This is a genomic window from Clostridium algoriphilum, assembly GCF_020443705.1.
In the GTDB taxonomy this organism is placed as follows: Bacteria; Bacillota; Clostridia; order Clostridiales; family Clostridiaceae; genus Clostridium_AD; species Clostridium_AD algoriphilum.
The window spans coordinates 1-57,671 of the sequence record NZ_JAIZZK010000013.1 but is presented as its reverse complement, the minus strand read 5'-3'; the positions used below and the strand labels follow the sequence as shown (position 1 = coordinate 57,671).

The 57,671-nt window shown below is 30.6% G+C and carries 62 protein-coding genes, 2 pseudogenes and 1 other annotated feature (1 of these 65 running past the window's edge); of the genes and pseudogenes, 33 read left to right on the top strand and 31 right to left on the bottom strand.

Annotated elements, in window-relative coordinates; all coding sequences use genetic code 11:
- Positions 1-740, top strand: the 3' portion of a protein-coding gene (locus LGK95_RS11105; RefSeq protein ID WP_226124855.1) for a carbon starvation CstA family protein. The gene continues 697 nt to the left of window position 1, outside the view; 740 of the gene's 1,437 nt are visible here — the last part of the coding sequence; the start codon falls outside the window, past its left edge; its stop codon occupies positions 738-740.
- Positions 741-920: 180 nt separating this feature from the next.
- Positions 921-1,301, top strand: a pseudogene (locus LGK95_RS11100) (cation:dicarboxylate symporter family transporter); the annotation flags it as partial.
- A gap of 119 nt (positions 1,302-1,420) precedes the next feature.
- Here LGK95_RS11100 and LGK95_RS11095 read toward each other — a convergent pair.
- Positions 1,421-1,600 (bottom strand): asparagine synthase, encoded by a 180-nt coding sequence (locus tag LGK95_RS11095; protein ID WP_226124854.1) that lies wholly within the window; start codon positions 1,598-1,600, stop codon positions 1,421-1,423.
- A 243-nt stretch (positions 1,601-1,843) separates the two neighbouring features.
- Here LGK95_RS11095 and LGK95_RS11090 point away from each other — a divergent pair, with 243 nt between their 5' ends.
- Positions 1,844-2,005 (top strand): hypothetical protein, encoded by a 162-nt coding sequence (locus LGK95_RS11090; protein ID WP_226124853.1) that lies wholly within the window; start codon positions 1,844-1,846, stop codon positions 2,003-2,005.
- A gap of 278 nt (positions 2,006-2,283) precedes the next feature.
- Here the strand turns inward: LGK95_RS11090 and LGK95_RS11085 are convergent, their stop codons facing one another.
- Both LGK95_RS11085 and LGK95_RS11080 read right to left on the bottom strand, forming a co-directional pair.
- On the bottom strand, positions 2,284-2,697 hold the full coding sequence (locus tag LGK95_RS11085) for a hypothetical protein (RefSeq protein WP_226124852.1): 414 nt from the start codon (positions 2,695-2,697) through the stop codon (positions 2,284-2,286).
- A gap of 145 nt (positions 2,698-2,842) precedes the next feature.
- Positions 2,843-3,397: a hemerythrin domain-containing protein gene (locus LGK95_RS11080; RefSeq protein ID WP_226124851.1), complete on the bottom strand. Its 555-nt coding sequence runs from the start codon at positions 3,395-3,397 to the stop codon at positions 2,843-2,845.
- 343 nt (positions 3,398-3,740) lie between these two features.
- On the opposite strand from LGK95_RS11080, the gene proB reads away from it, so the two are divergent.
- The 6 genes from proB to clpA all read left to right on the top strand — a co-directional run bounded on the left by proB (position 3,741) and on the right by clpA (position 10,169).
- Entirely contained in the window at positions 3,741-4,547 is an 807-nt protein-coding gene (gene proB, locus LGK95_RS11075) for a glutamate 5-kinase (protein WP_226124850.1), read from the top strand.
- An 88-nt stretch (positions 4,548-4,635) separates the two neighbouring features.
- On the top strand, positions 4,636-5,892 hold the full coding sequence (locus LGK95_RS11070; RefSeq protein WP_226124849.1) for a glutamate-5-semialdehyde dehydrogenase: 1,257 nt from the start codon (positions 4,636-4,638) through the stop codon (positions 5,890-5,892).
- A gap of 51 nt (positions 5,893-5,943) precedes the next feature.
- Complete coding sequence (locus LGK95_RS11065; protein ID WP_226124848.1) at positions 5,944-6,486, top strand: NUDIX domain-containing protein; 543 nt, start codon at positions 5,944-5,946, stop codon at positions 6,484-6,486.
- 382 nt (positions 6,487-6,868) lie between these two features.
- Positions 6,869-7,249 (top strand): hypothetical protein, encoded by a 381-nt coding sequence (locus LGK95_RS11060; protein ID WP_226124847.1) that lies wholly within the window; start codon positions 6,869-6,871, stop codon positions 7,247-7,249.
- Between the two features lie 302 nt (positions 7,250-7,551).
- Positions 7,552-7,869: an ATP-dependent Clp protease adaptor ClpS gene (locus tag LGK95_RS11055; protein WP_226124846.1), complete on the top strand. Its 318-nt coding sequence runs from the start codon at positions 7,552-7,554 to the stop codon at positions 7,867-7,869.
- 2 nt (positions 7,870-7,871) lie between these two features.
- A complete protein-coding gene (gene clpA, locus LGK95_RS11050) occupies positions 7,872-10,169 on the top strand; it encodes an ATP-dependent Clp protease ATP-binding subunit ClpA (RefSeq protein WP_226124845.1) in 2,298 nt (765 codons plus the stop codon).
- 33 nt (positions 10,170-10,202) lie between these two features.
- Here clpA and LGK95_RS11045 read toward each other — a convergent pair whose 3' ends face one another.
- The 3 genes from LGK95_RS11045 to LGK95_RS11035 all read right to left on the bottom strand — a co-directional run bounded on the left by LGK95_RS11045 (position 10,203) and on the right by LGK95_RS11035 (position 12,432).
- On the bottom strand, positions 10,203-10,988 hold the full coding sequence (locus LGK95_RS11045; protein WP_264174534.1) for a flagellar motor protein MotB: 786 nt from the start codon (positions 10,986-10,988) through the stop codon (positions 10,203-10,205).
- Entirely contained in the window at positions 10,988-11,776 is a 789-nt protein-coding gene (locus tag LGK95_RS11040; protein WP_226124844.1) for a flagellar motor protein, read from the bottom strand. The genes LGK95_RS11045 and LGK95_RS11040 overlap by 1 nt, the downstream gene beginning before the upstream one ends.
- A 287-nt stretch (positions 11,777-12,063) precedes the next feature.
- A complete protein-coding gene (locus LGK95_RS11035) occupies positions 12,064-12,432 on the bottom strand; it encodes a VOC family protein (RefSeq protein ID WP_226124843.1) in 369 nt (122 codons plus the stop codon).
- 267 nt (positions 12,433-12,699) lie between these two features.
- On the opposite strand from LGK95_RS11035, the gene LGK95_RS11030 reads away from it, so the two are divergent.
- The 4 genes from LGK95_RS11030 to asnS all read left to right on the top strand — a co-directional run bounded on the left by LGK95_RS11030 (position 12,700) and on the right by asnS (position 16,924).
- Entirely contained in the window at positions 12,700-13,434 is a 735-nt protein-coding gene (locus tag LGK95_RS11030) for an MBL fold metallo-hydrolase (RefSeq protein WP_226124842.1), read from the top strand.
- A 235-nt stretch (positions 13,435-13,669) separates the two neighbouring features.
- Positions 13,670-14,533, top strand: coding sequence for a YitT family protein (locus tag LGK95_RS11025; protein WP_226124841.1), 864 nt, complete (start codon positions 13,670-13,672; stop codon positions 14,531-14,533).
- Positions 14,534-14,658: 125 nt separating this feature from the next.
- Positions 14,659-14,907, top strand: coding sequence for a hypothetical protein (locus LGK95_RS11020; RefSeq protein ID WP_226124840.1), 249 nt, complete (start codon positions 14,659-14,661; stop codon positions 14,905-14,907).
- A 290-nt stretch (positions 14,908-15,197) separates the two neighbouring features.
- Positions 15,198-15,469, top strand: a binding site (T-box leader).
- Between the two features lie 63 nt (positions 15,470-15,532).
- On the top strand, positions 15,533-16,924 hold the full coding sequence (gene asnS / locus LGK95_RS11015) for an asparagine--tRNA ligase (RefSeq protein ID WP_226124839.1): 1,392 nt from the start codon (positions 15,533-15,535) through the stop codon (positions 16,922-16,924).
- Between the two features lie 183 nt (positions 16,925-17,107).
- Here the strand turns inward: asnS and LGK95_RS11010 are convergent, their stop codons facing one another.
- Positions 17,108-17,278: a DUF362 domain-containing protein gene (locus LGK95_RS11010; RefSeq protein ID WP_226124838.1), complete on the bottom strand. Its 171-nt coding sequence runs from the start codon at positions 17,276-17,278 to the stop codon at positions 17,108-17,110.
- 775 nt (positions 17,279-18,053) lie between these two features.
- Between LGK95_RS11010 and LGK95_RS11005 the strand changes: the two genes are divergently transcribed.
- The 4 genes from LGK95_RS11005 to LGK95_RS10990 are packed head-to-tail and all read left to right on the top strand — an operon-like array spanning position 18,054 to position 24,350.
- On the top strand, positions 18,054-20,177 hold the full coding sequence (locus LGK95_RS11005) for a BglG family transcription antiterminator (RefSeq protein ID WP_226124837.1): 2,124 nt from the start codon (positions 18,054-18,056) through the stop codon (positions 20,175-20,177).
- A 14-nt stretch (positions 20,178-20,191) separates the two neighbouring features.
- A complete protein-coding gene (locus LGK95_RS11000; protein ID WP_226124836.1) occupies positions 20,192-22,111 on the top strand; it encodes a PTS mannitol transporter subunit IICBA in 1,920 nt (639 codons plus the stop codon).
- Positions 22,112-22,135: 24 nt separating this feature from the next.
- Positions 22,136-23,065: a 1-phosphofructokinase gene (pfkB, locus tag LGK95_RS10995; protein WP_226124835.1), complete on the top strand. Its 930-nt coding sequence runs from the start codon at positions 22,136-22,138 to the stop codon at positions 23,063-23,065.
- 22 nt (positions 23,066-23,087) lie between these two features.
- Complete coding sequence (locus LGK95_RS10990; RefSeq protein WP_226124834.1) at positions 23,088-24,350, top strand: zinc-binding dehydrogenase; 1,263 nt, start codon at positions 23,088-23,090, stop codon at positions 24,348-24,350.
- 56 nt (positions 24,351-24,406) lie between these two features.
- On the opposite strand, the gene tkt is transcribed toward LGK95_RS10990, so the two are convergent.
- Together tkt and LGK95_RS10980 are read right to left on the bottom strand one after the other, a co-directional pair.
- Positions 24,407-26,398, bottom strand: a complete 1,992-nt coding sequence (tkt, locus tag LGK95_RS10985; RefSeq protein ID WP_226124833.1) for a transketolase — start codon at positions 26,396-26,398, stop codon at positions 24,407-24,409.
- Positions 26,399-26,549: 151 nt separating this feature from the next.
- Positions 26,550-27,725: an iron-containing alcohol dehydrogenase gene (locus tag LGK95_RS10980; protein ID WP_226124832.1), complete on the bottom strand. Its 1,176-nt coding sequence runs from the start codon at positions 27,723-27,725 to the stop codon at positions 26,550-26,552.
- Positions 27,726-28,027: 302 nt separating this feature from the next.
- Here LGK95_RS10980 and ymfI point away from each other — a divergent pair, with 302 nt between their 5' ends.
- The 5 genes from ymfI (at position 28,028) to cysS (ending at position 32,250) form a co-directional block, all read left to right on the top strand.
- Positions 28,028-28,768, top strand: a complete 741-nt coding sequence (ymfI, locus tag LGK95_RS10975; protein ID WP_226124831.1) for an elongation factor P 5-aminopentanone reductase — start codon at positions 28,028-28,030, stop codon at positions 28,766-28,768.
- A 146-nt stretch (positions 28,769-28,914) separates the two neighbouring features.
- Positions 28,915-29,244 (top strand): hypothetical protein, encoded by a 330-nt coding sequence (locus LGK95_RS10970; protein WP_226124830.1) that lies wholly within the window; start codon positions 28,915-28,917, stop codon positions 29,242-29,244.
- Between the two features lie 191 nt (positions 29,245-29,435).
- A complete protein-coding gene (locus LGK95_RS10965) occupies positions 29,436-30,287 on the top strand; it encodes a phosphatase PAP2 family protein (RefSeq protein ID WP_226124829.1) in 852 nt (283 codons plus the stop codon).
- 135 nt (positions 30,288-30,422) lie between these two features.
- Positions 30,423-30,554, top strand: a complete 132-nt coding sequence (locus tag LGK95_RS22420; RefSeq protein ID WP_264174533.1) for a hypothetical protein — start codon at positions 30,423-30,425, stop codon at positions 30,552-30,554.
- Positions 30,555-30,843: 289 nt separating this feature from the next.
- Complete coding sequence (gene cysS, locus LGK95_RS10960) at positions 30,844-32,250, top strand: cysteine--tRNA ligase (RefSeq protein WP_226124828.1); 1,407 nt, start codon at positions 30,844-30,846, stop codon at positions 32,248-32,250.
- Positions 32,251-32,410: 160 nt separating this feature from the next.
- On the opposite strand, the gene LGK95_RS10955 is transcribed toward cysS, so the two are convergent.
- Complete coding sequence (locus LGK95_RS10955) at positions 32,411-32,554, bottom strand: hypothetical protein (RefSeq protein WP_226124827.1); 144 nt, start codon at positions 32,552-32,554, stop codon at positions 32,411-32,413.
- 215 nt (positions 32,555-32,769) lie between these two features.
- Here LGK95_RS10955 and LGK95_RS10950 point away from each other — a divergent pair, with 215 nt between their 5' ends.
- The 3 genes from LGK95_RS10950 to LGK95_RS10940 all read left to right on the top strand — a co-directional run bounded on the left by LGK95_RS10950 (position 32,770) and on the right by LGK95_RS10940 (position 34,962).
- Positions 32,770-33,294, top strand: a complete 525-nt coding sequence (locus tag LGK95_RS10950; RefSeq protein WP_226124826.1) for a hypothetical protein — start codon at positions 32,770-32,772, stop codon at positions 33,292-33,294.
- Between the two features lie 92 nt (positions 33,295-33,386).
- The gene (locus tag LGK95_RS10945) at positions 33,387-34,223 is read left to right on the top strand and encodes a type I phosphomannose isomerase catalytic subunit (protein WP_226124825.1); all 837 of its coding nucleotides are present in this window, start codon (positions 33,387-33,389) and stop codon (positions 34,221-34,223) included.
- A 31-nt stretch (positions 34,224-34,254) separates the two neighbouring features.
- On the top strand, positions 34,255-34,962 hold the full coding sequence (locus LGK95_RS10940; RefSeq protein ID WP_404814421.1) for a peptidylprolyl isomerase: 708 nt from the start codon (positions 34,255-34,257) through the stop codon (positions 34,960-34,962).
- Positions 34,963-35,040: 78 nt separating this feature from the next.
- Here LGK95_RS10940 and LGK95_RS10935 read toward each other — a convergent pair whose 3' ends face one another.
- Both LGK95_RS10935 and LGK95_RS10930 read right to left on the bottom strand, forming a co-directional pair.
- The gene (locus tag LGK95_RS10935) at positions 35,041-35,493 is read right to left on the bottom strand and encodes a hypothetical protein (RefSeq protein ID WP_226124824.1); all 453 of its coding nucleotides are present in this window, start codon (positions 35,491-35,493) and stop codon (positions 35,041-35,043) included.
- 58 nt (positions 35,494-35,551) lie between these two features.
- Positions 35,552-35,995: a cell wall hydrolase gene (locus LGK95_RS10930; protein WP_226124823.1), complete on the bottom strand. Its 444-nt coding sequence runs from the start codon at positions 35,993-35,995 to the stop codon at positions 35,552-35,554.
- A gap of 315 nt (positions 35,996-36,310) precedes the next feature.
- On the opposite strand from LGK95_RS10930, the gene LGK95_RS10925 reads away from it, so the two are divergent.
- Both LGK95_RS10925 and LGK95_RS10920 read left to right on the top strand, forming a co-directional pair.
- Entirely contained in the window at positions 36,311-37,462 is a 1,152-nt protein-coding gene (locus LGK95_RS10925; RefSeq protein ID WP_226124822.1) for a serine/threonine protein kinase, read from the top strand.
- Positions 37,463-37,913: 451 nt separating this feature from the next.
- The gene (locus LGK95_RS10920) at positions 37,914-39,212 is read left to right on the top strand and encodes a C40 family peptidase (RefSeq protein WP_226124821.1); all 1,299 of its coding nucleotides are present in this window, start codon (positions 37,914-37,916) and stop codon (positions 39,210-39,212) included.
- An 81-nt stretch (positions 39,213-39,293) separates the two neighbouring features.
- Here LGK95_RS10920 and LGK95_RS10915 read toward each other — a convergent pair whose 3' ends face one another.
- The 12 genes and pseudogenes from LGK95_RS10915 to LGK95_RS10865 form a co-directional block, all read right to left on the bottom strand.
- Positions 39,294-40,397 (bottom strand): DUF3810 domain-containing protein, encoded by a 1,104-nt coding sequence (locus tag LGK95_RS10915; protein WP_226124820.1) that lies wholly within the window; start codon positions 40,395-40,397, stop codon positions 39,294-39,296.
- A 113-nt stretch (positions 40,398-40,510) separates the two neighbouring features.
- On the bottom strand, positions 40,511-40,906 hold the full coding sequence (gene mscL, locus LGK95_RS10910) for a large-conductance mechanosensitive channel protein MscL (protein WP_226124819.1): 396 nt from the start codon (positions 40,904-40,906) through the stop codon (positions 40,511-40,513).
- 129 nt (positions 40,907-41,035) lie between these two features.
- Complete coding sequence (locus LGK95_RS10905) at positions 41,036-41,365, bottom strand: rhodanese-like domain-containing protein (RefSeq protein WP_226124818.1); 330 nt, start codon at positions 41,363-41,365, stop codon at positions 41,036-41,038.
- Between the two features lie 265 nt (positions 41,366-41,630).
- Entirely contained in the window at positions 41,631-42,137 is a 507-nt protein-coding gene (locus LGK95_RS22820) for a CBO0543 family protein (RefSeq protein WP_404814420.1), read from the bottom strand.
- A gap of 150 nt (positions 42,138-42,287) precedes the next feature.
- Positions 42,288-43,031 (bottom strand): GerAB/ArcD/ProY family transporter, encoded by a 744-nt coding sequence (locus LGK95_RS10900; protein WP_319001917.1) that lies wholly within the window; start codon positions 43,029-43,031, stop codon positions 42,288-42,290.
- A 138-nt stretch (positions 43,032-43,169) separates the two neighbouring features.
- Positions 43,170-43,322: an SHOCT domain-containing protein gene (locus LGK95_RS10895; RefSeq protein WP_226124817.1), complete on the bottom strand. Its 153-nt coding sequence runs from the start codon at positions 43,320-43,322 to the stop codon at positions 43,170-43,172.
- 54 nt (positions 43,323-43,376) lie between these two features.
- Positions 43,377-44,120 carry a cupredoxin domain-containing protein gene (locus LGK95_RS10890; RefSeq protein ID WP_226124816.1) on the bottom strand — a complete coding sequence of 248 codons (744 nt, stop codon included), beginning with the start codon at positions 44,118-44,120 and terminating at the stop codon, positions 43,377-43,379.
- Positions 44,121-44,343: 223 nt separating this feature from the next.
- Positions 44,344-44,691: an IS3 family transposase gene (locus LGK95_RS10885; protein WP_226124815.1), complete on the bottom strand. Its 348-nt coding sequence runs from the start codon at positions 44,689-44,691 to the stop codon at positions 44,344-44,346.
- A gap of 57 nt (positions 44,692-44,748) precedes the next feature.
- A complete protein-coding gene (locus LGK95_RS10880; protein WP_226124814.1) occupies positions 44,749-45,180 on the bottom strand; it encodes an IS3 family transposase in 432 nt (143 codons plus the stop codon).
- Between the two features lie 114 nt (positions 45,181-45,294).
- A complete protein-coding gene (locus LGK95_RS10875; RefSeq protein ID WP_226124813.1) occupies positions 45,295-45,537 on the bottom strand; it encodes a hypothetical protein in 243 nt (80 codons plus the stop codon).
- Positions 45,538-45,608: 71 nt separating this feature from the next.
- A pseudogene (locus LGK95_RS10870) lies at positions 45,609-45,815 on the bottom strand (HoxN/HupN/NixA family nickel/cobalt transporter); the annotation flags it as partial.
- Positions 45,816-46,061: 246 nt separating this feature from the next.
- Positions 46,062-47,879 carry an urease accessory protein UreH domain-containing protein gene (locus LGK95_RS10865; protein ID WP_226124811.1) on the bottom strand — a complete coding sequence of 606 codons (1,818 nt, stop codon included), beginning with the start codon at positions 47,877-47,879 and terminating at the stop codon, positions 46,062-46,064.
- Between the two features lie 440 nt (positions 47,880-48,319).
- Here LGK95_RS10865 and LGK95_RS10860 point away from each other — a divergent pair, with 440 nt between their 5' ends.
- A complete protein-coding gene (locus LGK95_RS10860) occupies positions 48,320-48,511 on the top strand; it encodes a hypothetical protein (RefSeq protein WP_226124810.1) in 192 nt (63 codons plus the stop codon).
- Entirely contained in the window at positions 48,512-48,913 is a 402-nt protein-coding gene (locus LGK95_RS10855) for a GGDEF domain-containing protein (RefSeq protein ID WP_226124901.1), read from the top strand.
- A 47-nt stretch (positions 48,914-48,960) separates the two neighbouring features.
- Here the strand turns inward: LGK95_RS10855 and LGK95_RS10850 are convergent, their stop codons facing one another.
- The 3 genes from LGK95_RS10850 to LGK95_RS10840 form a co-directional block, all read right to left on the bottom strand.
- Positions 48,961-50,358: a sensor histidine kinase gene (locus LGK95_RS10850; protein ID WP_226124809.1), complete on the bottom strand. Its 1,398-nt coding sequence runs from the start codon at positions 50,356-50,358 to the stop codon at positions 48,961-48,963.
- A 43-nt stretch (positions 50,359-50,401) separates the two neighbouring features.
- Positions 50,402-51,097, bottom strand: a complete 696-nt coding sequence (locus tag LGK95_RS10845; RefSeq protein ID WP_226124808.1) for a response regulator transcription factor — start codon at positions 51,095-51,097, stop codon at positions 50,402-50,404.
- Positions 51,098-51,164: 67 nt separating this feature from the next.
- Positions 51,165-51,383, bottom strand: coding sequence for an SHOCT domain-containing protein (locus tag LGK95_RS10840; protein WP_226124807.1), 219 nt, complete (start codon positions 51,381-51,383; stop codon positions 51,165-51,167).
- Between the two features lie 175 nt (positions 51,384-51,558).
- Between LGK95_RS10840 and LGK95_RS10835 the strand changes: the two genes are divergently transcribed.
- Entirely contained in the window at positions 51,559-51,807 is a 249-nt protein-coding gene (locus LGK95_RS10835) for a hypothetical protein (RefSeq protein ID WP_226124806.1), read from the top strand.
- A 265-nt stretch (positions 51,808-52,072) separates the two neighbouring features.
- On the opposite strand, the gene LGK95_RS10830 is transcribed toward LGK95_RS10835, so the two are convergent.
- The 4 genes from LGK95_RS10830 to LGK95_RS10815 form a co-directional block, all read right to left on the bottom strand.
- Complete coding sequence (locus LGK95_RS10830) at positions 52,073-52,261, bottom strand: hypothetical protein (RefSeq protein ID WP_226124805.1); 189 nt, start codon at positions 52,259-52,261, stop codon at positions 52,073-52,075.
- Positions 52,251-52,493, bottom strand: a complete 243-nt coding sequence (locus LGK95_RS10825; RefSeq protein WP_226124804.1) for a hypothetical protein — start codon at positions 52,491-52,493, stop codon at positions 52,251-52,253. The genes LGK95_RS10830 and LGK95_RS10825 overlap by 11 nt, the downstream gene beginning before the upstream one ends.
- A gap of 123 nt (positions 52,494-52,616) precedes the next feature.
- Positions 52,617-53,984 (bottom strand): sensor histidine kinase, encoded by a 1,368-nt coding sequence (locus tag LGK95_RS10820; RefSeq protein ID WP_226124803.1) that lies wholly within the window; start codon positions 53,982-53,984, stop codon positions 52,617-52,619.
- A 3-nt stretch (positions 53,985-53,987) separates the two neighbouring features.
- Positions 53,988-54,668 (bottom strand): response regulator transcription factor, encoded by a 681-nt coding sequence (locus LGK95_RS10815; RefSeq protein WP_226124802.1) that lies wholly within the window; start codon positions 54,666-54,668, stop codon positions 53,988-53,990.
- A gap of 569 nt (positions 54,669-55,237) precedes the next feature.
- Here LGK95_RS10815 and cysC point away from each other — a divergent pair.
- The 3 genes from cysC to LGK95_RS10800 form a co-directional block, all read left to right on the top strand.
- Positions 55,238-55,831 carry an adenylyl-sulfate kinase gene (gene cysC, locus LGK95_RS10810; protein WP_226124801.1) on the top strand — a complete coding sequence of 198 codons (594 nt, stop codon included), beginning with the start codon at positions 55,238-55,240 and terminating at the stop codon, positions 55,829-55,831.
- Between the two features lie 9 nt (positions 55,832-55,840).
- Entirely contained in the window at positions 55,841-57,520 is a 1,680-nt protein-coding gene (locus tag LGK95_RS10805) for an adenylyl-sulfate reductase subunit alpha (RefSeq protein WP_226124800.1), read from the top strand.
- On the top strand, positions 57,510-57,671 hold a 162-nt coding region (locus LGK95_RS10800; protein ID WP_226124900.1), incomplete at its 3' end, for a 4Fe-4S dicluster domain-containing protein. The genes LGK95_RS10805 and LGK95_RS10800, both read left to right, overlap by 11 nt.

Sequence of the window (57,671 nt, the reverse complement as noted above, 5' to 3'; positions counted from 1 at the left end):
TGCTTTTTATAACTATTGCGTGTGGTGCTATTTCAGGTTTCCATGCAACACAATCACCTTTAATGGCAAGGTGTATATCTAACGAGAAACAAGGTAAAAGTATATTTTATGGTTCAATGATAGTAGAAGGTATAGTTGCATTAATATGGGCAGCTGCAGCAATGAGCTTCTTTGGAGGAGTGCCTCAGTTAAATGCTACTATGGCATTGCCGGGTCATACAGCTGCATGGGTAGTAAATGAGTCCTCAATTAGTTTACTTGGAAAAGTTGGTGGTGTCTTAGCAATACTCGGTGTTGTGGCTTGCCCTATAACTTCTGGTGACACAGCATTTAGAAGTGCAAGATTAACTATAGCTGATGCACTTAAATTTAATCAAGGTCCTATCAAAAATAGATTTTTAATTAGTTTTCCATTGTTTTTTATTGGGTTCATATTAACTAAAATGGACTTTGCAATAATATGGAGATACTTTGGATGGTCTAATCAAACTTTGGCTACAATTGTATTATGGACAGCTGGCATGTATATGGTTAATATAGGTAAGAAACACTGGATGGCAACGGTGCCAGCTACATTTATGACAGCAGTATGTACTTCATACATTTTAATTGCTCCAGAGGGTTTTCAGCTTTCTGAAAGTATTTCATTCACTATAGGAATACTCGGAGCAATTGTAGCAATGATAATTTTCTTAATTGCTGCGAAAAAGGTTCAAGTCAAAAACAATGTAAATATGTAGACTTTTACTAATAGTACGTTAATTCTAATTTTAAAGGCTGTAAACATAAATATTATGTTTACAGCCTTTATTTATTTATATTTTTTTAAATTTTACTGTTGATCATTACAAGTTCTAATTTACCGATTAAGTCAAAGGGATGTCTACTATATATAACAATATATGAATATAGAGGGATAGTGTGCTAAAACAGATGGGGTTTCTGAAGACATTGCAGATTTTGTAATACCACTATGTGCAACTATACATTTAGCTGGAGATACAATAGCATTAGTTATTGCATCAATGGGAGTAATGCTATTATCAGGGAATACTCCAACTATTTCAATGATGGGACCATTCATATTAATGTTAGGTATAACAATGGTTGCAGCACCCGGAATACCAGGTGGTGGCGTAATGGCAGCACTAGGATTATTAGAAAAAATGCTAATGTTTAATCCAGCTCAACTTGGGCTTATGATTGCAATTCACTTTGCTCAAGACAGCTTTGGAATAGCAACAAATATAACTGGTGATTGTGCTATCTCAATGGTAGTAGATAAAGTATCAAAAAAATAAGTAAAATAATAAAAAACTGATTAGAATCTAGATTCTAATCAGTTTTATTTTATGCTAATTTATTGTGATTTTAAAAGTTTTAGATACTTTTTGTGATTGGAAAAAAACTAAATAAGCTATTATTTTTTGTGCTCAACAAGATCTATTGCTCCTAGAACAATGTGAGCGAGTCCAAATCCAATAACACCTGCTTCAATCATAGGGAGCATATTTTTCTTTTTCATATTACCTTTTGAAAATGATGCTCCGGCAGCACTAACAACGGTACCTAAGATAGTTGGAATTAATCCTTCACGCATATTAAAAGACCTCCTATTTAATATTATGTTAGTATCTTTTACAAATACTAAGTTATTGATACTGCAAAACATATAACATATATACTATTTATAATTAATTATGGTTTTTAATGTATATAAATTTAATGTTCATATTTTAAATTGATTTTTTAGAATAAAAGTTATCTTCTAGGTAAAAATAAAATATTGTAATAGAACATTACAATATCTTATATAAAATCTAAAGGAGGTAAATAAAAGTTTATGAAGAAAACAAAATTACCAAAAGGCCAGCATGAAGAGGAAGTTGAAAATATAAAAAATTTACTTGAAGAAGGCAAGGGCATGATTGAAATTTTAGACTTAACAAGTCTAAATGAAGAGGAAGTCATACACATTAATGACAAAATTAGAGGAAAAGAATAAATAATAAAATGTGTACGGAATAAATAAATTTAAGGAGGAAAAATAATGGCTAAAAAAGGAATGAGTAGACCTATACCACCAGAAGTTCAAGGGAAAGGCGATAAAAATAAAAAAATGAAACATAATGATGCGAAAAACGTTCCGGTAGTAAATAAATAAAAGAATTATGTTAACATTATTTTAATATGACTAAGAAAAAATAACCACCATGTTGATAATAGCTCAACATGGTGGTTATTTATTATTAGTAATTTAATTGTAATTTTTATTTATGTGGCTTATTCGTATAACCCGAATCCAGTAACAACAATTATATCCCAATCTGTTTCTTCATTTTTAATCCATTTGTATTCAATGCAAAGTTCTTTTAACCAAGCATTAAGGCCACTACTTTTTTTAGATACATTTGGTGATTGTCTACCAAAGTTTTGTTTAATCATTTCAAGTAATTCTAGTTGCTCTTCTTTTCCTAGTTCTGTATCTAGTTTATCTTCTATAACGTCACAGCACATTTCATAACATTTCTTATCATCAACATACAAATCGTCTGCAAGTAATTGTCTCTTATTATTTAAAGTCTGCTGTACGGTACTTATCTCTTGTAAATTTGACAGGTATTTCTTAGCTATGTTCATAGCAGCAATTTCATTATCTATTTTAATTATAGCTCTTTCTAATTTTACGTCTCTCATTTTAATATTCCCACTTTACATTTTTTATTTAGTCATTTACTAAGTCTTTTATCAAATAAATTAGTAAGTATGCTAGTCTATTTTAGAGATAGATAATGACAATAAGATAATTATATCATTAAATCGGTTATGATACAAAAATCCTTTAATTAATTTTAGATTCTAAGTCATTTAATAATTTTAAATATTTATTTTGAACACTATTTTTAGTGGCCTCAGTTTCTACATTAAAGCATTGATTGTCTATATCTTCTAACTGATCCTTACTTAATTTTCTTTGTGCAAAAGTGTAAATAGTGGTATCTTCCTTGTCAATATGTCTGTAGAGTAAGTCAGTGTAAGCTATAGCATTGGCAATTATATCTATTCTCGCGTCGGAATCTCCTGCCTTGAATTTTATTAAGGCTTCTTCAAGATTTCTTATAAAGAGTCTGCCTAAATCATGTTCAACAAGCATTCCCATAATAGGACCATTTGCTATTCGTTCGCCCAAAACCTCACTCATTTTTTTAAACAAAATGACTTCTTCTTTATTATGATGATGTTTATCAGCGTAATTACGTACAAAATCAATAACTTTATAAAAGTCATTGTAATCAACATCTTCATTGTTAAGGGCCTTTATAGAAAATTTACGAGTAAGCGCTAACATTCTTTTTATTGTTTTATGTTCTTCCATCATTAATTCTATAGCATTCATAATTATTCCTCCTAGGGTTAATATTTAATTGAGTAATAAGCCTTAATCATATATTATAATAACAAATTGTATGTATTAATATATTAGCTTATTCAAAAGGGATTATTATATACATACTTACATATTGATAACTATTATTAGTTTTAAATATATCATATCAATTTGTGAAAGTAAGTCACAATTGTTACGTAATATATATAAATGGAAATTTATCATTATATGGTGTAAGATTAGATTACATATAAGTAAAAGTATAAAATATCTTTAAATTTGCATGAAGAATTTTTGATTTATAAAGATGTGAATTTAACAAGAATTTTGCGAGATGAGGGGGAGTGTTTACATGAACAATAGAAAAGAGTATTTAAAAGATGTAACAAGAATTGTGGTAAAGGTAGGAACTTCAACATTAACTCACTCTACAGGCCTATTAAATTATAAACATATTGAGAATCTTATAAGACAATTAGCAGACATACATAATCAAGGAATTCAGGTAGTACTTGTTACATCTGGGGCTATAGGAGCTGGTATGGGGAAACTAGGACATACAATAAGGCCTGAAACAATACCAGAAAAGCAGGCAGCAGCAGCTGTAGGTCAAGGCATTTTGATTCATATGTATGAAAAGTTTTTTTCAGAGTATGGAAAAACTACTGCGCAAATTCTTTTGACAAAAGAGGATTTTGAAGATAAAACAAGATATTTGAATGCTCATAATACATTTTTAATGCTACTCTCTCAAGGAGTTATTCCTGTAGTTAATGAAAATGATGCTGTAATTGTTGACGAAATAATGGTTGGAGACAATGACACATTATCAGCTATGGTTACAAACCTAATAGGCGCAGATTTATTGATAATACTTTCTGATATTGAGGGATTGTACGATGCAAACCCTAAGACAAATCCCAATGCAAAAATGATTTATAATGTATCAGAAATAACCAATGAAATTAAGAAGTCGGCAGAAGGTGCTGGAACAGATCTTGGCACTGGTGGTATGGCAACTAAGATAAAGGCAGCAGAAATTGTGGTAGCCTCAAATGCATCTATGATTATTGCAGAAGGCTCAGTACTTAATGTTATTACTGACATATTAGAAGGAATTGAAATAGGTACTTTATTCCAAAGAACAAATTTACTATAGATGATAAATAATGTAGGGTACATTACTTTAATATAATAAAATAGTAGCAACTGTTATCGACTATAAAGGAAAAAAAGGAGGAGAAATAATGAATTTTGATAATTATATTATAGACATAGGTAGGAAAGCTAAAGATGCTTCTAGAATTATGGTTACGGTTAGTACCATTACGAAAAATGATGCACTCTTAAACATGGCGGAAGCTCTAATAATCAATAAAGACACTATAATAAAAGAAAATATGAAGGATATGGAATTAGGGAGAAAAAATAATTTATCCCTTGCTATGCTAGATAGGTTAATGATTAATGACCAGAGAATTGAGAAAATGGCTGAGGGTCTTAAAAATGTTGCAAATTTGCAAGATCCAATTGGAGAAGGAATAAAAAGATGGAAAAGACCAAATAACTTAGATATTTCTATGGTAAGAGTACCACTCGGAGTTATAGGTATGATATATGAATCAAGGCCTAACGTAACTGTAGATGCAGCAGCTTTATGCATAAAGGCAGGAAACTCAATAATACTTAGAGGCGGGACAGAGGCTATAAATACTAATAAGGCTTTAGCGAGTGTTATTATTGAAGCTGCCACTTTGGTAGGGCTTCCAGAAGGATGCATTCAGCTTATTGATAAGGTGGATAGAGAATTAGTTAATAAATTAGTTAAGATGAATGAGTATGTAGACGTTATTATTCCAAGAGGTGGCAAGGGACTTAAAAAAGCCATTATAGCAAATGCTACTGTACCAGTAATTGAAACGGGGTCAGGTATTTGTCATATATATGTGGATGAAGATGCAGATTTAAATATGGCACAAGAAATTATAATTAATGCTAAAACTCAAAGACCAGGAGTGTGTAATGCAGTTGAAACAGTGCTTGTTCATAAAAATGTTGCGGGCGCATTCCTACCTAAACTCTCAAAAAAACTTTATGAATTAGGTGTAGAAATTAGAATATGTGAGAAAGGAATAGGAATTATACAAGGCGCTAAAGCAGCAACAGACGCTGATTGGGCTACTGAGTATTTAGATTTAATACTTTCAATCAAAATTGTTAATTCAATGGATGATGCTATTAATCATATCTTTGAATATGGGACAAAACATTCAGAGGCCATAATCACTAATAATTACACAAATTCCCAGAGATTTTTAAGGGAAGTTGATGCTTCTTGTGTATATGTGAATGCATCTACAAGATTTACTGATGGTGCGGAATTCGGGTTTGGGGCAGAGATAGGCATAAGCAATCAAAAACTTCATGCTAGAGGTCCGATGGGACTTGTACAACTTACAACTACAAAATATCTTATATATGGTGATGGGCAAGTTAGAAAGTAAAGATCAATTTAAAGCAAAATGCAAATATAGTCTTGGAAAGGGATTTAATTTATGGAGTTAATAACTGAAATATATGAAGAGCATATCGGATATGCAAAATCTGATTTAGAAAAGCTATACAAAGTTAGAAAAGCATCAAGGGCAGTTTTATTTAATAGTTTAAATCAAATTGCATTTCCTTTTGTATCTAAAAATATGTATCATAAATTACCCGGTGGTGGTATTGAGAAGGGTGAGAGTATCATTGAAGCTCTAAATCGTGAAGTTATGGAAGAAGTAGGAGCGAAAATAGATATTATATCGGAAATAGGTACTATTATTGAATACAGAGATAGATTTAAGCAACTGCAAATATCTTATTGCTTCCTAGCAAAGGTTAAGGAAATAGTAGATAGCCCGTCTTTTACAAAAGAAGAGTTAGATGCTGGTTTTCAGTTAAAGTGGATGAAGTTTGAAGATGCCATTGCAACTATTGAAAATGATAAACCGACTGATTATATGGGGAAATTCATTCAGAAAAGAGATTTAGCATTTTTGACAAAAGCTAAAGAAATTATAGGTAAAGAGGCATTGGCAATATGTCAGGAAAAATAAATAACTATAAAATAAGCAGGGATATCTTTCTCTGCTTATTTTAGCCTTTAAAATTGATTTTTGTACATATTCTTAAACATTCTGAGCATCCCTTAATTGTATTTGGAATGGATAAATTATATAAATTTATAAAAAGTTATATTGAATAGAATTCATTGTATATATAAATATACGTATATATGAATAATTATTCAAGATAATACACATAAATATTATCTTGAATATTAGCATCTTATAATAATAATACTATATAATGGCTTGTATAAACACTTCTAAGCTTTAATAAAATATTATACCTGTCTATTGACTTATGCATTAAAATACAATATAATGTATATATACAAGCGAATATTTTATTCTATTAATTTAGGAGGTAATATAAATGTCAAATATTCAACTATTTCAATCAAAAAAAGAATTAGTAGGTTTTATATCTGAATATCTCATTAAGCATGATGATACTATAGCAATTATAAAGAATGATTTAAGAAAAGATGTAATTAAATCATTATTAATAAATGAAGATTTTAATATTTTTAAAGACCTTTCTGATATAGATGAAAATGTATTATTTTTAATAAAGACTGGTGATAAAAAAGAGAAAAATCTAAGTCTTAAAATTTGTGATGCACATAATCAAAAAACTAAAGCCTTTAAAATGGTGGATATTGACAATATATTACTTGTAGATGGCTTAATTACCGAGGATGAAGCTGGGAGTATCACATACTATAAAGAAATAACTAAAATGAGATTACAATAAATTTGTTAATTAAACTTGAAAACATTATAGAAGATAAAAAAATATATTAAAATAGTTAAACTCCAAGATATCTTGGGGTTTTTGTTATTTTAAAACAAGGTTTTAGAGAAAATAAATAAATGAATTATAAATACTAGTAATTTTTTAAGTTTAATATTTGTAATTGCAGTAATATATAAATAAGTAGGATATAATAGTCTTTAAGTAATGTGAATAAAATTTAATAGATTAGTAATTTTTTAAAATGATTTAACATAAAATGATTTAACATAAATTTAATTAAAACAGTGAGGTATTTAATTATGTCAGAAAAAAGGACTTCCAATGAAGAAATAAGTATTAAAGAAAAAGCAGAAACGAAAATTAAGAAACCTAATAAATACATGGTGATTATTCATAATGATGATTATACAAGTATGGATTTTGTTGTTCAGGTTTTAGTTGGGGTTTTTAAAAAACAGGTTGTGGAAGCCACAAGAATTATGTTTGATGTTCATAAAAAGGGTAATGGTATTGCAGGAATATACAGCTATGATGTAGGTCTTACAAAAATAAATCAAACTATGCAGATGTGTGAGGAAAGTGGATTTCCATTGAAACTAACCTTAGAAGAGGAGTAATTATGCAATTAGATAATATAGTAAATGAGATTATTACTGCAGCTTATAATGAAGCTCAGATGTCAAATCATGAATACTTTACACCAGAACATATTCTATATGCTTCTCTATTTTTTGAAGAGGGTATGGAAATAATTGAGAACAGTGGTGGGAGTGTTAAAAGACTTAAAAACCAAATAAATAAATATTTAAAAGAAAACGTAGAAATTGTTGAAGATACAGAACCAATTCAAACAGTTGGAATTCAAACCATATTATCAACAGCCGCAGATCACGTTATGCTCTCAGGGAAAGATCTGGTTACGATAGGTGATGTGATTGTAGCTATTTATGATGATGAGGAAAGCTTTGCTTCTTATTTTTTGAGGGAACAGCAAATAAAGAGGAGAGATCTTCTTAATTATATGGCGCATGGTATATCTGTTGTAGATACTTTTGACTTTGGTAGAGCAGCGAATCACGAGGGTGAAGAACCAGTAAGTTTTACTGAAAATGAAGAGGATATAGAATATTCATATGAGGAGGAAGCAAGCAACCCTACTGGGAAAGAAAATTTTCTGAGCAACTTTACTGTGGAGTTAACAGAAAAAGCTAGCAAAGGAGAAATGGATCCTCTTATTGGGAGGCAAGATATTTTGCTCAGAACACTTCAAGTATTATGTAGGAGACTTAAGAATAATCCTGTACACGTAGGGGAACCTGGAGTTGGTAAAACCGCTATAACAGAGGGTCTAGCACAATTGATTGTGGAAAATAAGGTGCCGAAGTTACTACAAGGGAGTAAAATATATTATTTGGATATGGGCTCGCTTCTCGCAGGTACAAAGTATAGAGGAGATTTCGAAGAACGTATTAAAAAAGTGTTAAGTGAGATTAGTAAGGAAGATAAACCTATAGTATATATAGATGAAATTCATACTATAGTTGGAGCAGGTGCAGTTTCAGGTGGGTCTATGGATGCTTCAAATATCTTAAAACCTTTTCTTGCCGATGGTAAGGTAAGGTTTATTGGAGCAACAACTTATGATGAATATAAGAAGCATTTTGAAAAAGATAGCGCATTAGCTAGAAGATTTCAAAAGATTGAAGTGCCAGAGCCTTCCATTGAGGATACTTTTGATATTCTTATGGGACTCAAGGATAAATATGAAGCTTATCATAAGGTTCAATACGAAGAGAAAGCTTTAAAAACAGCAGTACAATTGTCTAGTAAGTATATTAAAGATAGATTTCTTCCAGATAAAGCTATAGACATTATGGATGAAGCAGGTGCTTATGCGAGGCTATTTGCTGGGGATAATGAAGAAACTATTATTATTACAGCTAATGCAGTTGAAAAAATAGTAGCTACAATCGCAAAGATTCCAGAACAAAGTGTATCAAATAATGAAGCAGATACATTAAAAAATCTAGACACTAACTTGAAGAAACAAGTTTTTGGGCAAAGCACAGCAATAGACACATTAGTAAGAGCTATAAAGAGATCTAGGGCAGGTTTTAATGAAGAAGATAAGCCAATAGCATCTCTCCTTTTTGTGGGTCCTACAGGAGTTGGAAAGACAGAAATAAGCAAGCAATTATCAAAAAGCTTAGCTATTCCGCTTATAAGATTTGATATGAGTGAATTTCAGGAGAAACATACTGTCGCAAGACTTATAGGTGCACCACCAGGATACGTAGGATATGAAGAAGGGGGATTATTAATTGATTCTATTAAAAAGAATCCATATTGTGTTCTACTTCTAGATGAAATAGAAAAAGCTCATCCTGATATATTTAATGTGTTACTTCAAGTTATGGATTATGCAACACTTACAGATAATACTGGCAAGAAGGCTGACTTTAGAAATGTTATATTAATAATGACTTCTAATGCTGGTGCAAGGGAGGCTAGTAAACATATAATTGGTTTTGGAGACAGAACAGGGTCAGGGGAAGCAATATCTAAAGAAGTGGAACGAGTATTCTCACCAGAATTTAGAAATAGATTAGATAATATAATTGCATTCAATAAAATTGATAAAATTATGGCTCTTGAGATAGCTAAGAAAGCAATGAAACAGTTTGAAGAAAAACTTTTAACTAAGAATATAAAATTAAAAGTTACAGAAAATTTATATACTTGGTTAAGTAAAAAAGGATTTTCAGAGGCTTATGGTGCTAGAGAGATTAACAGAGTAGTGCAACAAGAAATAAAGACTTACTTTGTAGATGAAGTGTTGTTTGGAGACCTTAGCACAGGCGGTAGTGCAACAATTGATATTGTTGATGATAAACTTAAAATAATTAAAGAAAATTAATAAAAGATGTTGCTAATAAAATAGCAACATCTTTTATTTAATAACTTCTGTTTTTGAGAATAGGCTACTTAATATTATAATATCTACAGTTCTATTCTTAGCTTTTCCGGCTGTGGTACTATTAGATGCAATTGATCTATTTTCTCCATAGGCTACTGAGGATATCCTTTTAGGATTGATTCCAGATTGTGAAATAAGTAATTCTGTTACGTTAGTTGCGCGAATCGCAGAAAGCTGCCAGTTTGAGCTAAATTCATTATTGCTAATAGGAGTACTATCTGTGTGCCCTTCTATTCTTATATAATTATTAACTTTGTTAAGCATTTTACCTATGCTAATTAACTTTTTAGAAGAGACATTTATAACATCTGCTTTACCGACATCAAAGAGCAGTGTACTCTTAAGACTTACAGCAAGCCCTCTTTCGTCTATTTTAGTGGATACACTACTACTTAGACCATTTTTTTTCAAATAGTTGTCCACATTTTGTTTAATAGCTTCCATTTTGTTTTCTTCTAATGCCTTAGTTGTAGCTGTTGCTTTGGCATTAGATGTTGTATTATCAACTACTGTAGTTTTTGAAGTTGTTGTACCACTGGAATCTAAAATACTTACACCTGATTGATCTCCAATAATAGATTTACCACTACCACCATCAAAAGCTGAATTAAGTGATTGGGATAGCTGTTTGTACTTAGTTGCATCAACAGTACTTGATGCATACATAATAACAAAAAAAATCATAAGTAAAGTTATCAGATCTGAATAAGTTAAAAGCCATCGATCACCATTGGATTCTTTTTCCTCTCGCTTTTTCATTATTGTATTCCCTCATTATTTATTTCATCAAATCTTTTTATTTGTTTCTTATCTAGGAACCCTTTTAACTTTTCTGCTAGTATATTAGGATTTGCACCTTCTTGCATAAGAAGAACAGCTTCTATTATTAGTTGCTTTTCTTTAGTTTCTTCATTATTTAAATCCTTTAATCTTGCTCCCAAAGGAAGAAATATTAAATTTGCAGACCCAACACCATAAAGGGTAGCTATAAATGCAACGGCGATTTTCTCTCCTAAAACAGATGGGTCAGCGAGGTTACTTAAAACTTGAACTAGACCCATAACTGTACCTATAACACCCATAGTAGGTGCAAATCCACCTGCTGATTCAAAAATTGCAGCATTTTCTTTATGCCTATCATAGGTTGATTCAAGTTCGAACTCTAATATAGTTTTTACCATTTGAGGGTCTACTCCATCTACAACTAGTTGCAAACCTTTTTTCATAAAGGGGTCTAATTCATCTGTTATTTCAGCTTCAATACTAAGTAAACCCTCTTTTCTAGTTTTAAAGGATAATTGCTTAAAATAGTTAACAATTTCTACTAAGTCTTTTTCTTTAGCTGTAAATATAATTTTAAGCATTGCTGGAATATTTTTTAATTTTTTTGGTGAGGTTCCGAGACCTACAGATCCAATAGTACCTCCAAAAACGATTATAGCAGCACTGCCAGCTGCAAGCATAGTAGGGCTTCCACCTTCTAAAATGAATGCACCAATCATTGAACCAAAACTTACTACTAAAAATATAATTGAAAAAATATTCATAAAATCCTCCTAATATGCAATTCACATAATACTAAATGCAATATAATAAATAAAATAATATCATATAATAATCTTCGAACAAAATAACTTTTTATTTAGTGTTTTTATGAAAAAATCATTAAAGTTCGGTTAACTAGTAATCATTATTATAATAAATTATTATAATGATAGTTATTTAAAACATTGTAATAACTACGATGAATTGGACATACTTATTAAGGACCCATTTACTATCTTAAGAATGGGCCCTTAATTTCAATTATTCATATTTATAAAATAATACATTACTATTTTCTTGGTATAACTTCTGTCCAGTAACCGTCAGGATCCATAATAAAGTATATTCCCATAGGCTTATTTTCAAAGCATATGCATCCCATTTTTTTATGATACTTGTAGGCTTCATCAAAATCATCTGTAACTACAGCAAGATGAAATTCATTTTCACCTAAATTATAAGGCTCAGTTCTATCATTCATACAAGTAAGTTCTAACTTATGTTTAGTTGCTTCATCACCTAAAAATACAAGAGTAAAACTATTATCGTCTGGATGAAATCTTCTAGTTTCTACAAATCCTAAAGCATTTTTGTAAAATTCCACGCTTTTTTCTAAATCTAATACATTTATGTTATTATGGTCAAAAGAAAACTTCATTTAATATAACCACCTTTGTAAATATTTAATATATCTCATATATCATATCCTCATTATATGCTTACTTGATATTTTATTCATACAATCCTAAAAATAAAAATACTATTTATAATGTATTTGTATGTACATAGATCTATGTTCATATATAATTTAATTATAGCATTATAAAATGGGGGTAAATTTATAGACATTTAAAGTTTTAATATTATACCTGTTTAATATAATTTCAACTAAATTAAATTTTTATATTGCAAAGGAGAGAAAATTATGCGAAAAGAAGAAGCGAAAATATATTATATATTCCATAGTGGGTTTGCTATTAAAACTAAAAGTCATTTTTTGATATTTGATTATTATAGAGAACCGCTAAATAACAAAAACAATAAAAAGTCAGTAGTTTTATCACCTGAAAATATTAAAAAAATGGAAAACGTTTATGTGTTTTCATCACATAGTCATGAGGATCATTTTAATTCTAAAATATTGGACTGGGAGAAATATAACGATAATATACAATATATACTTAGCAGTGACATACAAACTGATAAAAATAAGCGAAATTATTCGTTTATAGAAGAAGGCCAGGAAAAATTAATTGATGATGTTTATATAAAAGCTTATGGTTCAACAGACATTGGAATATCGTTTTTAGTAAAGGTGGATGGACTAACTGTTTTTCATGCCGGAGATCTTAATTGGTGGCACTGGAAAGAAGATAGTCTAAAGGAACAATCAGTAGCTGAGTCTGCATTTAAAGATAAGATAGAGAAGTTAAAAGAAGAAAAATGTATAGATATAGCATTTTTCCCTGTAGATCCAAGACTTGAAGAGTTTTATTATATAGGTGTTGAGTACTTTGGAAAAAACATTCATCCAAACCTACTTGTACCAATGCATTTTGGAAATGATTTATCAAAAACTAAAGACTTTTTAAGTAGAATGAAAAAAATTAATATAAATGCAGTTGAAATAACTCATAATGGTCAAGAAATAATATATTAAAAAAACATTTTAATATACTTGGATAAATATAGTGATTTATGTCTATAATTTAAATAACCAAATAAAAAAGCATCACATGCTGTATTTTTTAGTCCCCCTAAACTAATATTGCATGTGATGCTTTTTATATGCAATTAATTGTTTGAAAATAGTATAAGATATTTATATTTACATAACCTGAAAATTGTGATAACTTTACTAAAGAAAGTTGAAATAAGGAAGTAGGCTAGAGTAAATGAGACGAGAAACTAAAAATGAAAATATTATTAATTATATTTATATTATTGTTGGAACTACAATACTCGCAGCTGGTGTTAATTTGTTTTTTGCAAGGTTAAAATTAGTAACAGGCGGACTATCAGGTCTTGCTATTGTTATTCAATATATTATGAAAAAGCATTACGAAATTGAAATACCATTGTGGTTTACAAATATTGCGGTAAATATACCGCTTCTTGCTATAGCTATAAAGCTTAAAGGGAGAAAATTTGTAGGTAAATCATTGTTTGCAGCAGCATATTTATCTTTTGCATTATTTTATACGCAATTCATACCTGCTCCAAATGTAGATCTTTTATTAGCTAGTATATTTGGTGGGGTATTTGTTGGTACAGGCTTAGGTCTTGTATTAAGAGCATCTGCAAGTACTGGTGGGACTGATTTAGCGGCAAATATTATAAAGGTTTATTTGCAAAGCGTACCAATAGCAAAAATAATATTAGTAATTGATTCAAGTATTGTATTATTAGGTGCTTTTGTATTTGGTGCTCAAAAAGCTATGTATGCAATTATATCAATATTTGTAGTTGCGAAAGTTATAGATAGTATACTTGAGGGAATAAACTTTTCCAAAGCGGTGTTTATTATATCAGATTATTCTAACGATATAGCCGAAATACTAATGAAGGATTTAAATAGAGGTGTTACAGGAATTCATGCTACAGGAATGTATACAAAGGGAAAAAAACAGGTATTGTTCGTAGTAGTTGGTAAAAATGAATTAGTTCCTCTTCAAAAAATGGTTAAAGAAATAGACACTAAAGCATTTATTACTGTTGCTGATGTTAGAGAAGTATTAGGAGAAGGTTTTACTGAATAAAATAAAATGACAAAAACTAATTATATATAAAACATATTAATGCAATATAAAAATTAGGTAACATTTCCAAAGTATATTTCGATGTCTTCATGCACAAACTAGATTTAGAAAGGAAGTGATTATACATGAATGAAAGATTGAATAGCAAACCAATTACATTTGACCATCCAGAAAAACTTACTGAGGGAGTATCTTTAGTAGAAGGTGATGTTACAGCAAAAACATTTATTAACGAAGTTGATGGGAAAGTAAAATCTAACATTGTTATTGAAAATAAGGTTACTGGAGAAATAACTAAAAGAGATGCAGTTATTGGTGAAATAGTTGAAGATGATGTTGACGTTGATGCAGGTGAAATTGACGACGAAGAATAGTTAATTTTTTATTTAATAGTATTGTATTATAATGTTGCTTCAAGCAAAAATATTAAAAACAGCTATTAGTTTCTATATTATGCCCTATAGAGTCAGATGCAATTGTCGACTCTGTAGGGTGTTTTTAATTATTAAGGTTGTGTTAAAATCTAAGTTATCAAAATACCATATATAATTCATTTATAATAATAGATTGTAACGGATATTTGACAATTAATATTAAAAATATTATAATTTAAATGAATATAAAAATTAATTAGTGTTTATACTAATTATCATAGCATTTAGATATAAAGACTATGATGAGAAGAGTAGATATAATAGGTAGTCAAAGCGAGTTGGTGATGGTGAAAGACCAATACGAAGATTATATTAAAGAACATCTCAGAGTTTCTAACCGAAATCATAAGGAGAGTAGGCTTAGACGGGTCCAATCCGTTAATCATTGGATGTATCGAATTATAATTCATATTATTGAATATTAATTTCTGTACTAATTAGAATGGTCATATTTTATGACAAAATGGGTGGCAACGCGAAATTATAGCCTTTCGTCCCTTTATTATTAGGGGATGGATGGCTTTTTTATTATTTAAAAATATAATATTACAAGGAGAGTAAATATATGGAAAAAGTATTGGTAAAACAGATTTATAGGGAAAAAGAAAAATACGCAGACGAAGTAGTGTCAATTTCTGGATGGATAAGAACGTTAAGATCTTCTAAAGCATTTGGTTTTATTGAAGTTAATGATGGAAGTTTCTTTAAAAACATCCAAGTAGTTTTTGAGGAAGAGTTAGAGAATTTTGCAGAAATAGCTAAATTACCTATAAGTTCGTCTTTGACTATAGAAGGAAAATTAGTTGTAACTCCACAGGCAAAGCAACCTTTTGAGATAAAAGCTACTAAAATAGTAATCGTGGGAATGTCAAGTACTGATTATCCTTTGCAAAAGAAGAGGCACTCTTTTGAATATTTAAGAACTATTGCACATTTGAGACCAAGAAGTAATGCATTCTCTGCAGTATTTAGAGTACGTTCACTTACTGCTTTTGCTATTCATGAGTTTTTTCAAAAGAGAGGTTTTGTATACACACATACACCAATAATTACAGGTAGTGATTGTGAAGGCGCAGGAGAAATGTTTAGAATATCTACTCTTGATTTAGCCAATGTTCCATTGGATAAAAATAAAAAAGTAGATTACGCACAAGACTTTTTTGGTAAAGAAACTAGTTTGACAGTAAGTGGACAATTAGCAGCAGAAGCATTTGCTTTAGCTTTTAGAAATGTTTATACATTTGGACCAACATTTAGAGCGGAAAATTCTAACACAGGAAGACATGCAGCAGAGTTTTGGATGATAGAACCTGAAATAGCATTTGCTGATTTAAAAGATGATATGAAACTTGCAGAAGATATGATGAAATACATAATTAAGTATGTTATGGAAAATGCTCCAGAGGAAATGGAATTTTTCAATAGTTTTGTAGACAAAAATTTAATTGAAAGATTAAATAGTGTTGTAAACGCAGAATTTGGGCAGGTGACATATACGAAAGCCGTAGATATTCTACAAAAATCAGGGAAAGAATTTCAGTACCCAGTAACTTGGGGTTGTGATCTTCAAACTGAGCATGAAAGATATTTAACAGAAGAGGTATACAAAAAACCACTATTTGTAACTGATTATCCAAAAGAGATAAAATCTTTTTATATGAGAATGAACGATGATAATAAGACAGTTGCAGCAGCAGACTTACTTGTTCCAGGTATAGGGGAAATTATAGGTGGAAGCCAAAGAGAAGAAAGACAAGATATTCTAGAAGCTAGAATGGAAGAGTGTGGTCTTAATAAAGAAGATTACTGGTGGTATTTAGAACTAAGGAAATATGGTGGTACTAAACATGCTGGTTTTGGATTAGGATTTGAAAGAGCTATTATGTATATTACAGGTATGAGCAACATTAGAGATGTTATCCCATTCCCAAGAACAACTGGGTCTGCAGAATTTTAATAAGACTTATTAATAATTATCAAAAAGACAGTTAAATAGGGTGGAAGTCTCTTAGCTATAGGCTGAGGGATTTTCTTTTTTTTGTTAAATTAAATAATGAAATATATAAATGGATAAAAAAGATACAAGCTACTGGCATATATGTCAGTAGCTTGTATAATAATTATAAATATTATGTTCTAACTAAGCTTCAACTGGAGCGCCTGTAGGACAAACACCTGCACAAGCTCCGCAATCGATACAAGTATCTTCATCTATAACAAATAATGAATCTCCTTGGCTTATAGCGTTAACTGGACATTCAGGTTCGCAAGCTCCACAGCTTACACATGCATCAGTAATTTTATATGACATAATAACCAACCTCCTTTTTAACTAATTTACTACATAATATCATAATTGGGCTAATAAATAAAGAGTTTTTTATAAATAGGATATATTGGAATAAAATCATTAATGAAGGAGTGTTAATAATTTTAATGTACATATGATTTTTTAAAATTTATTAAGTTAAAGTTATATAAGAATGTTGATTTTCGCTTAGATATCAAAAGATGATAAAAGTAAAAACCATAGATTAGCAGTCTATGGAATTTAGAAGAAAATTACAATTTATAGATACTTCAAATATGTAATATTAAATGAACTGAATTAAATAATAGTTACAGCTAAAAAACTAAATTTAAAACAGTTCATTTAATACCTATGGTAGTTAAAAACCTATAGCTGTATCTATATGAATGATGAGCTCATCTATTTAGCTGTGAGTTAGTAACTATTAATAATATTATGTGTAGGAATATAAAATAATATTCAATAAAAAAATTAAAAATTATTACTTTTTTAACTGATTCTAGAAAGTGAATTAGAAGAATATAAGCGGAGTTTATGCTAGTTAGATAAACAATATTTAATCGGATATTAAATATTGTCATCATTAGCTAATGACTAATCAATTTATCTTTGAATTGTTTGTAAATGTTTACTGAGCTATAATCAAATTAAAGTAATTGAGAAATTGTTACTGCAATAAATTCTCAGTGATTACCAAAGTAAATATAGGGCAAACTTATACGTCAAACATTATAGTAAATTGATACAATCTTTTAAATAAATTTGGAGGAATTTTATGAAGGGTTACAAGATTAATCTACGCATAAAAAATATTTTGCAAATTATTTGTAATGAAAGCGAGTATGTTACTATTTCCAGTATTGCAAAAGAATTAGATGTTAGTGGCAGGACAGTACTCAGAGAAATTACAGAGGTGGAAAAATTTCTTGAACTAAATGGAGCAGGCTTAGATAGAAAAACTGGAGTTGGCATTAAAGTAATAGGCACTCTAAAAGAGAAGCAATCTATTATTAATTTGCTAAATGGTGAAAAAGGTGAAACATTCTATTCGCCTCAAGAAAGAAGAAATATAATTATTAGTGAATTACTTCAAAATCAAGAGCCAGTTAAGTTATACAATTTTACTAGAACTTTAAAAGTTACAGAGGCAACAATAAGTAATGATTTAGAGAAAACAGATTGGTGGTTTAAAAAGCACAATTTAAAGTTAATTAGAAAACAAGGACTCGGGGTATATTTAGAAGGAAGAGAGGACCATATAAGAAAAGCTATGGTTAGTTTAATTTATGAAAATACAAATGAGAGTCAGCTACTAGGGTTGATAAGACAAAATTTAGAAAATTCAGTAGTTGCAGATCAAGATATTGAAGTCTCTTCTCGTAATAGGCTACTCAATTTGATAGATAATGAAACAATAAAAAAGATAGAAGTTTTAGTTGAAACTATGGAGAGAGAGCGAAACTATAAACTAGTAGATAGTGCTTTTGTTGGATTAATTGTTCATATTGCTCTTGCTATTGAGCGGGTAAAGAAGGGAGACAAAATAACTATAAATCATGAGTTTTTAGAAGAGCTTAAGACAAGCTCGGAATATTTAATTGCATCTAATTTGTCTGTAAATATATCAAAATGCTTTGGGGTTGAAATACCAGAAGATGAAATTGGATATATAACTATGCATATCAAAGGTTCTAAAAACTATAAGGATAAGTATAAAGCTGGGAATAAGATAATAGGAAGTTTTGAACTTATAAAGTTATCAAAGGAAGTAATTAAAATAGCTGAAATTGAAACAGGCAGGTTCCTTGGTAACAATGGAAATTTAGTGAATGGTTTAGTGAATCATCTTGGAACGGCAATTACAAGGTTGAAAATGAACCTTGATATTAGAAATCCACTCTTAGAAGAAATTAAAGCTAATTATACTGATTTAATGAGGATTAGTACTAAATGTGCAGAGGTTGTGGAAAACCATATAGGTATAAAAATGCCTGAAGCTGAAATAGCATTTATTGCTATGCATCTGGGGGCTGCAATTGAAAATAGTCAAACTCTTATTAAAAATATTTATAAAGTTGCCATTGCTTGTGCTACGGGGATGGGAACCTCAAGGCTCCTAGCAACCAGAATAGAAAGCGAGTATGACAATATACAAATTGTAGATATAATATCTACAATTCACATTGAAGAAAGTTTTCTAAGAGAGAAAGAAATAGATTTCATAATATCTACTGTTAATATTGATAAATGCTTTAAACCAGTAGTAAGAGTTAATCCACTGCTTTTTCAAGAAGATAAAGATAAGATAGCAAAACAAATAAAAGATATTAAAAACACAAACATTATTCACTCAAATAAGAAAATTATGAACATTAAATTTAAGGATAAACTGATTACATTAAATATATATAGTGAAGCAATAATACAGATTTTAGATAATTTTTTCTTAATAGAAATTCCTGAGATAAGTACCATTGACGAATTAATAATTGAAGCTAGTAGGGCGATAAAGCAAGAGATAGAGATTGAGGAACAATTAAGAATAGCACTAAAGAGTAGAGAAGAAAAAGGTAATATAGTTGTAACAGGACATGAAATGATATTACTTCATTGTAGGACAGATGCAGTACAGAAATTATACTTTGGTGCAATAAAGTTATCTAAGGAATTAGAATGTTTAAATGGTGAAAATGAAATAGAAATTATCAAGCTAGGAATAATAATGCTTGCACCGGAAGATTGTAGTTCATTACAAATAGAGGTTATTGGTTATGTAAGCAAGATGCTTATTGAAAGAATTGACTTTGTCAAATATTTAAAAGCTGGGGAAAGTGGATACGCATTTAATGAATTAAATGATATATTAAAAGAATTTTATAAGCAAAAAGTAAATAATTAATGGAGGTATAAGTTATGGATAATACATCACACAAAAAAAAGAAAGGAAAAACTAAAGAAAGAGTACAGAGCTTTGGTAGATTTTTAAGCGGAATGATACTTCCTAATATTAGCGCATTTATAGCATGGGGGCTAATTACAGCATTATTTATACCAGCTGGCTGGCTTCCTAATTCTAATTTTGCTAAATTAGTAACACCAATTATAACGTATCTTTTACCATTACTAATAGGTTACACTGGTGGTAAAATGGTAGGTGGAGTAAGAGGTGGAGTAGTTGGTGCGATTGCAACTATGGGAGTTATAGTAGGCGCAGATATTCCAATGTTCATGGGCGCGATGATAATGGGACCACTCGGTGGTTATGTTATAAAGAAATTCGATAAAGCCATTGAAGGAAAAGTACCGGCTGGTTTTGAAATGTTAATTAATAACTTTTCAGCAGGTATACTTGGAGCAATACTAACATTAATTGCATTCTCAGGAGTTGGTCCAGTAGTACTAGGGTTAAATGGTTTTCTAAAAGACGGAGTGGAAGTCATAGTAAAAGCAGGGTTATTACCTTTAGTATCAGTGTTTATAGAACCAGGAAAAATATTATTTTTAAATAACGCAATAGGTAATGGAATTTTGGTACCAATAGGTGTACAAGAAGTTAAAGCAGCTGGAAAATCAATATTTTTCTTATTAGAATCAAATCCAGGCCCAGGGCTTGGAATATTATTAGCATATTGGGTGTTCGCAAAAGGTGCAATTAAAGAATCAGCTCCTGGAGCAATATTAATCCATTTCATTGGAGGTATACATGAAATCTATTTCCCATATGTTTTGATGAATCCCTTGCTTATATTAGCAGTAATTTGTGGCGGAGCCAGTGGAGTATTTACATTCCAGATTTTTGGGGCAGGATTAATTGCAGCAGCATCTCCAGGAAGTATACTTGCGATACTAGCAATGACTCCTAAAGGTGGATATTTTGCAGTACTCGCTGGTGTGTTCGTAGCTACTGTGGTATCATTCTTAGTTGCATCTGTAATAATAAAGAGTACTAATAGTAAAACAGATGGTAATGAACTAGAAGAAGCAAAATTAAAATCTAGTGGATTAAAAGGAAAAAAAGAAATTAAAGAAACAACTGATAAAAAAGTTGAAACTTTTGATAAAGTAATATTTGCTTGTGATGCAGGTATGGGATCAAGTGCAATGGGAGCAACAACTTTAAAAACTAAGTTTAAAAAAGCTGGTTATAAAATTAATGTAGTAAATTGTGCTATAGAAGATATCCCAGCAGATGCTCAAATTGTTATTACTCATGAAACGTTAACAGCAAGAGCGAAAAATGTAGCACCTAATGCTGAACATATATCAGTTAAAGACTTTCTTAACAACCCCGCTTTTGAAATTCTTTCAGCAAGATTAAAACCAGTTGGTGTTACTAATACTGAAGTTAATACTAAAGATAAAAGTGTTACAAAAAATGGAGTTAAAAATGATAGCAAAATTCTTGAAAAGAAAAATATAAAATTAGGACTCGAAAGTACAGATAAATATACTGCAATTAAGATGGCAGGTAGACTCTTGTTTGAAAGTGGCTATGTAGAAGAAGAATACATGGATGCCATGATTCAAAGAGAAGATGATCTTTCAACTTATATTGGCAAAGGGATAGCAATTCCTCATGGAGTTGGAGAAGCTAAGAAAAACATTAAAAAGACTGGAATGGTAGTACTTCAATTTCCAAAAGGTATTATGTTTGAGGAAGAACTTGCTTATCTAGTAATTGGTATTGCTGGAGTTGGCGATGAACATTTACAGATACTTTCAAATATTGCCATTGCTATTGAGGGTGAAGATGATAGTATAACAAATAAGCTTAAAAGCACACAAGATCTTGAATATATTTACGATTTATTTACAATAAGATCTGAAGATTAAATCTTAATTATAAGAGGTGAAAATATGATTACAACTATAACTTTAAACCCGGCAGTTGATAAAACTATTGAAATAAATGATTTTAATGTAGGGAGTGTTAATAGAGTTACATCGGTAATGCTAGATGCTGGTGGAAAAGGAATTAATGTTTCAAAAGTAATAAAAAATTTAGGCGGTGAAAGTCGCGCAACTGGAATACTTTCTGGTAAATCGGGGTTGTTCATAAAAGAATATTTAGATGATATAAAAATTATAAATAATTTTATATTTACAGAAGGTGAAACAAGAACCAATATAAAGGTTGTAGACCCAATTAACCATACTAATACAGATATAAATGAAGCAGGTCCAGAGGTAAGTTCAAAAACCTTAGATGAATTAAGTAATAATATTTTTAACAATATAAAGAGTGAAGATATTATTATCTTATCAGGAAGCGTCCCTAGTAACGTAGATAAGAAAATTTATGGCAATTGGATTGCTAAGGCTAAAGAAAAAGGTGTAAAGACTATATTAGATGCAGATGGTGAACTACTTAAATATGGTATTTTATCTGGGCCTTATCTTATAAAACCCAATATAGATGAACTTGAAGGTATGTTTAATAAAAAAATAAATGGAATAGCTGAAACAGCTCAAGTAGCAAAAGGTTTGTTAGATTATGGTATCAGTATAGTAGCAGTATCTCTTGGTAGTGAGGGAGCACTTTTTGTAAATAAAGATAGTTCAATATATGCTCATGGCCTTAAGGTAGATGTTAAAAGTACAGTGGGAGCTGGTGATTCAATGGTTGCAGCCCTTGCATATGCTATAACAAAGGGACTTAGCTTTGAAGCAACAGTGAAATTAGCTGTAGCTACAGGTGCAGCTAATGTAATGACTTCTGGTACAAAAGCAAGTGAAATTAGTACAATTATCGAATTAGAAAAACAAGTAGAATACGAATATCTATAAAAACAACAAAGGTGGTAATTATATGAAAACAAGAGCAGTAAGATTATATGGTAAAAAAGATTTAAGGATGGAAGAATTTGAACTTCCTGAAATAAAAGATGATGAAATATTAGTTAAAGTAGTTTCAGACAGTATATGTATGTCTACTTATAAAGCAGCTATATTAGGTAGTGACCATAAAAGAGTACCTAGCGATATAGAGGTTAATCCCGTAATAATAGGACACGAAATGGCAGGAGATATAGTTCAGGTAGGCTCTAAATGGAAAAATGATTTCACGGTAGGAGATAAATTTTCTTTACAACCAGCTTTAAACTACAAAGGAAGTATGGATTCTCCAGGATATTCTTATAGGTATTGTGGTGGAGCCGCAACTTACGTGATTGTGCCACACGAGGTAATGGAACTTGGCTGTTTACTTAAATATGACGGCAAAGCATATTATGAGGCATCACTAGCTGAACCAATGTCATGTAATATTGGAGGTTTTCATGCAAGTTTCCACACTGTAATGGGTAGTTATGAACATAAGATGGGAATTGTTGAAGGTGGAAAACTTGCAATGCTCGCAGCTGCTGGTCCTATGGGACTAGGCGCAATTGATTATGCAATGCACTGTGATAGAAAACCAGGGTTAATTGTGGTGACGGACATAGATCAAAATAGAATAGATAGAGCAAGAATGATATTTACAAAAGAGGATGCTAAGAAAGCCGGAATAGAACTAATATTTGTAAATACAAAAGAACTAGAAGATGTTCCTGCTTATTTAAGAGATTTAACAGGTGGAACAGGCTTTGATGATGTATTTGTATATTCTCCAGTTAAACCTGTAGTTGAGCAAGGAGACAAAATATTAGGTAGAGATGGTTGCTTAAACTTCTTTGCAGGCCCTACAGATAAACAATTCTCAGCTACATTTAATTTCTATAATGTTCATTATCAGTCAACCCATACTATTGGAACCACTGGCGGAAATACAAATGATATGATTGAGTCATTAAGAATGACAGAAAAGAATATTATAAATCCAGCAGTTATGGTTACTCATATAGGAGGATTAGATAGTGCAGCAGATGCAACACTCAAACTAACAGAGGTGCCAGCAGGTAAAAAACTAATATATACAAATATATTTATGGATATTACCGCAATTGATGAATTTGAAGAAAAAGGTAAAATAGACCCTCGCTTTAAAAAACTCGCAGAAATTACAAACAACAATAAGGGTCTTTGGTGTGAGGAAGCTGAAAAATACTTATTAGAAAATTGGGAAATCCAATAAAAAAAGAATAAAAAAATACAGGATTAAATTCCTGTATTTTTTTATTCTTTATTGAATTATTTATGGAGTAATTTAATTGCTTTATTAACAACATTTTCTGCTGTAAATCCAAATTCTTTAAATAAAACATCGGCTTTACCTGAAGCTCCAAATCTATCAATGGAAATTACATCTCCATCCAAACCAACATATTTATGCCAACCGAAGGAAGCAGCAGCTTCAATAGCGAGCCTTGCTCTTACGCTTGATGGTAATATAGACTCCTTATACTCTGCTGTTTGCTCTTCAAACAAATCGAGGCATGGCATACTTACTACTCTAGCTTTTATACCTTGATTATTTAATTCTTTCGCGCCTTCATAAATAAACTCTACTTCAGACCCAGAAGCCATTAAAATAATATCAGGGTTTTGACCTTTCAATTCATAAGTTTTTAACACATAAGCACCTTTTAAAGCTTCGATTGATGTCTCATCATACAAAGGAAGATTCTGCCTTGTTAGTACTAATGCAGTAGGAGTTGTCTTTGAGGTAATTGCAGAATACCAACCAACAGCTGTTTCTCTTGAATCAGCTGGCCTAAACACATTAAAGTTAGGTAGAGCCCTTAAAGCTGCAAGATGCTCAATTGGTTCATGAGTTGGACCATCTTCACCAACTGCTATACTATCATGCGTTAACACATAAGTTACGGGAAGACCCATAAGCGCAGATAATCTCATTGCACCTTTCATATAATCGCTGAACACAAAGAAAGTTGAAACGAAAGGTTTAAGACCCCCATGAGCATAAATACCATTTGCAATAGCTGCCATTGCATGTTCGCGTACTCCAAAATGAAGGTTAGAACCACTTCTATCTTCTCTTGAGAAATCACCCATGCCTTTCATATATGTTTTGTTAGAAGGAGCGAGATCTGCCGAACCACCTATTAGGTTAGGTATATATTTAGCTAATATATTTATTACTGCTCCTGAAGAGCTTCTTGTTGCTGACTTTCCTTCAAATTTCCATAACTCTTCAATTTTTAGTAGGTCTACAGCAAGGTCTCCGCTTTGCCATTCTTCATATTCTTTAGCAAGCTTAGGATTTTCTTTACTATACACAGCATAAAGATTATTCCATGCCTCTTCCTTTTTAGCAAGTTTAGATTTAATACTTTCCATATGGTTAGTTACTTCATTTGGAATCGAAAATGGAGCTAAATCCCAACCCATGCATTTTTTCATTTCAGTTATATTATCTTCGCCAAGTGGCTCACCATGTGCTGATGCTAACCCTTGTTTTTTAGCACAACCAAATCCAATAATAGTTTTAATTTTAATAAAGGTTGGTTTATTTAATTCAAGTTTTGCAAGTTCAATAGCTTTGCCGATTGCATCCATATCATTGCCGTCTTCTACGTTTATTACCTGCCATCCATAGGCATCAAATCTTTTAGCAACATCTTCTGTAAATGCAATATCTGTTGATCCTTCTATAGATATACTATTAGAATCATACATTAGGATAAGTTTAGAAAGGCCTAGTGTACCTGCAAGTGATGCTGCTTCGCCAGAAATACCTTCCATATTATCGCCATCACCACATATAGCATAGGTATAATGATCTACAATAGCATGTTCTTTTGTATTGAATTTTGCTGCAAGATGACTTTCAGCTATTGCCATACCTACAGCATTAGCAATTCCTTGTCCGAGGGGGCCTGTTGTAACTTCAACACCATTTGTATGACCATACTCAGGATGACCAGGTGTTAAACTTCCATATTGTCTAAAATTCTTTAGATCTTCAATAGTTAATCCATATCCAAAAAGATTAAGTAGTGAGTATTCAAGCATTGATCCGTGACCAGCTGACAATACAAATCGATCTCTATCCTGCCATTTTGAATTGGATGGACTATGCTTCATATGCTTTGACCATAATGTATATGCCATTGGTGCAACACCAAGTGGAAGACCTGGATGACCTGAATTTGCCTTTTGTATTGCCTCCGCGGATAAAACTCTTATAGTATCTACAGTTAATTGTTCAATATTACTCAATTTAATTTCCTCCTCGTGTTTTCTAATTTTTAATTGTCATTAAAAAGACGTATGCCCTATATTAAATATAAAAGATTATTCCCTATATTGCAAGAATATATCGTTTACTTATAATAATTAGTTTAATAATAGATTTTTTAGTAGGTCTTGTTTATTTTTCCTGAGCTAGTTTTAAGATGCTATAGACATCTTCTTTTCCTAACTTTACAAAGTTACCAACTGTTGATGAATCGGAATTTGTAGCTTTTGATGCCATTTCTTCTAACCTGTCATCTGTAATACCAAGTTCCTTAAGATTAGTTGGAAGACCTATTAATTTAAAGAAATCCTCAACTTTTTTTATTCCTTCGATAGCTGTTTTTTCAGGTACGTTGAATGAATTTTCTACATTCCAAACCCTAACAGCAAACTGAACAAATCTATTGATATCATGTTTATAAACATATTTCATCCAGGCTGGGAATATAACTGCTAGACCGGCACCATGAGCAACATCATATATACCGCTTAATTCGTGCTCGATATCGTGTGAACCCCAATCGCCTACTCTCCCTGTGTTAAGTAAATTATTGTGTGCAACAGTTCCTGACCACATGATTTCAGCCCAAGAATCGTAATTATCAGCTTGACTTAAAACAGTACTAACATTGTTTATAACAGTTTTCATTGTAGATTCAATTATTCTGTCCATAAGTTCAACATGTTGTGAATTAGTAAAGTAGCGTTCCATTAAATGAGCCAATATATCTGCAGAGCCACTTGCCACCTGATATTTCGGTAAGGTAAACGCAAGTTCTGGATTTAATATTGAAAATTTAGGGTATATTAATTCTGAATTAACCGCACGTTTATAAGCTCCGTCTTCATTTGTTATAACACTACCTGTACTTGATTCGCTTCCAGCTGCTGGAATGGTTAAAATAGTACCAATGGGTAAAGAGTCTTTTATTCTTGCTTTACCTAAATAAAAGTCCCAAACGTCTCCGTTATATAAGGCACCAATAGAAATAGCTTTTGACGAATCAATAACACTTCCACCGCCGACTGCCAATATAAAGTTAATATCATTTTCTTTACATATTTTTATGCCATCCCGAACAAGACTTAATTTTGGATTAGGGTTAACCCCACCAAGTTCAATATAGTCAACTCCGGATTTCTTCAATGAAGAAACTACTCTATCATAAAGACCAGTCTTTTTTATAGTGCCACCACCGTAATGAAGAAGTATTTTTTTACTATATTTACTGACTTCTTTACCTACTCGATTTTCGGAACCTTTTCCAAAGATGATTTTAGTTGTGTTATGAAAAGTAAAATTGTCCATAAAATATCTTCCTCCTAATGGTTTTATTAAACTTCACAAGAATCTTATAATTCACCTACAATTGTAACATAATCCATATACTATAAAAAGTTATATAACAAACTGCGTAACATAAAACATTATAATATAATCTTATTTTATAATAGAAGATTTTCTTAAGTGAATAGTTGCAAAAGATGTTTGATATAATCATAATAGTACTATTAGTATTAGTATTATTATGGGGTTAATATGTATTGTATTACAAGTTATTAAAAAGACTAATAATTAGTAAAGAAATTTAAAGGTTAGGAGAAGTGAATATGAGATTAGAAGGCAAGGTAGCTATAGTCACAGGAGCATCTAGAGGAATAGGAAAAGGTATTGCTATAGAGCTTGCAAAAGCAGGTGCTTGCGTTGTTATAAATTATAGAAGTAATGATAAAGCAGCTGAAGAAACATTTCAGGAAATTAGCGATATGGGAGCTTATGCTTTGAAAATCAAAGGTGATGTAAGTGATTATGAGTTCTCAAAAATGATGATAAAAACAACTGTTGAAAAGTTAGGCAAAGTAGACATTTTGATAAACAATGCAGGAATATCTAAGGTAGGGTTATTTATGGATGCCACACCACGGGAGTGGGACAATATTTTAAATGTAAATCTTAAGGGCACAATTAATTGTTCTCATAACGCAGTAAAAGAGATGATAAAACAAAAAAGTGGAAGCATAATAAATATATCCTCAATGTGGGGAGAGGTAGGTGCTTCTTGTGAAGTTATTTACTCTGCATCTAAAGGAGCAATTAATTCTTTTACAAAGGCATTAGCTAAGGAACTTGCACCTTCTAATATTAGAGTTAATGCAATAGCGCCAGGGGTAATAGACACAGAAATGAATAGTTGGTTAAGTAGTGATGAACGTAAATCTTTAATTGACGAAATACCTATGATGAAATTTGGACAAGTGAGTGATGTAGGCATGCTTGTAACCTTTTTAGCCAGTGAAAATTCAAAATATATTACGGGCCAAGTTATAACAATAGATGGAGGAATGTTGTAGTAGTTTTTTAATGAATTTTGTGAATTATTTAATGAATTATTAATATATTCTTAAGGAAGAATTAATATTTAATCCTATATATATGTTATAATTATTATAGTATTTAGTAAATAAATCATATTAATTGAAAGAAGGCTAATATTATCATGGAATATACAAAGGGCAAAAATGTAATTTCAAAATTATTGAAATCAGCTTTATCCATTGCTACTTTTATTGTTTTAGCAGTAGCACTAAGTTATGCAGCTGTCTTTGTTATTAAGGCTTTATTTGCTATTGCAGTTTTCGGAGTTTTAGTGTGGTGCACTTTAAAATTAGTAAAGGGAATTAAGAGTTTCATATATAAGCTTAGTACAAAGAAAAAGGTTACTGCAAAAGTTAATATGTTTAGTAAGGACACAGATGCAACAGATCCAATAGATATTAATTATGAGGATAGTGTTATTGTTGATGTGGAATATGAAAAGGTAAAATAAGTTGAAAACTAATGAAGTTAAAATAAAGCTATAAGTAATGACTTAAAACCAATCTGTATAATAGATTGGTTTTTTCTTTATTTGTTTTTATAATCTTAAATTCCAAGTATTGTGAATACTAAAAAGGAACTTAGTGTAGTATTTAAATACAACCAAGATATTAATTTTATGTGGTAATTAAGGAGGACAACATGCAGATAGAAATTATTAAATCTATACAATCTACTATATCTCCTTTTAGGGATATGTTTTTTCAAATAGTTACGATGACTGGAGAAGAGTATTTTTACATTCTTGCAGCTGCTGTAATATTTTGGTGCGTTAATAAAAAGTTTGGGTATAAGTTAGGTTTTGCATTACTTACAAGTACAATTGTAAACATTTCTTTGAAAAATATAATTAATGCAGCTAGGCCTATAGGAGTTGATGGAATAAGGTCATTAAGAGTGGGAACTGCTACAGGAGCATCTTTTCCAAGTGGACACACACAGGGGTCTGCAACATTTTGGATTTCTTGTATTATACATGTTCATAGGAAATGGATTTATTTAGTTGGCATTTTAGCAATAATTTTAGTGGGATACTCTAGGCTATATCTGGGGCTTCATTATCCAATAGATGTAGCGGGTGGAATAGTAATTGCATTTATTTGGACTTTAATTTCTAATTACATTTTTGAATATGCCCTATCAACGGAGAAGACATGGATATTAATGATAATTATTCTACCTATGCTTATTGGAATGCTATTTTTTAGAGAAAAAAGTTATTATACAATAGTTGGAACGGTATTAGGTTTTTATGCAGGATATATAATAGAAGAAAAATATGTACAGTATGATGTTAGAAATACTAAAGTAAATCAACTGATTAAATTGTTTTTTGGAATAGGTATACTTATAACATTAAAAATTGCTTTGAAGGGAATTCTACCTGTTAACATTTTTTCGGACTTGCTACGATATTTCATAATTGGTTTGTGGATTACAGTGGGTGCACCGCTGATTTTTAAAAGATTCACTAAGCGCCTGCAAGAATATTAAAAATGTTTAAGAAAAGGACTAATGGCAATAATACAAATATAATGTTAAAACGAGTTTGTAATTTTAATAAAGTAGCATATTTTCTTTGAAATAGCAAAACCTATATATATCAATATAAATAAGGGAGATGTTTTTATGCCTAAAGATAGCCAACCCGATAATAAGTTTTCTAGGTTAGAAAAGAGTAACTATGATACTCCAATCACTAGAGAAACTGCAAAAAACCAAAACCGTACTACTAAAAAACAGTCTGCTGATAGAAAATAAAGAAAGGAGCACATAAACTTTTGTTTATATGCTCCTTTCTTTATAGTTATAAATAGTTAACAAATAAAAGATTATTAAGATATATTATTGCATTATCCTATTAGTATGTTAATATTTATATATATGTTATTTTTTTGTGATTCATTTTAGTTGATGTTACTTTTATACTGTTAAGTCCAAGCTGCATCATTCGTGTAGCTTTTTATGTTTTTAAGTTCAAGTATTGAATTAGTAAGAATTTCTAAAAAATTGTGGAGATTATTGTACTATTTTAGAAGGAGTGAATATATTGAGTTTTAATGTTTATAATACTATGACTAGAAATAAAGATGAGTTTGTACCTTATAAAGAAGGTAAGGTTGGTATGTACACTTGTGGGCCTACAGTTTACAATTATGCACATATAGGTAATTTAAGGACTTATATTTTTGAAGATGTGCTTAAAAAATCATTAGAGTATCTAAATTATAAAGTTAAACATGTAATGAATGTCACTGACGTAGGGCATCTTCAATCAGATGGAGATGATGGTCAAGATAAAATGGCCTTAGGCGCAAGACGTGAGCATAAAACTGTATGGGAAATAGCTAAATTCTATGAAGACGCCTTTTTTGAAGATTGTAAAAAACTTAATATAAAAAGACCAACTATTGTATGTAAAGCTACAGAACATATACAGGATATGATAGATCTAATAAAAAAATTAGAAGAAAAAGGTTACACATATGAATCTAATGGAAATGTATATTTTGAAATCGATAAGTTTGAAGATTACACTAAGCTTGCACATCTTAGTATAGATGAATTAGAAGCAGGAAGCAGAATAAAAATAGATCCTAATAAGAAGAATCCACTTGATTTTGTATTATGGTTTACAAACTCTAAGTTTTCTAAACAAATTATGCAATGGGATTCACCTTGGGGCAAGGGGTTTCCAGGCTGGCATTTAGAGTGCTCGGCAATGTCTCTTAAATATATTGGTGAATATTTGGATATCCATTGTGGTGGAGTAGATCATATAGCTATACATCACACTAATGAAGTAGCTCAATCTGAAGGAGTAATAGGACATAAATGGGTAAAATATTGGATGCATGGAGAGTTTCTAGTGCTAGATAGTGGTAAGATGTCAAAATCTAGTGGTAATTTCCTAACAGTGTCAACACTTGAAGAAGAAGGATTTAGCCCACTTGATTATAGGTATTTCTGTCTTCAATCTAAATATAGAAAACAGTTAGTGTTCAGTTTTGAGAGTTTAAATGATGCAAGAAATGGTTATAAAAAACTTAAAGAGAGAATAGCTACAGTTTTAACTTCTATCAATCAAAATGATGTAACTAATGATGAGAAAATTGGAGAATACAAAGAGAAATTTTCATCATATATCAGTGATGATTTAAATATAGCAAATGCTTTTACTGTACTTTTTAATGTTTTAAAAGATGGTGAACTTAATAATAAAGAAAAATCTATACTTATAGAGAATTTTGATAAAATATTTTCATTAGACCTTATGACTATTGAAAAGGAAACTACAAATGTAGATGAGGATCTTATAAATAAGCTTATATTTGAAAGAGCAGAAGCTAGAGTCAGTAAAAACTTTGCAAGAGCAGATGAAATAAGAAATGAATTTATAGCTATGAATATAGAACTTCTTGATACTAAGGAAGGAACTACTTGGAAGGTTAAATAGGTAAGATAATAAAGTACCTATGAGAAATAGAATTGCAGTGATAAATGATTTTTAACTAAAGTACATATATTGAGCAAAGTGCATTTGTATCAATATATGTACTTTATAAATTTAAAGGTTAATTTTTTTCTTTTTTATTTTTCAATAAGTAAAATTAAAATTACTCTATTTTACTTCCTTCTGAAGCAGCTTGGATTTTTTCTTCTCTACCAAGTCGTTTGGGTAATCTAGCGTCATCATTTTTCTTAATTATAATTTGCTCCTGTGTAGTGTAATTGTAATTTTTCGAATGTTTTCTTGCCATAAATATCGCCACCTTTCTAAAATTTAATAAGATACTTATTACACTAGCTTCTCCAACATTCAGAGTATAATGTCTAGTTCTTTTATTTTTTTATTTCATTAATTGTGAAAGTGTTATTAATTTTACAATTAATAGAAATCATCCTAATGATGTACTATAAGATAATTTAGTTTATAATATTGTGTATAGTTAAAGATGCATACAGATATTATTAAATGAAACAATTAAGATTTGAGGTGATAAATATGGATAGATCAGCTTTAAAAGCGTCAATGGTAATTGCAATTATTGGTATAATATTAATATCAATCATATATTTTAGACCTGTTAGCATTGATAGAAACTATAGTGGGTATATGTATGATGAGAATAGTGAGTTTCAAAAATCCACAGAAATAAAACTTGTTGGAGAATTAAAAAAGAAATTATCTTTAAATTATATGTTTACTGGGAGTGTTGAAGTAGATGGCGTTAAAGAACAGATTACTTTAAAGAGAATATGGGCGAAAAATAACATTTTAAAGACTTTGGGATACAGTGATTTTATAGAAACTAAAAATGATAAAACTGGGCAATATGAAGTTAATGGAACATTAAATACTTCAAAAGACTTTAATGAAGTTATTATAAGACTTGGAAAAATAGACGATAAATATAATGGCAAAATTAATGTGTGTGGTCCAAGTGGTAATAAAAAAGAGGCGAATATTATTATAGCAAAGATGGGAGAAAACAATTAAAAAGTAAAACGAATAAGAATATCGCAGAAGCCTTGCAATAAAAAAGGGTTAGGTTATAATTTAAATTATTAATAAGTATTGGGGGAGTTGTAATGTCTAAAGGATTAATTTTGAAATTAAAGCCATATTTAAGTGAGAAAATATGGGGATGGGAAAAATGGGTGTTATCATGCCATAAAGATGGAAAATCTACAGTGGATGAAGGGATTTATGAAGGTCAAGAATTATCCGATATTTTAGGATGTGGAGATGATTTTCCTATACTGAATAAAATTATAAAGGCAGAAGATACTTTATCAGTACAAGTACATCCAAATGATGAGTATGCAAAAAGGGTTGAAAATGCTAATGGGAAAACAGAGTGTTGGTACATAATAGATGCAAAACCAGGAGCAACATTGGTGTCTGGAATAAAGAAGGGCTTAAATAAAGACAAGCTTAGGGTAATCATAAAAGAGGGTAATTTAGAAAATTACTTAGAGCGAATTGTTATTAAAAGGGGAGATTTCATCTATATACCAGCGGGTACGGTACATGCTATAGAAGCAGGCGTAAAGCTTATTGAGGTGCAGCAGAACAGCAATATTACTTATAGACTTCATGATTGGGGACGTGGTAGGGAAGTGCATATTGAAAAATCCTTAGATGTCATAGATTATGAAGGTGAAAATAAAGGTGGACGAATTGATAACTTTAGTAAATTAGAGACACCATATTTTAAAGTTGAAAAAGTTATTGTAAAAAGTAATTATGTAAATATAGTTAATGATAGTTTCCATAGCTTTACTGTGATATGTGGTGAAGGAGTAATAAAAGCCAATAATGAGCAAATTGAGTTGAAAGAAGAAGAAACAATTTATATATCAAATGGAATAAAGTATACAATCGAAGGAAATATGGAACTAATAAAATCAAGTGTGTTGAATTAAAGTTATGTGAGATATAAAGGAGCGTTTAAAAATGAAAAGGATAAAAACACTCAAAACAAGGTTGGTGTTAATTACACTGATTTTTGTAGCGTTTGCAGGTGGTTGTGCTAGTAAGGTGCAGGATAAGACTACGAGTACTTCTAAAGCAACTGAAACAGTAGAACCTTCAAAAGAAGTTAAAACACAAACGAAAATTGTAACAGAAAAAGGAGCTAATGACAAAAATCCATTGGTTAATATAGTAATGCAAGATGGATCAACTATAAAGATAGAATTATATCCAGATATTGCGCCTAACACTGTTAGGAATTTCATATCTTTAATTCACAGTGGATTTTATAATGGATTAACCTTTCATAGAATAATACCAGGTTTTATGATACAAGGAGGAGACCCTGATGGAACCGGTATGGGTGGACCAGGGTATTCAATTAGTGGAGAATTTAGTATTAACAGTTTTAACAACACTTTAAAACATGAAAGAGGAGTAATATCTATGGCGAGGGGTTCTGAGTCAGACTCAGCTGGATCACAATTCTTTATAATGGTTAAAGCCAATAGTGCTTTAGACGGCCAATATGCTGCATTTGGTAAGGTTACAGAAGGCATGGAAACGGTAGATAAAATAGTTTCTGTAGAAACTGACGAAAATGACAAACCTAAAAAAGAACAAAAGATGAAAACAGTTACTGTGGACACGTTTGGAGTAACTTATGGTAAAGTAGAAAAGATAAAATAAATACAAGAGATGCCCATAGTAAGCTAAACTCACTATGGGCATCTTTTTTATTTATATTCTGTAAATTTATTGTTTATGTTACTCTCGACATTTAAGAGATTGATTATCAAAAACTCTTACAAATTTAATAGAGTATATATCGCACATTATTATATCATTTGTACCAGTTTCTTTAATGACGATATAACTAATCCCAACTTCTTGTAAAATGCCTTCGCGATCAATCCACATATTACTTCCAATTAAAAATTCTATTTTTATATATTTACCTATTTGCTCTATTAACCAGCCTTGGGTATAGAGTCTATTGTTTACAATGGGTGAGGTAGTTGCAATTTCATAGTTCTGATTAGTAGTAGAGGTACTAGGCATAGTAGCCGTGGTAGTGGTAGGGGAGGGAGACATAGGCAACTGCCTTGTATCATCATTCATGCCAAATCTTGGCATAGGTGCCATTGGAGGTTCAGAAAACATAGGGTCAGTATTCCACGTTGAAGATTCAGTAAAGTTGTTGGGTGGTGATATAAACATAAAAAAATCCTCCTTGAATTCATATTTTTTATTTGAAGTATTTAAGTAATTGTCCTAATTAGGTCTTAAAATAGCGTGCGGTGGGATTATAAAAGCAATGCTTAGCTACTTCAACTTGAAATGAACCACTACCATTAAAAGGGAATTCGTAAGGGCAACCTGGAAGAAATGGGTTGAAGTACCAGAGGGACTCGCCTGTTGTATATAACCTATTACCAGCTATAGCCCAATCAGCAATATCGTAATGTATCTGTTCCGGTGGACTTCCATATATGGTTTGTGGGTTGGGCAAGCCACCAAGTTCAGTAGCCACACAATCAAATTGTCCTGCCTGAAATATTACTTTTCTTAGATCGCCTTGACCTATCCTAAGATATTCACCATTGGCTACATTAACTCTGTTCATAATTACAGATGCAACGGCTCTCATTCCATTATCGCCTTCTCCACCAGCTTCGCACTTTATTATTCTAGCCAATAACTCCCTAGCACTAAAGGCCATTATTAGTCATCTCCTTAATTTGCTTTACAGTATTATTGTATTCAAGATGCTAATAATGGTACACAAAAGTTAAAAATATTATACTCAACATTTAATATAAATATCTGGTAAATTAAAAGAAAGTTTGATACAATTAAACTGTATTTGCTTTCTATTTTTGCCTAAATATTATTATTTGTGGTAAGACAATAATAGCAAATGCATTTTTTATTTATAAAATTTTTTATACTTTGATAATAATTAATTAACACATGTATATTTATATGTATGTTGTTATATGGATAAGTTTTGAGACATTTATACAAGAGGTGAATTATGCTAAATAGTGGTGATATATTAGATAACAAATATGAAGTAATGAAAACCCTAGGAAAAGGTGGAATGGGTGTAGTTTATTTATGTAAAAACACAAGGCTCGGAAATCTCTGGGCCATTAAAGAAGTAATACAAAATTCAAAAAATATAGATATTTTGACAGAAGCTATAATTTTAAAAGATTTAAGCCATCCAGGTATTCGTAGGATAGTTGATATATTTTATGCAAGTAACAATCTATATATGGTTCAAGACTATGTAGATGGGCAAACACTAAAGGAATATGTCCAGGCAAACGGTAGAATAGAAACAGAAAGGGTTTGCCAAATAACATCAGACTTATGTGATATTGTAGGCTATTTGCATAATCAAAATCCAGCTATCATATATAGAGATATAAAACCATCGAATATAATGATAACTCCAAGTGGAAAGGTTGTTTTAATTGATTTTGGTATTTCAAAAGTTTATAAGAGTGACACAGAGCAAGATACAGTGTGTGCAGGCTCTAATGGATATGCAGCTCCAGAGCAATATGGTTCAGGAAAATGTTGCACGCAGACAGATATATATGGCATTGGTATGCTAGTATACTTTATGGTTAAAGGGAGGACTCCTCTCACAGGTATAGAACCTCTCTTGAATGAAAATTATGAGGTTTATATTAATAATCATCTAAAAGAAATAGTACAAAAATGTGTTAAGATTGATATTAAAGATAGATATATATCAGTTGAGGACCTAAGAAAAGAAGTTTTGCAGGTATTAAAAGAAGATAATTTTGAAAAAATAGCGGTTTTAAATGAACGTAATATTAGTGAAAATATAAATGTTAAAAAGCCTAAAATAAAAATAATAAGTAAAAGTATAGTTAGAAAAACAATTAAAGGATTTTTTTGCTTTTTAATTATAATGTTAGCGAGTATGTATGTTTTAAATGGTAACAAAGAAGAAACTACAGTTATGAATACTGTAGGTAGTGCGGAAGTAGTGACGCCAATAGTAGGCTCATCGGTTATAGAGCAAGATGCTATAAAGAAATCCGTTAAAGAGTCTACAAAGGCAACAACTAACTCAACGAATAAGCGTATAGATACAAAAGAGAAAAGATTAACTTTATATAATCATAAGGGTAACGGAGAAAGTGAATAATTAGATCTGTAATTATTTATTATACAAATTAAGAAATTTTAATATATTATAAAATCTAAATTTCATGCACATATTAAGGAGAAGTACATATTATAGTAGTATGGGCAAAAATAAGAAGAAAAAAATTAGACTAAGAACACAAGTTTTAATGAACTTACATTAAACTTTGTTCAGTATGAAGGCGCCCATCGTAGGTTAAAACAGATAGAGACATAAAAGTAAATGATATACTATCTATATTCTAATGGAATATTGGGGATAGGGAGGAATAATTTATAATATAGATTAATTCGTATGATTATAAGAGTATATCGATACTAACACTTATAAATCATCCCAATTGCTTAATTTATTTGTTATGATTTGTCCAAATATAGTGCTATAATATTAAAGTAAATAAAAATAAGAAATTTATTGATGATTTTACAACATTTGATGTGGGGGGATAACAATGAGAAAAAGAATACTACCTTTACTTATAGCTATTGGATTAACTATGTCAGTAAGCGTATCAACTTTAGCGGGAACACTAACGCAACAACTAAATAGTCAACAGAATAAGCTTTTACAACAACAGGGCTCATACAATCTGGCACAGACTAACTCTGATAAATTAGAGGTATCAATTGAAATGCTAGATTCAAATATTGAAAATATATACTCAGGAATTGATAAAGCAAAAAGTGAGATAAATAATACTCAAAAAAATATAGACCAATCTACTAAAGACATAGCTGTAGCTGAGAATAACATAAAGGGTGAGGAAGCCTTATTTAATGAAAGAATGAGAGCTATGTTTATGAATGGAGCAGATAGCTATGTGGAAATATTGCTTGATTCTAAGGGAGTAGAAGATCTTATTTCAAGAGTAGAAAATGTTAAGAAAATTGTGGAATATGATAATAAAATTATTAAAGAATTAAATGATAAAAAGGAAGCTATTGAAGTTAGGAAAAAAGCACTTAATGATAACAAGATGAAAGTGCTAACATTAAAAGCTGATAATGAGAATAAATTGGACAAGCTTACGATAACGAAAAAAGAACAAAGTCAATTAATCGTAGAAGCTAAAAAACAGCAAGAATTAAATAAAAATAAAATGGCTGAAACACAGACTTTAGTGGACGGTACAGCCGGTCAGATAAAAGAAGCGGCTGATCAAAAACGCAAGTATGATTTGGCAATAGCTACCAAAAAAACTGCAGTAATTACACCATCAAGAGGTAGTGTAAGCACTAGCGCTGTAGCAAAAACTGAAACAAAAACTGTGGCAAAAGTTCAAACAAAAGCTAAAGAAAATGTTCAAGCAAGTACTAAAACATATGTTCAACCAAAGGCTCAACCAAAGACTCAACAACAAGTAGTTAAGCAAGTAAGTCAACCAAAACAGACTTCATCAACTAGTTCGAATGCAATTATAGCATATGCACAAACATTCCTAGGAACACCATATGTATGGGGTGCTAATGGCCCTAATAGCTTTGATTGTTCAGGCTTCACTAAATATGTGTATGCACATTTTGGTATAGGCATGGGTAGAACTACATATGATCAAATTACTCAGGGACAATATGTGTCAAGAGAAAATCTACAAGCAGGAGATTTAGTGTTCTTTGGATCAGGAAGTCCACACCATGTTGGTATATATATGGGAAATGGTAATTATATACATGCACCACATACAGGGGATGTAGTTAAAATATCACAATTAACACGAACAGATTACATGTCTGCAAGAAGATTTAAATAAATATATTTAAAATAAAATAATTGTTATTCTTTGCTAAGTTCTTAAATCCCATGTGTTATTATAAACATGGGATTTAAGAACTTATTTTTTTACATATTCAGCAAGTAGTAAATCCACCATTTCACCATAGCTTTTTGTTCCAGAATCTTGGTTTTGTGATTTAAGATAAGTGTCATTAACTTTATCACTTATTTTTTCTATAGGACCAGAGTACTCTTCCCAAAACATCTGATTATACTTCAAGTCATTAAGCACACTTTTACTACAAGTAAGTATTAGTTCTTTATATTTTTGAGGGTCGCTTTTCCATAATGCATTAAATGAATATGATAATGCTGCAAGTGTCCCGGAATACTTAAAGTTAATGTCTGGATGATTTATGCAAGCTATATACGCTATATAGTTTGCCTCATTTTCCCTAGCGAATCCTCTTTGATGTGCCATCTCGTGAACCGTTGTAAAGGGGAGAGAGGAATCAGGTTGCATCATATTAATATTTGCCTCGTTAGTAAAAGGAAAATAAAAGCCTGTAATACCTGTATAACTCATTGGGTTAGATAGTAATATAGCTTTAGGATTTCCATAGTCACCTTTTAATTTGGTATATTTTAGTGAAGCCTCGTCATAACCTAGGTGAGCAATATATAAAATTTGATTTCTATTATAGGGAAGTTTCATTACTCCATTTTGATTTTCGTTTATATCTTTTCTTAGAGTATTGGAACTATTTACAAGGCTTTGACAAAGCAAAGAGAGCTCATTTAAAGACGACTTACGTACATTCAATTGAAATATATTATCTAAGGTAAGTCTTTGATAATTAAAACCCCACAAAAACTGGAATGAAAAATATATTATCCCCAATGCTGCAAGTATATTTAATACAAAGTTTTTTAAAACATTTAATCGTTTATTACTATATTTATATACTGTGAGAATTGTTTTAAATATGTACCAGAATGTAAGCACTGAAAGAAAAATAATTATAAGTTCTGCAATGGAGAAGGGTAAAAGTCCTGTAATTGCACTTAAAATATCTGCAATTATTATATAAAAACGCGAGGAATAGAATTCTTCTATAAAATCTGGAAACAGTTTAGAAATTTGGGTAATGAAAATACCTAAGGGTAGAAGTAATATTAAAAATAATTGCTTTTTAGATGAGAATTTATTCGAAATAAACACCTTCTTTATATATTTATGATTCTAATATTATAGTTATATGTATAAATCAATTGTAATAATAGTTAATTACATAAAAAAGCTCCAAGCCAAATATTCACTTGGAGTTTTTTATATTATTCTTTTTCTTGCAATAAGTCTCTAATTTCAGTTAATAGTTTTTCTTCATTTGAAGGTTCAATGTCAATAATTTTTTCTATTTCCTTTTTCTTAACAGATTGCATAGCTTTTATGAATATGAAAAGCGACAATGCAATTATTAAGAAATCAATTATAGCTTGAATAAATAATCCATATTTGATTGATAAAGTAACTCCACCAGCTATAGAAGAGGGTATGTCATATTTTAAATTGCTAAAATTAATTCCACCTATAATAATACCAAGTATAGGCATTATGAGATCATTTACTAAGGAAGTAACTATTTTAGAAAATGCAGCACCTATAACAACGGCTATTGCTAAATCAAAAATACTTCCTTTAAGAGCAAATTCTTTAAATCCTTTTAACATATATGTAACACGTCCTCTCGACATATGGATACAAATATAATATTTCTACAATAAATGGGTTAATTCTAACAAGGTAAATGAAATAAAAGGATAAACGAGAACTGCTGTGCTCTCTTTTATGGAGATTTCCTAAATGCTTTTAGTTACATTATATTTCCAAGATGCTATTCCACGACTTAAATGGTAGACATTTTGAAAGTCATTGCTTACTAAAGTATCTACCGCTGTTGGGCTTCTTCTTCCGGATTCGCAATAAACTAGTACTGGTTTATTTTTATAAATATCGAGTTGATCGAGCTTCGTAGGTAAAACTTGAACTGGTACAAGTTTTGCTCCTGGAATGTGGCCATTATCATATTCCTCTTTAGTTCTTACATCTAGTATGACAAATTCATTATCCTTATCTATAAGCTTATGTGCTTCTTCGGCAGTCACATTTTTCACGTCTTCATTTGTCATGATTATCCTCCTTGTAAGATATAATATATATCTTTAGTATATTTATTTGTATATTCTTATATTTTAACATTAAAATATAAGAATATATATATATGCAGCAGTGTAATTATATATATTAAAGTTAAAAGCAGAGCTTATATGCTTTGTTTTTTATGCGATAGCTCATTTATTTATTTATAATAATTGAATGAATCTTAAATAATAAATATAAAATTAAGTTATATGGATAACTTACATATAACTGTAGTAATAACTTAGATCAATTTTATCTTATACTGCTATATGGTATTTGTAGTAGAAAAAACAAAATGTGAGGACTTATGAGTGCAATAAGCCAAGCATATAGTGGCTTATTATAATGCAAAATTAATATTGGAAACATTATGAAATTAAATATTAGACTATACCATATGTTCCATCCGTTACGGTAAGAAAAATATCCTAATTTAAATCCAATTAGTTCTCCTATGGTAAAAATAGCTATATAAAATAAAATTCTAGTAATTATTTTTGATGGTTTTTTTGGAAAGTTAGTAAAGAGTAATATTATTGTACTTGGATAAACTGTTATACAAATGAATAAATCACAAAAGGTATGACCTAATATTTTCCATTCATAAAACCAAAATGGATGATTATATATTAAAATAGTGCAAACAACATTACTTAATATAAGAAATAATATAGTTGGATAGTAAATTTTCCAATTTTTCCAGTCTCCGTATTTATAACAAATAAAAATTGATATAAAAGCAAGAAATAAATGATACATAAAAACACCTACTTATGTGAAATATAATTCGAAATTAATAATAAAAAGTTACATTTTTAGTATGCCCCAAAATATTAATTATATAATAATAGTCAATTTCTAAGTCCTCATATTTACTTGTTAATTATATGTGCCTTAATTCATATATAGTTATTTAGTTACTATTTTAGATGATGAATTTCTACTTTTAATTTCAGCTATAATAAAAATAATTAAAGGTATTATAACCTGAAAAACAGATGCATAATATGGGTAGATATCAGCAGCCCAAGATGACATTTCCATGGTACTTTTATATACAGAAAAAGAAAAGCAAAACATTAGGAGCGATACAGGTGTTGCAATAAATTTGTAATCATCAAATCCAAAAACTTTTGAAATACCATTGCAAACTGCAAAGATACATATACTTGATTTAACAAAGACACAAACTAAAAATACAATAGCTACAAGCATTTCAAGTCTTTGAAGCATTGAACCTAGGTTAATAAGACTTATTGACATGGGAGAAAGAAAATATACTCTAGCTATAGTTTTACTACCTAATATTAAAATGTTCCTGATGGTCGCTATAGATATAATACCACCACCAATAAATAGACTCACCATAAATATTTTTTTGTAATTTTTTACCTTAGATATATTAGAAAATACCATTGTGAAGACTATGGTCTCGCCAAATGGAAAAGTAAAACTTGAAAAAGCACCTTTTAATAGTGGGCGTAAGTTATAGTTTAGAATTGGTTTTAATCTGTTTAAATCCATTTGTGGAATTGACATTATAGTGATGGATAAAAATATTAGAATTACCAACCAAATGAAGAATTCAGACCACCGACCAAGGACTTCAATACCCGCTTTCAAGCTCCATATAAGTAAAACAGTAAAAAGAATTTAAAAATAAAAGTAGAAAGTAAAGTTTATAATAAAGTTGGCATATTTCTCAATTGTTTGTCTAAGGCTACTTTAAAATCATATTTTTCTTCTGGTTATATTCTTCTTCTGTAATTTCTCATTGAGCAAAGTGCTCATTTAAGTACCGTTGCTGCCTATATTATTGTAGTGACCACTGAGATTTGAATGACCTGCTAATTTTAATATAGCATATACAATAATTGCGACAAGAACAATTGGTATTAACATCATAAATATTCCTCCATAACCAACTCCATAACCCATCATCATAATAAGATCCTCCTTTATACTAGTATATTGTTATTTTAGTTTATTAAAGTGCATCTATTTAATAACAAATTTTCCATACATTCCCTTTTGTGCATGGCCAGGATATTGACAAATGTAATAAAACGTTCCTTCCTGATTAGTAGTAAAAGTAGTAACTGAAGTTGGATATTTATCCTTTGTGGCTTCAGGAAGTGGTGTAATAAAGCTATCAGGATAGATGCCACCGCCCATCATAGACATATAATTGTAAGCTGGAGTTGCATTTGTAACTTCTACTCCATGGGACATTCCATCATCTTCATTAATCATTTCTAAAGAAATTTTTGCATTTTTAGGAACTTGCAGCATAGGATTAATTAAGCCACCAATAAAAAATTTGTCATCCGCTATCTTAGGGCCACCTAATAATACAATATTTACATCTTTCCCCCTAAATGTAATAGTATTATTTTTTTTATCCACTGTAGCATTTTTTAAGGAATCCTCCATATGCTTATTTGCAGTTTCTTCATTTAAGGAAGAAATGTTGGTAGTTCCATTTTGAAATCCATTTCCGCCCATCATTCCTCCACGATTATTACCATTATATCCATTCATCATGCCACCAGAGTTCTCGTAATTCTGCTCTTTTCCTCCTCTGTCGCTATTAAATTGGGAATTTGTCATCCCTTTATTATTAGGATTAAGTGAAGAATCTACATTGTGATTTACAAAATAAACACTCCAAGCACCATAACTAATAAGAGCAGCTGTAGAAAAAATTAATAATACACTCCAACCTAGTTTTGATTTCTTCATAATATCACCCTATCCTTTCATTTTATATAAATTCATCTTTTTCATGTCGAATCAATAAAAAATAATTCGTACTTCGTCGATATAAGTTTATTATATAAAACAATTGTGTGGCAATTATGGAGAGAAAAAGATATATTAAACAAAGAGGTAGAGGAGCTTGATCTATACCCCAAAAAGTAGACAAATAAATGAAATGTACCGAAAGAGTAATATAATTTATGTATTACTCTTTCTCTTTTTTAATCCTGACAATTTCATGATTTTTGAATTCAGCAGGTGTTAGGTATCCTAATCTTCTCTGAATCCTTACACTATTGTAATAATGATAATATTGCCATGTTTCTCTTATAAGGTCATCTTTGCTCACTATAATAATGTTAGGATTGTACAACACTTCACTCTTATAACATCCCAAAAAACTTTCCATAGGAGAATTATCAATAGGAGTTCCTTTCCTAGACATACTCTGTATGAAGTTTTTATCTTTTAGTTCATTCTGGAATAGAACATTATTATAGAGGGTTCCTTGGTCCGAATGGATAATAGTACCTTCCGGTAAGGATTTATTCAAAATATTTTTAAACGATTCTCGGATAAGTTCCCTGGTCTGATAATTTTTAACTGCAAATCATTCTAACATTCCGGTGTGAAGGTCCTTCACTGCCGATATATATATCTTTTTCCCACCTACTTTATACTCAGTAACATCAGTTACCATCTTGTCAAATGGACAACTTGTACTGAAATTCCTAACCAATACATTTTTCTTAGGATGTGGATCTCCAGGTTTCCTATATCTCTTTTTTATCTTGACTATAGATAAATAACCATTCTGTGACATCAAACGGTAAACCTTTTTATGGTTTATATTAAGGCCATAGTCAGCCGAAAGCGCCGCTGTCATCCTCTCCACACCATATCTCCCATAGTGTTTGATATAGAGTTTCTCAATGAATTTAATAACTTGTGCATCCTCTTTTAAATTTTCGGACACTACCATTCTCTTATTTAACCACCGATAATATCCTGATCTATTTATTTCAGCAACTTGAAGCAACAAAGTTACGGGGTATCTGCTGCTTAGTTTTTCAATTATTTCATATTTTCTTTTTTTTAATATTGTCTTGATTTACTTGAAGGAGCTTTTTAAGATATTCATTTTCAGCTTTTAATTTTAATATTTCTTCTTCAGGAGAATCATATTTTTTTTAGGGCGACCTCTCATTGGTGATGGAGTCTTACCTCTTTTACTTTCAAGTCCAGCTATTCCAATTTTAAACCATTGAGTTAACATGTTAGGAGATCTAAATCCAAGTTTCTTTGAAAGGAATTTTACACCTCCTTCATCACCACTATTGTATCTCTCAATTACATTAATCTTAGATTCAACAGAATAAAAATTCTTTTTTTTGCCCATAATAAACCCCCCTTAATTTAGTCTACACTACTTTTTAGTTTCGTGTCTACTCAAGGGGGTATAGTTCAATGTACAGTATAAACTGTAACCACAGCCATTAGCAAAACAACTGTAGAGTGACCAAAGGAAAAGAAAAAGCCTACACCATTTGGATTTTCCTTTTGATGCACTAGCTTACGAATTGTATTATCAATTGCCCCAATGTGGTCAGCATGGAAAGCATGACGTAAACCTAATGTATAAGCAAGAAAAGCCATTCAAATAATTGCAGGATATTTGCTTGATACTAGTACTTAAAGAACTAAACCTAAAATATGTATTGACCAACCTGAATAATTTTTTTATAATGCTTTTTTTCATATACATCTTCCTCCATACATTTTTTAAAATAAAAGGGTAGAACAAAATGTCCTACCCTCGGGGTAATAATTATTAAAAATAAGGTTTAATTAAATTTTACAATAATATTAAATTAAACCTTATTTGAGAGACTTCGTGCCTCTCCGAATATTATATTAAAAAAATTAACCACCTATATAATCTTTTCTAATCTTTTTTAAATCTGCATTTTTTAAATCATCTACTACAACCACACCACCTACTACAATATTGCCATCCTTTATAATAGAATAGATGCCGTTTGCACTAAACGTGGTAGTTACTTTAACAGTTCCCTTTTCACCTTTAAAAGTAGTTATATTGTTGCCAGTGTCTGATGCAGCTATTTCAAAGGTCCCACTTGGATTGTCAAATTTATTTAAATCAAAGCTTAAAATTGTATTAACACTTTTTTCTGCAACTACAATTATTGGTTCAAATTCATATCCTGTACCCTTAATTGAACTAGCCTGGTTGTTTCCGGACAATACAGCTTTTTGGATCAATCTACTTGTTTCAACTTTACTCAAATCTGTACCATAAATACTTGCTTTTTCAGGGGTAGCAGGTGCAGCAGTTGTGCCACCCATGGTACAACCAGGCATTCCACTGGATGGAGCTGGTATTGATGAATCGGGTTTTGAGGTGTCTACAGAGGCAACATTATCAACTACTTTAATTACTCCGCGAATCATACCCATCCCACAGCTGAAGCTTATATCTTTATCTTTTGGTGTAAATTCAATTATGTTTTCACCTGTTTGTAATGTCTTATTAATATTTAAGGAAGGTACAACAATTTGTCCGTTGCAGGAGTTTAATTCCTTGCCATCAATTATCCATTTTACAGGTATATTTTTTTGAACATATAGGCCATTTGGAGTATATCCTGAACCATCTGCTGACATTCTAATTATCTGGACTCCATTTTCTATAGTTGGCTTAGCAGCAGGTGGAGTTGAAGTCAATGTTTTATTTCCAGATAAACTAGCGGCTATTGTAGACGTAGAAGGCACGTTTATACCAGCTAATGCGAGCCCTCTAGTTCCCATTAAAATACCCAAAACGACAATCAGTACTCCACTGAATTTTAAAAGAGTTTTTGTATATCCTTTAGTAATGAGACCTGATAATGCTCCAAAGGTCAACATTAAAGGTACTGTGCCGAGAGAAAATAATAGCATAGATAAGGCACCATTAAAAGCACTTCCGGTTCCTAAAGCATATAGTTGCATTGTCTGAAGGGGTCCACAAGGCAGAAGTCCATTTAAAACACCAACTAAAAAAGGAGTTTTCGGTTTTTTCTTAACCGAACAAGCTGACCAAGGGAGTTTTAAATTAAGTTTTCTAAATAAGCTAAAGCCACTCATATTAAGCCCCATTATTACCATAAAGACACCAGCAAATATTTGAAGCCCAGCCTTTGCAGATATTGATAGTGAAAGTACTGAACCTAGAGCACCAACGATTCCACCAATTACAGTATATGATAGAACTCTACCTGTATTGTATAGGAGGGCAGGTTTGATAGAATCAAATTTATTTTTGTTATCTTTACTTATACTTTGTGATAGCATTATTCCCCCACACATACCTACGCAATGTATTGAAGTAAGAACTCCAACAATGAATAGAACAAAATATGTAGCACCATTGAGTCTAGAGGTCATGTCGATTCCACCTGATGAATTCCCAATTAATATAATTGCTGCTACAATTATAAATATACCAACTATTTTGTAGTTATTTGAACTTTCTGTACTATAACCAGCCGCTTTTACAGCAGTTCTAATTCTTTCATGATTACAGAAATCTGTATCATATTCTATAGTTAGAGATTGACTACTGAAGCTTGCAATAGTGTTTTTAACACCATATAATTCCATAACTGCTCTTTCTACTCTTGATTCACATGATGTACATGTCATGTCAAAGACTTTTATTTTTTCCTTTTTAAGACTCACCTTATTACCTCCTACAATTTTTAATATATAATGTTTAATGTTTTATTCAATGAATTTTTATCCTGAAAGTTTTATAAGTAATAGGAGTGTGTTTTTAATTCTATGAATATAGACCGTGACTTAAACTATATAAAATATATGTGTAGATTTTATGAAGATATTAGTAGTTTCAAAATAAAAATATATAGTTAATAAATTTAAAAATGAATTACACTATAATTCATACTGGTAGTAAGTTTATATAAATAAAAAGAGTAATGTGTTTTTTTAATGTTATAATAATCTTATAACAAAACTAAGCAATTAAGTAAATTTTTGTTATTTAAATTTCGGGGGGATATAGATGAAATATAGAGATAATTATAAGCATTTTAGTTTTGATTATATTAAACGGATTAGTATTAAGCAAGATAATTATACCTTTATATGGTGTTAGACTAATGCATTGTATAATTACATCCATAATGTTTGGGGGAGTGTATTACTTATCAGTTCTAAGGGTATATTCAAAATATACTCTTTTCAAGGAGAGTAATGAACAACTTAAAATGGAGTTAAAAGTAGATAAGTTAACAGGATTATTTAATAGAGGAACCTTCGACGCGGACCTAAAAAAGATCTTAGATTCTTAGATATACTCAGCAATATTCATAGACATTGATGATTTTAGAAATTTTAATAATGATTACGGACATTTTGTTGGTGATGAGGATTTAATAAACGTAAGTAAAGCTATTATAAATGGTGTAAGAAAGAATGATAGGGTTTATAGATACGGATGGGAGGAAATCGTTATAATATTAAAAGGTTGTAATAAAGAAGAGGCATTTATTGTTGCTGAGAAAATCAGAAATAATGTAAGCTCTATTGATAATTCGATTTTACATAAGATGTCTATTTCTTTAGGGGTATCGGCGTATCCAGTTGATGGAGGAAATGTTGAAGAAATAATACAGGCATGTGATGAAGCACTTTTATATGCCAAGAATAAGGGTAAAAATAAAACGGTTGTGTTTAATAAAAATCTTAATTAATTTTATTATAATGATTGTTATATAAAGAGTGCTTAAATCCAGACAGGTTATTTATCTGGATTTAATATTGGTTTAGGGAATGTAATAAAGAAGGTACTTCCTTTACCCAAGGTACTGTTCACACTAATGGTACCCGTGTGAGCTTCAACAATAGCTTTTACAATTGTTAGACCTATGCCTGCACCACCGGTGTTTTTATCACGAGATTCATCACTTCTGTAAAATCTTTCAAAGATGAAGGGTAAATCTTTCTTAGAAATCCCAATTCCATTGTCCTTTACTTCTATAATAATGCCATCTTTATCAGACTTTAGAGTCAATAAAACTTCACCATTTATTTTGGAATATTTAAGTGAATTTGAAAGCAGATTATACATTACTTGCTTTAGTTTATCTTTATCCATTAATACTTCAATATTTGGAATTAAATTTGAATTAATTTTTGAGCCTGAAGTTTCATATAAAGGTTCAAAAGAGGTTACTACTTTTTCTAGTTCTAAGGATAAGTTGAATTTTGACTTATTTAAATTAAGACTTGTTTGTTCTAATTTCGCTATGTCGTTAAGGCCTTCCACCAATTTTATTAATCTTTGAATTTCTTCATAAAAACTTGTGAGCATATCCTCTGTGGGTTCCCAAACTTTGTCTAGCAATGCCTCTACATGTGATTTTAGATTGGTAAGTGGTGTCCTAAGCTCATGAGCCATATCAGAAGTTAAACGCTTCCTAAGTAGCTCTTGATTTTGCAGCGTTTCTGCTAGATAGTTCATAGAAATTGTTAAGTCGTCTATTTCTTTGGTTTTAGATACAACCTGTGATCTTGCTTCTAAATCTCCATTTCGCATTTTATTAGCTGTATCTGTTATTTTTGTCAAGGGTGATGATATCTGTTTTGAAAGAAAGATACTGATTATTAACCCAAAGATTAAAGCTATTAAAATAGAAACAAAAAAAGAATGATTTAACGTTGTTTTGAATGTTAGTGCTCCTGTATTCAAAAAAGATGTCCCATAATATCCAAAAACTATAGTTCCTAACTTTTTATTATTTTTAATTAATGGGTAACTATCTTCAGTATATTGCCCTGGTTTAATTGAAGAAAAATCATTCATCATTGAACTCATCATTGTTTTGTTTTGTAAATTTGTACTACTTGAGGTGAAAACAATAACTCCTGTTGCATTTTTTACTTGAATATACAATTCTTCTGCATTTGAATATCTTAATATTTCCGCCTTGTTAGTAGTTGAAATGCCTGTTTGCTCATCGTATAAGCCATCTATTACCGTTGCAATTTTATCTACTTTTGTTTTGTGCTCAGCAATTAAATAATTGCTGAATTTTTTACTAATCATATAATTTGAAACTAAACCTGCAATGAATATAGATATAAATGCAGTAAGAAGAAAACCTATGGATAATTTCTTTGTTAAGGACATTTTCATTTAAAACCACCTCATATTTTCACTAGTATTCAGTTCTTGGTAATTAACCCTGGAATTTATACCCCATTCCATATATTGAAATTATATATCTTGGATTTTTCGGATCATCCTCTATCTTATATCTAATATTTTTAATATGAGTATCCACAGTTCGATCAAACCCCTCATAGTCTATACCAAAAGATTTATTAACTAACTGTTCTCTTGAGAATACTTGCCCGGGATTAGTTAAAAGTGCAATTAAAATTTTAAACTCATTAGCAGTTAAAGTAATAGGTCGCCCTTGCTTTTTTACAATCATTTTCCCAATATTTATCTCTAAATCACCTTTATTAATAATTAATAGCTCTGCTAGTGGATTATTATCTCTATACGTTCGTCGTATAATAGCTTTAACCCTACTAATTAGTTCTGGATTGCTAAATGGTTTAGTTATGTAATCATCGGCGCCAATAGCAAGTCCGTCTATTTTATTGTCTTCTTCTGTTTTTGCTGTAAGCATGATAATTGGCACTGAAGAGGTAGCTCTAATTTTATTGCATACTTCTTCACCAGACATTTTTGGGAGCATTAAATCTAATATAATTAAATGTATTAGTTCGTTCTTAAATATGTTTAAAGCATCTTCTCCATCCATAGAAGTTAAAACTTCAAAGCCTTCTTTGATTAAGTAAGCTTCGATCACATTTAGAACCTTCTGTTCATCATCAACTACTAAAATTCTAGTTTTTTCAATCATTTCTTCACTCCAATATTCTTAATTAATATTTAGTTTATATCAAATAGATATTTAATTCAACATAAAATTATAAGAGATTACCCCTAGTTTTTTTAGAAAGAATGATTTTCTTCTTAGTATATTCTTCCTCATTAATTTCGTCCTTAGCATATCTTTCATTTAATATATTTAATGCTGAATTACTTGATAATGAGAAGGGTGAAGGTGAATTAAGTTTCATTAGTTTAAAAGCTGAGAAAATTAATGCTAGAAATATTAAAAATCCAAAGCCCATCATAAGAAACATTCCAACTCCAGTGCCCTAGCCAGAGCCTAAAAATCCATTGCAAAACATGAAAAACACCTCCTAGTTCAAGTTTATATTTATTCTTTTAACATAATTAAATTATAAACTATAATTGCGGAGAAAATATGAAGAGGATAAATTAACATAACAAATATCTATCTTCAGTATAAATAGTATGTTTTGTGCGCAAACATGTTATGAATGCTTTAGAGCATGCTTAAATGAACCTGATGTTAGTGCAAGAAAGAATTGTATAATTATTCTTGTTGAATGTGCACAAATGTTCCAAATGTCAGCGTCGATTATGTCAATGGATGATGAACTTGTAAAAGATCATTGTAAACTCTGTGCTTCTATTTGTGATAAATGTACTACAGAATGTCACACATGTGCTGATGAATGTAGAAAAATGACTCCTATGTAAATGCATATAGTATTTTATTTAATAAAGATGACTACTTAAAATTAAGCAGTACTCTTTACTGAAACTATTACGTTTCTAAGTGATAACAGTAGTAAAAATAAATATGAATGTGTGGATAATTTTAGGACATACTAATATGATTGTTATATTTGTTAAATGATAGGGTGAAGTTTTGCAGGTACATCTTTACCAGTGGGGGATAATCTTATAATTTCATTAAAGGTTTCTAGTGAAAGATAATTTGCATTTGTGAATACTGTTGCCATTAACTCAATTTTTTATTATCATCAAAAATGGCATTAAAGCCCTTTAAAATCGCGGTATTAAATGGAGGTATTAAAGTTGGCTGTAAAAAATAAAGTCTATTGGCCTCCGATGGACCTAATCCTTTTATATGATAACTATCAAGTTTAATAATTTTCTTTAGTAACTTATCAGCCGTATTAGCTGACATGTCCCAATATTCTCTTATTATTTTCATTTTCATATATATCAAAAATTCTTAATTTAGGATTCCAATAGAATGGATGAGCAGCTTCTTTAAATACTTGTTTTTGCTCCGTAATACAGGACAATGTGATTTCTAATGGGGAACCCTTAAAATCATTTCCAAAGGTTTCATCCTTAATTGATCTAATTGTATCAATCACTCCACGTCTAATTGAACGAAAAGCTTTCATTCTCATGTTATTATAAATAAACCAGGTGTTATATACAGATTCTGAATCTGTTTTAAATTTTAAAATGAGGTCGACTAAATTTGGGTCTCTACAACCGATCCAATTTATTTGTTAGTGTTTGTATTATAATTACAGAATCCTATTAAAATACACAGTAAATACGCTACCTTTTCCCTCTTCACTTTTCACTTTTATGTCTGCCTTATGAAGGGTTAATATATTTTTTACAATGGTAAGTCCTATCCCCGAACCTTCTATTTCATGTCTACTTTTATCTCCTCTATACAATCTTTCGAATATATAAGGTAAATCCTCCTCTTTAATCCCAAGGCCCGTATCCTCTATTTTCATTATCACTTGTTCATCAGATTCTTTTAAAGTAATATTAATCTTTCCTTTCTCTTTAGTAAATTTAATAGCATTTGAAATCAAATTAATAATTACCTGTTTTATTTTATCTTTATCTCCTATAATATTATATTGTTTGCAGGTACTATATTCCAGTACCATATCAATATTTTTATTTTGTGATATTATTTTAAATTCTTTTACGACTGAAAGAAGAATATCCCTAAAAGAAATTTGTTCCATATTTAAAGCTGTTTTTTCTCCTTCAACCTCTCTTAGGGCATTTAAATTGTCTATAAGCTTTCCAAACCTAATAACTTCTTCATTAAGATAAGTTAATCTTTCAGTGTCTACTTGGAAAATACCATCGATCATAGCTTCTAAATTATTCTGAAGAATATTAAGGGGCGTTCTAACTTCATGAGATATATCTGATATTAACCTTTTTCTAATCGCATCCTGATGCTGAAGCTTTTCTCCAAGTATATTTACACTATTCCTTAAATCCTCAAATTCTAAAATACTACTCTTATGATTTGACCTTACACGATAATTACCATTTGAAAGATCAATTGAAATCTTTGAAACTTGCCTAATAGGATTAGAAAACTGCTTTGAAATAAACAGACTAATTAATACTGTTATTAAAATTGAAAGTATAACACTTAATATAATACTTTTATTTACTGATATTTTAAAATTTACATCTTCACTAGATAACAATACCGGACCATATTGTCCTATTTCTAGGTATCCTACAATCTTGTCATTAGATTGTATTTTAAAGGTGCTTGTAGTATAAACGCCTTCATTTTTAACATTCATATTAACATCAGTGTTTTGAACTATGTCATGAGGGTTCATTCCCCAAACAACCTTTTTGTCTCCATTCCTAAGAGTAAGGGCATAGTTACTCATATAAGCTTCATGCATGATTTCTACTCCGGAAGATTCTGACCACTTACCATTTTTTTTATACACATCTTCTAAATATTTTATTATCCTAGTATTCCTTTTATTTTGTATTTCAACTAAGTACTTGTTAAATGTTTTTGATATTGTTATATTTACTAAGAGTGTAGATAAGAAAAGTGCTAATATAGAGACACTTACCAAAATAATACTCAATCTCTTTCTTATGCTTTGCATAAATTAATCACCGCCAAATTTGTAACCAATTCTAGTTACGGTTACTATATATTTAGGATTTTTGCTGTCTTCTTCTATCTTTTTTCGTATATTTTTAATGTGTACATCTATTGTTCTATCAAAACCTTGAAAATCTATTCCCATAATTCTCTCAATGAGATTTTCCCTTGTAAATACTTTGCCCTCATTCGATGAAAGAACATGTACTATGTCAAATTCATTTGGTGTAAGAGATATTTCATGACCCTTTACCTTGACTATTCTATTCTCATAATTAATTTCTAAATCACCATTATTATAAACCTTTGTTTCACGATTATTTATATTAAGCCTTCTAAATAAAGCATTTACTCTTGCAGTTAATTCTCGCGGGCTGAAAGGCTTAACTAGATACTCATCTGCTCCAAGGTTTAATCCTTCTATTCTATCCTCTAAGGTACTCTTTGCTGTAAGCATAAAGATATGCACTTCGGATATTTTCCTGAGCAAACTACACACTTCTTCACCAGATATATCTGGTAACATTAGGTCTAATATGACTAAGCTGAATCCAATTTTCTGGAAAAGTTTTATTCCGTCCATACCCTTTGTAGTAGAATAGACACCATAGCCTTCTTTTTGGAGATATGCTTTTAGTACTTCTGAAATTTTTTCTTCGTCTTCAATGATCAATATATTATCCACGTTTGTACACTCCTCTTTAAAATTAATAGTAAACAGTTAAAGTATTATTTTTTCTATAGCATGAAAGTTTCAACTTTCTAGATTCCACTTACTATCATATTATCAATTTATGGATGCTATCATTACTATAATAACCGAAACTAAACTATAATAACCGAAACTAATCGTAATATAAAGATATCTACAAAAATGTTTGGAAAATACCATAAATGTAAAGTTCAGCCTATAATAACCATAACCATGGTGGATAAAAAAATCAATTTATCTTAGTAAATAAAACAATTTATATTAACCATGAACATATTTATGAACAGTAGAATGAATTTTCAAGTTGTTTCTTCATAATGCCTACATATGATTAGTGTAATATACAAATCAACACTTATTTATACAGTAAAAAGTATATATATGAGTTATTAAACTGGTCTTTTGCATGGAGGGTTTTAATGGCATGGGAGATGCTTCCTTCTACAAAGGGCTAGGCTGTTTTTTCAAGATTAGAAAAAATATGAGACATAAATGGGGTCTTGATAGGGTCTAGTTTCAAAAATTAATGGAGGCGAAAATATATGAGTACAGAAAATGAAAATCTTACCTGGCATGATGCTTCTGTAACTAGAGAGCATAAGGAAAATTTACTAAAGCAAAAGTCTAAATTGTTATGGTTTACGGGGTTATCAGGTTCTGGTAAGTCAACAGTAGCAAACAGTTTGGATATAATATTAAATGAGAGTGGTCAAGCAACATACTTACTAGATGGAGATAATATACGCTTAGGCATAAATTCAGATCTTGGATTTTCGCTTCAAGATAGAAATGAGAATATTAGACGTATTGGTGAAATAGGAAAATTATTTGTAGATGCTGGGCTTATAACTATTGCATGTTTTATATCTCCACTAAAAGCAAATCGCGACATGGTTAGGGCGGCTCTAGGGAATGATTTTATTGAAGTTTTTGTGGATTGTCCACTAGATGAATGTGAGAAAAGAGATCCCAAAAACTTATATAAAAAGGCTAGAGCAGGCGTGATTAAAGAATTTACTGGTATATCCTCGCCTTATGAAAAACCTGAAAATCCCGAAATAATTATAAATACGAATGAGTTATCCATAGATGAATGTGTAGACAAGATATTAGAATATATAAAATGCCTTGGTTAGGAGATTATAATGAAGCTAGAAACAATAATATTGGAAACTGATGTATTAGTTGTTGGTGGAGGTACTTCTGGATGTTATGCTGCATTAACCTTAAGTAAGCAAGAAGATATGAACATTATAGTAGTGGATAAAGCTAATATAAAAAGAAGTGGATGTTTAGCGGCTGGTGTTAATGCAATTAATGCCTATATTAATAATGGATATACACCTGAAGACTTCGTAGACTATGTTAAAAATGAAGCAGAGGGAATTATAAGAGAAGATCTGGTATATTCTATTGCTAAAAACTTGAATAAGGTTACAAAAAACATGGAAAGTATAGGCCTTACTATATTAAAGGATTCAGATGGACAATACGTTACTCGTGGCAAACGAAGTATTAAAATTAATGGGGAAAACATAAAACCCCTTCTTGCAAATGAGGTTAACTCAAAGAAAAACGTAACGGTGTTAAATAAAGTAAATATTATAGATTACATTATGAAAGGTAACGTAGTTATTGGTGCTTACGGGTTTAATATACAAGAGAATATATTTTATGTGATATATTCTAAGGCTGTTATTTGTACAACTGGTGGAGCTTCAGGCCTCTATAAACCTAATAACCCCGGATTTTCGAAACATAAGATGTGGTATTCACCATTTAATACTGGGGCAGGTTATGCTATGGGCATAAGAGCAGGTGCTGAAATGACTTCTTTTGAAATGAGGTTCATAGCACTTAGATGTAAGGATACCATAGCACCTACAGGCACAGTGGCTCAAGGTATTGGTGCAAAACAAGTTAATGCCTATGATAATGAGTATGTAAAAAATTATGGCAAGCCAACAACGATTACAAGGCTTCACGCCACTGTGGAGGAAAATAAGAAAGGTCTAGGCCCTTGCTACTTAAAAACTAAGGGGGTGTCAATAGAAGTTGAAGATGAACTTTATAAGGCATATCTTAATATGGCCCCAGCTCAGACACTGAAATGGATTGAGGATGGATTAGGTCCTAGCTCTCAAAATCTAGAGATTGAAGGCACAGAACCTTATGTAGTTGGTGGGCATGCGGCTAGTGGTTATTGGGTAGATGCTAAGCGTGCCACAACTATTTCTGGTTTATATGCAGCTGGGGATGTGGCAGGAGGAAGCCCTAAAAAATATGTAACAGGTTGTTTTGTAGAAGGTGAAATTGCAGCTGATGCTGCAACTGAATTCATAAAAAACAAGAAAAACAAGTATATACAGCAAGAAGAAATAAACACTAAAGCTTTATATTTAGAAACTTTTCTAATAGATGAGGAAAGTATGTTTTCTATAAATAACGTTGAAGAGGCTATGCAAAAGGTAATGGATGAATATGCAGGGGGTATATCTAAAAACTATGTGTATAATTCTAAAAGATTGCTTCTTGCAAGGGAGAAAATAGAGGAGCTTTTACTCATTTCAGGTAAATTGAGGGCAAAAGGGATGAGGGAACTATTGCAGATATATGAGGTTATTGATAGATTATATGTTTGCAAAGTGTTAATAGTTCATCTTCTAGGGAGAAAAGAAACCAGGTGGAAATGTTATGGTGAGAATGCAGATTACAAGGAAAAAGATGAAAACTTGCTTAAATATGTTAATACAATTTATAAAGATGGCAAAGTTCAAGTTGTCTTTAGAAACTTAGTAAAGCGAGATGAAGTTTATGAGCATTAAAATAGATCCACAAAAATGTGTGGGTTGCGGTAAATGCCTTCAGACTTGCCCGGGGAATCTTATATTTAAAAAGGATGACTCAAAAGCTTTTATAAAATATCCCGAGGAGTGCTGGGGATGTACTGCCTGTCTTAAAGAATGTCCTGTTCAA

Bases quoted from the DNA above. Each gene is read 5' to 3' on its own strand.
- LGK95_RS11095 (WP_226124854.1), bottom strand. From the start codon at position 1,600: ATGCGTGAAGGATTAATTCCAACTATCTTAGGTACCGTTGTTAGTGCT.
- LGK95_RS11090 (WP_226124853.1), top strand. From the start codon at position 1,844: ATGAAGAAAACAAAATTACCAAAAGGCCAGCATGAAGAGGAAGTTGAA.
- LGK95_RS11085 (WP_226124852.1), bottom strand. From the start codon at position 2,697: ATGAGAGACGTAAAATTAGAAAGAGCTATAATTAAAATAGATAATGAA.
- LGK95_RS11080 (WP_226124851.1), bottom strand. From the start codon at position 3,397: ATGAATGCTATAGAATTAATGATGGAAGAACATAAAACAATAAAAAGA.
- proB (WP_226124850.1), top strand. From the start codon at position 3,741: ATGAACAATAGAAAAGAGTATTTAAAAGATGTAACAAGAATTGTGGTA.
- LGK95_RS11070 (WP_226124849.1), top strand. From the start codon at position 4,636: ATGAATTTTGATAATTATATTATAGACATAGGTAGGAAAGCTAAAGAT.
- LGK95_RS11065 (WP_226124848.1), top strand. From the start codon at position 5,944: ATGGAGTTAATAACTGAAATATATGAAGAGCATATCGGATATGCAAAA.
- LGK95_RS11060 (WP_226124847.1), top strand. From the start codon at position 6,869: ATGTCAAATATTCAACTATTTCAATCAAAAAAAGAATTAGTAGGTTTT.
- LGK95_RS11055 (WP_226124846.1), top strand. From the start codon at position 7,552: ATGTCAGAAAAAAGGACTTCCAATGAAGAAATAAGTATTAAAGAAAAA.
- clpA (WP_226124845.1), top strand. From the start codon at position 7,872: ATGCAATTAGATAATATAGTAAATGAGATTATTACTGCAGCTTATAAT.
- LGK95_RS11045 (WP_264174534.1), bottom strand. From the start codon at position 10,988: ATGAAAAAGCGAGAGGAAAAAGAATCCAATGGTGATCGATGGCTTTTA.
- LGK95_RS11040 (WP_226124844.1), bottom strand. From the start codon at position 11,776: ATGAATATTTTTTCAATTATATTTTTAGTAGTAAGTTTTGGTTCAATG.
- LGK95_RS11035 (WP_226124843.1), bottom strand. From the start codon at position 12,432: ATGAAGTTTTCTTTTGACCATAATAACATAAATGTATTAGATTTAGAA.
- LGK95_RS11030 (WP_226124842.1), top strand. From the start codon at position 12,700: ATGCGAAAAGAAGAAGCGAAAATATATTATATATTCCATAGTGGGTTT.
- LGK95_RS11025 (WP_226124841.1), top strand. From the start codon at position 13,670: ATGAGACGAGAAACTAAAAATGAAAATATTATTAATTATATTTATATT.
- LGK95_RS11020 (WP_226124840.1), top strand. From the start codon at position 14,659: ATGAATGAAAGATTGAATAGCAAACCAATTACATTTGACCATCCAGAA.
- asnS (WP_226124839.1), top strand. From the start codon at position 15,533: ATGGAAAAAGTATTGGTAAAACAGATTTATAGGGAAAAAGAAAAATAC.
- LGK95_RS11010 (WP_226124838.1), bottom strand. From the start codon at position 17,278: ATGTCATATAAAATTACTGATGCATGTGTAAGCTGTGGAGCTTGCGAA.
- LGK95_RS11005 (WP_226124837.1), top strand. From the start codon at position 18,054: ATGAAGGGTTACAAGATTAATCTACGCATAAAAAATATTTTGCAAATT.
- LGK95_RS11000 (WP_226124836.1), top strand. From the start codon at position 20,192: ATGGATAATACATCACACAAAAAAAAGAAAGGAAAAACTAAAGAAAGA.
- pfkB (WP_226124835.1), top strand. From the start codon at position 22,136: ATGATTACAACTATAACTTTAAACCCGGCAGTTGATAAAACTATTGAA.
- LGK95_RS10990 (WP_226124834.1), top strand. From the start codon at position 23,088: ATGAAAACAAGAGCAGTAAGATTATATGGTAAAAAAGATTTAAGGATG.
- LGK95_RS10980 (WP_226124832.1), bottom strand. From the start codon at position 27,725: ATGGACAATTTTACTTTTCATAACACAACTAAAATCATCTTTGGAAAA.
- ymfI (WP_226124831.1), top strand. From the start codon at position 28,028: ATGAGATTAGAAGGCAAGGTAGCTATAGTCACAGGAGCATCTAGAGGA.
- LGK95_RS10970 (WP_226124830.1), top strand. From the start codon at position 28,915: ATGGAATATACAAAGGGCAAAAATGTAATTTCAAAATTATTGAAATCA.
- LGK95_RS10965 (WP_226124829.1), top strand. From the start codon at position 29,436: ATGCAGATAGAAATTATTAAATCTATACAATCTACTATATCTCCTTTT.
- LGK95_RS22420 (WP_264174533.1), top strand. From the start codon at position 30,423: ATGCCTAAAGATAGCCAACCCGATAATAAGTTTTCTAGGTTAGAAAAG.
- LGK95_RS10955 (WP_226124827.1), bottom strand. From the start codon at position 32,554: ATGGCAAGAAAACATTCGAAAAATTACAATTACACTACACAGGAGCAA.
- LGK95_RS10950 (WP_226124826.1), top strand. From the start codon at position 32,770: ATGAAACAATTAAGATTTGAGGTGATAAATATGGATAGATCAGCTTTA.
- LGK95_RS10945 (WP_226124825.1), top strand. From the start codon at position 33,387: ATGTCTAAAGGATTAATTTTGAAATTAAAGCCATATTTAAGTGAGAAA.
- LGK95_RS10940 (WP_404814421.1), top strand. From the start codon at position 34,255: ATGAAAAGGATAAAAACACTCAAAACAAGGTTGGTGTTAATTACACTG.
- LGK95_RS10935 (WP_226124824.1), bottom strand. From the start codon at position 35,493: ATGTTTATATCACCACCCAACAACTTTACTGAATCTTCAACGTGGAAT.
- LGK95_RS10930 (WP_226124823.1), bottom strand. From the start codon at position 35,995: ATGGCCTTTAGTGCTAGGGAGTTATTGGCTAGAATAATAAAGTGCGAA.
- LGK95_RS10925 (WP_226124822.1), top strand. From the start codon at position 36,311: ATGCTAAATAGTGGTGATATATTAGATAACAAATATGAAGTAATGAAA.
- LGK95_RS10920 (WP_226124821.1), top strand. From the start codon at position 37,914: ATGAGAAAAAGAATACTACCTTTACTTATAGCTATTGGATTAACTATG.
- mscL (WP_226124819.1), bottom strand. From the start codon at position 40,906: ATGTTAAAAGGATTTAAAGAATTTGCTCTTAAAGGAAGTATTTTTGAT.
- LGK95_RS10905 (WP_226124818.1), bottom strand. From the start codon at position 41,365: ATGACAAATGAAGACGTGAAAAATGTGACTGCCGAAGAAGCACATAAG.
- LGK95_RS22820 (WP_404814420.1), bottom strand. From the start codon at position 42,137: ATGTATCATTTATTTCTTGCTTTTATATCAATTTTTATTTGTTATAAA.
- LGK95_RS10895 (WP_226124817.1), bottom strand. From the start codon at position 43,322: ATGATGATGGGTTATGGAGTTGGTTATGGAGGAATATTTATGATGTTA.
- LGK95_RS10890 (WP_226124816.1), bottom strand. From the start codon at position 44,120: ATGAAGAAATCAAAACTAGGTTGGAGTGTATTATTAATTTTTTCTACA.
- LGK95_RS10875 (WP_226124813.1), bottom strand. From the start codon at position 45,537: ATGGGCAAAAAAAAGAATTTTTATTCTGTTGAATCTAAGATTAATGTA.
- LGK95_RS10860 (WP_226124810.1), top strand. From the start codon at position 48,320: ATGCATTGTATAATTACATCCATAATGTTTGGGGGAGTGTATTACTTA.
- LGK95_RS10850 (WP_226124809.1), bottom strand. From the start codon at position 50,358: ATGAAAATGTCCTTAACAAAGAAATTATCCATAGGTTTTCTTCTTACT.
- LGK95_RS10845 (WP_226124808.1), bottom strand. From the start codon at position 51,097: ATGATTGAAAAAACTAGAATTTTAGTAGTTGATGATGAACAGAAGGTT.
- LGK95_RS10840 (WP_226124807.1), bottom strand. From the start codon at position 51,383: ATGTTTCTTATGATGGGCTTTGGATTTTTAATATTTCTAGCATTAATT.
- LGK95_RS10835 (WP_226124806.1), top strand. From the start codon at position 51,559: ATGTTTTGTGCGCAAACATGTTATGAATGCTTTAGAGCATGCTTAAAT.
- LGK95_RS10830 (WP_226124805.1), bottom strand. From the start codon at position 52,261: ATGTCAGCTAATACGGCTGATAAGTTACTAAAGAAAATTATTAAACTT.
- LGK95_RS10825 (WP_226124804.1), bottom strand. From the start codon at position 52,493: ATGAGAATGAAAGCTTTTCGTTCAATTAGACGTGGAGTGATTGATACA.
- LGK95_RS10820 (WP_226124803.1), bottom strand. From the start codon at position 53,984: ATGCAAAGCATAAGAAAGAGATTGAGTATTATTTTGGTAAGTGTCTCT.
- cysC (WP_226124801.1), top strand. From the start codon at position 55,238: ATGAGTACAGAAAATGAAAATCTTACCTGGCATGATGCTTCTGTAACT.
- LGK95_RS10805 (WP_226124800.1), top strand. From the start codon at position 55,841: ATGAAGCTAGAAACAATAATATTGGAAACTGATGTATTAGTTGTTGGT.